The organism is Paenibacillus jamilae (assembly GCF_050482105.1).
GTDB lineage: Bacteria > Bacillota > Bacilli > Paenibacillales > Paenibacillaceae > Paenibacillus > Paenibacillus jamilae_B.
In genome coordinates, this window is record NZ_JBCNHI010000010.1 from 115,344 (window position 1) to 173,014 (window position 57,671).

A 57,671-nucleotide genomic window follows, 5' to 3' on the forward strand; every position below is an offset into this window, starting at 1 on the left:
GATCACAATTGGAACCACCTCATAGCGGCTTCGGTCCAAATGATTCACCATCTCTTGACCTGTCTGCAGAGAAACCTCACGCTCAGTCGAAGTACCACCCATAATAACGCCAATTTTCATCATGACACCCCATTTTCTTAAAAATCATTGTGCAGTTACAGATTGTTCTTATGACCACATGCCTTATAAAGGTTACGCACCTGTTGGCCTATAATCTGAATCCCTCGCTCGATCTGTTCATCCGTTACTCGCGAAAAGCCAAGCCGTAAAGTATTCTCCCCTTCACCTGGTTGTATAAAAAACTTGTCTCCAGGTGTATATATAACACCTTGTTCAGTGCATGCTTCAAGCAACTCGCGTGTATTTACACCTGACGGGAAGGTAAGAAACACATGCAAGCCCCCGTCGCCAGATAGTTGTGCCTCGGGGAGATGGGTTTCACAGCATACCTTCGTATGCTCGTATTTGCGCTTATATTCCATACGTGTTCTTTTTACATATTTCTCAAAATTTCCATTGAGCAAATATTGATATAATATCGATTGATCGATTGTTGAGGTATGGATGGTGCGCGCACGCTTAATACTCTCCAAAGTGTCAATTAGCGCTCGATCTCCAAGCACCCAACCGACTCGCAAGCCAGGAAACAGCACCTTGGAGAAGCTACCAATATAGATTACTCCATTCCCTCGCCCTACTGTGGCTATTAATGGCGCAATATGCGCTCCTGAATAGCGCAGCTCCTCATTAAAACCATCCTCAATCACCGGAATCTGGTAGCGCAGCATTAAATTCATTACAGCGCTGCGCTTTGCTGGCGACATGACAATGCCTGTAGGATTGTGATAGGAAGGAGTCAAATAGGCCAGATCGAAGCTATTCTGCTTCTGCAATATGGCTTCAAGCAGCTCCACATTAATACCGTCCCGCTCCATTGGAATACCAGTAATTTCAAAGCCTTGTAGCTTTAAATTTTTGATCGCTGTGTGATGGGTCGGATTTTCACAAATTACCGCTCCGCGGCGCGATGAAGGGCGGAGTGCTGACAGCACAATGTCAAAGCCTTCTGTAAACCCGCTTGTAATCAGTATATCCTTGCTGCTTATATCGACGCCCTTATTCTCCATATATCCCATCAGGTAATCAATCAGCGGTTTGTAACCCTTGGCATAGCCGTAGTTGAGCAACACCTGCCCTTCGATTGCCATCCGATCCATAAAGGCTCGCCTTACATCTCCCAAATCAAACAGCTGCTCATCTGGAGCGATACTTGTAAACGAGATGGTTCCTTTTGGGGCGCGAATGCCCTGCTTCATCATATCAAGCTCTACAGCTGATACAGCGTACTTGCTCATTCTTGTCTTCCAATCAATCTGCCAAGCGAAGGAGGCGTCAGTCTCTTCATTATCCGCTACCGAACGGCCGATCATAGCGGCCACATAGCTGCCTTTACTTGGAATTGTATACGTAAATCCGTCGTCCTCCAGGCCTTCATAGGCTGCGATAACTGTGTTGCGGCTTACCTTAAGCACACCGCTCATTTCTCGTGTGGAGGGAAGCTTCTGATCTCTATGAAATGTCCCTTTTATAATTAAACGTTTAATATATTCTTTTACTTGTATCATGACCGGACGGTCACCAACGAGCTTAAAATCTTGGAACATTGTTCATCGCCCTCCATCTCTAATGATGGCATAGGTAACAAAAGAAAAAAAGAACCACCGCTCTGGACTTTTCATCCTTCGATGGTTCCTCCGATTTTATCCCTGCACGTCCTCATCCTATCCGTATCTCAAGATTATACTAATGATCCTTAAAACCAGAACAATACACTTCTTCTATGTGACTACATTTCGCGAGTGACTTTCAGAGTCTTATATGTCATGATTGAATATCAAGGGAGGCAAGCAATCAGATGGATATTCATTATTGTTACCATGGCAAACAGGTCTGTGAACCCAGCTATTCTTGGGGGCCCGGCATCAAAGGGCAATATAAAATCATGTTTATCCATGCAGGTAGAGGCATTTACCAGATTGACGGAAAGACCTTTCATCTTCAGCAAGGTGAAGGCTTTATCGTATACGACAACCTTCTTTGTTACATGGAGGCAGACCAAACCGATCCTTGGATTTATTCATGGATTGCCTTTTCAGGCGACGGGGTTATACCTCTATTTGAGCGTGCGCACATTTCTACCCTTCATCCCATATTCAGATATTCCCCCTTGTTTTGGTCTGATGCTTACTTGGATGAATTTTCCGCCTGCGATATGAAGCACAGCACCAGTGAACTGCGTAGACAGAGCATTTTGTTCAGGTCCCTCGCCGATTGGATCGAAATGTTGGTCGCTACAAGTCAACTACTGCCCGAGGTACGGCCCAGAGACGCCTATATCCGTAAAGCGGTCGAGTTTATTCGAATGAACTATAACCAAAGAATATCCATTTCCGAGGTCGCACGCATGGTTGGGATTGACCGTGTCTATCTGTCCGTCCTTTTCAAGGAAATTCTTAATGTTTCCCCACAACAGTACTTGTTGAACCTCCGGATGGACAAAGCAGGCGATCTGTTGGACAATTCGCAACTATCCATCACGGAAGTCTCCTATTCTGTTGGCTATAGCGACCCATTGCTGTTCTCCAAAATGTTTAAAAAAGTGAAAGGGCTTTCTCCATCACACTTTCGCACCAGGCTTAAAAGAGACAGTTCAATGGGTCTTTGAAGACTCGACTAGTTTGCCCGTGTAATGATTCGTGTTATTGCTATGATATTACCAAGGGACATCCCCGATATGATGCATAATTTGGTCGATCTCTTGAAGATCCGCTGCCGAAAGCGGGTCTGCGTGTACAGCGAGCACGTTTTCCTCGATTTGACCTACGCGGCTTGCACCGATTAGCACCGAATCGACACCGCCTTCGCGTAGCGCCCATGTCAACGCCATTTGCGGCAATGTTTGACCGCGACGCTTTGCAATCGCCTCCAGGCCACGGAATTTGTTAATTCGCTCTTGAGATACGGCCTCCGGTTTCAGTGTGCGCAGGCCTGTTTTGAACTCATCTTCCAGCTTATCAATGTATTTTCCCGTCAACTGTCCGCGACCAAGCGGGCAGAAAGCCACTGTGCCGGCTCCCACTTCAGCCAGTACATCCTGTAATCCGTTCTCAATCCACCGGTTCAGCATTGAATACATAGGCTGGTGGACGAGCAGCGGTGTACCAAGGCTCTTAAGGATCGCAGCTGCTTGCTTCGTCTCCTCCGGTCCGTAATTGGACAAACCAACATACAATGCTTTACCTGTTTTCACAGCATGGGCAAGCGCTCCCATTGACTCCTCTAATGGGGTATTGCTATCTGGACGATGATGGTAGAAGACATCGACATAGTCGAGTCCCATCCGCTGAAGGCTACGGTCCAGGCTTGCAAGCAGGTTTTTTCTCGATCCCCACTCACCGTACGGGCCAGGCCACATATAGTAGCCAGCTTTAGTCGAAATAAAAAGCTCATCCCGATAAGATGCAAGATCCTTTTTTAGAACGCTCCCAAAGGTCTCCTCGGCCGATCCGGGAGGCGGTCCGTAATTGTTTGCCAAGTCAAAGTGCGAGACACCAAGATCAAAGGCACGTAATATCATTGCACGACTATCCTCAAACGGTTTGTCCCCGCCGAAATTCTGCCACAAGCCCAGCGAAACAGCCGGGAGCTTGACGCCGCTCCGTCCAATCCGCCGATATTTCATTTGTTCGTACCGATTCTCTTGTGCGATATAAGTCATCTGATTTCATCCTTTCTAAAATACTAACCTCCGGCGTGCCCATTTCTTATACTTCATTACACGCCTCCGTACAGACATGTCATAAGGTTGAGGACCTAACCATAGGCAGTTCAAGTATATCTAACAATTCTTATGTATTGAATGTCACGGTGATAAAAGTGCATGGCATAATGTTATGAGATAATAGGACAGCTACTCAAAAGAAGCCAAGAGCGAATGATGTGCTCTTGGCTTGCTTGATGAGGGTACGAACTGTTCTCCTATCAGTTGTCTTTCAAAATTTAGATTATATGTCTCCGCAGCTGTAACCTTGTATTTCCCAGCTACAAAACACGGGTACTTCTTAAAGACCTATCAGGTATGAGATCATGTATTGGCACAATCGATAATGTGTTAAAGCTCTTGTCATTTGGTTTGGACAAGAGCTTTGTCGTACGTCTCTACTCTTTAATTTAGTCACTGTTTTATTGAATCATTCAACTGTCACTTTCCTCATTCCCCTACCATTTGCAAATAACTTGGTTGAAAAGATAACCTCACAAGATGGAGGTAAAGTCCTTTAACTTGGGAAATTTAAAAATGCGTTATTGAAGGGTCACATTGTCCACGTAAACGGCTGACTTACCGCCGCTGTTCGCTGAGGCGAGAAATTGTACGCCAATTTCCCTAACATCATCAAGATTGGGTACAGATGTAAGATTTAACGACAGTGTCGTACCTCCAGAAGAATTAATCTTGACGACTTGACCTGCATTCCAAGCCCAATCTGAGCCCGACTTGACATAGATTTTAGCGTAGATTCCGTCACCTGCGGAGTCCCAAGATGCATGCTTGACGGTCGCATTTAATGCTGCCTTACCACTAAGGTTGCGTTTTTGCGAGAGAAGCAGGTAGTGCTGGGAATTCGCAGACGTGTTGATATCCGCTTTAAGAGAATTACTGCCCTTGGATGACCACTCGTTCACGCTCCATGGACCATCAGCTATATTCGAACCAGTCCAGCCCTGCGTATTACCCTCGAAGTCATATAATGTGTTCGTGCTACTGCCACCGCAAGCCGTATTCTGCCGCCATTCGGCATACGGAGCGTGCCCGGCTAGAATGCTTTTCAGATAGTTACCGCCTGCTGTGAGACTCCCGTTCGTATTGAAAATACTGGCGCCTTCTGCCTTGTCATTGATCGCCCAGTTGGCCCATGACAGGTTATTCTGGTTCATCCAATCGAGCCATTGATTCGTGGAATCGTAATTAATGCCACCATCGCCATCCGCGTTAACAAAGCCCATCTCGGTAACAAACAGCGGAATACCCTTGCTCATTGCATAGTTGGCTTTGTCCCGCAGTGACTGAAAATGTGACCCAGCGTAAAAGTGCAATGTATAGGCGATATTGCCGGAAGAAGTAATGGGATCGTTCGCTGCCTGGTCCACATTCTGAGACCAGAATGGCGTGCCAACGACAATCAGATTATCGGAATGTTGACGAATGGCCGGAATAACTTGCTCGGCGTAACTTTTGATCGTCCCCCACGAGACTTGCGTAGGTTCGTTATAAATCTCGAAAATAACGTTATCATAGCTTCCGTATTCCTGAGCCATCCGGCTGAAGAAACTTTTGGCGGCATTGACATTGTTGTGCGCATCATGTGAATGCCAATCGATAATGACATAGATCCCCTTTGCAATTGCAGCATTGACCACCTCACGAACTTCGGATTCGTCGGCCGTGTTATACGGATTTCCGCTGGGGTCCACACCATATGCCGCTCTTACGATCTCCACCTGAAATTCATCCACCATCCGATTCACTGTGGCCGTATTCCAAAATGGACCGGACCAGTTACTCCAAAAAAGGCTCGACCCTTTGACCATCATAGGTCGATTCGTTTTGGAGCCGTTAATCTTGTTACCGCTTGCTTTCATTTCACCGAAATAGCTTACAGGGTTTGCGCAGGCAGCTGCAGAGACAGGCTTTGCAGGTATGGCTGCTTGAAGAAGCAGCGTTAATAAACTGAACAGAAGGGTCATGATTAACGGCTTGGCGAATGAATTGCTCGAAATTTTCATATTCTCTTCTCCTTTAATATGGAATAGACACACGAAAATTTTTCGAAAACGTTTTAGTTTTTAGAAACAACTTACTAGTTATGCGCTTTTCATAAAAGAATAATTTGTTGATTCTAAAGAAAAAAAATGAAATTTGATAAGTGGAAATTAAGTTTTACATCCTTAAATTTCCGAAAACGTTTTCGATAAATTCGAAGATGTAATTAATCCCTCATGTTAAAAAGATTCAATTGATTCATACCTTCATGCTTGCTCATATTTTACAGATAAAGCCCTTTGTCTCCCTGGTCATCACCTTCTTTCCAGATCATATCTATTCCAGCTTCCTCCCTCTGATGCAATACAAAGACTCTCCTTTATGCTTTAAGCTCGGGAATGAAACAAGAACGAACAAAAAGAATGTTTATTCTAAAGCAGAAAATATAAAGCGCTTACATCATAATTAAAATACAATTTGTTTTTGAATTTGTCAATTCTTAAAAATAATGATTAACATAATCTCACAGAGAAGCCGATGCTAACTCCAACAGAAAAAAGGAAAATACTTGCCGTTATCCTTGCTAATCCTTATATCGCCCTGTCGAGTCTCGTATAACGAGATCTGCCGGGACAATCTCCGTTGGCGGTGAATAATCGGGATTTTCAATCATTCGGATGAGATGTTCTCCTGCTTTCATCCCCATTAGAGTGATGTTCTGATTGATCGTCGTAAGCTTAGGCATGGACAGCTCCGCATAGAATGTATTGTCAAACCCAACGACGGAAATGTGATCAGGAACTCGCATTCCGATTTCGCGGATTGCTTCGATCGCACCAGTCGCCATATAGTCGGAAGAGCAAATCACACCGGACGGTGCTTCTGAAAGCTGTAACAGGCGCTTCATCGCCCTATATCCACCTTCAATGCTGTAATCCTCCACCTCTACGTATTTGGCGTAGTAGGAAAGATCATTTGAGCGCAACCCTTCCTGATATCCGGAAAATCTCGTTTGACCGACCAGACATCCCATATCCCCGGAAATAAAGGCTATACGTTTATGTCCAAGTTCCACCAAATGCTGAACACCTAAGTAGGCACCTCTGCGATTGTCAGCTGTCACATATCCGGTTCTAGGTCCCAGCAGATCGGTATCGATCATCATCGTCGGCATCTCAGCCTGAAGCAGATCCAAAAAATTCTGATTGGTTCGGTCAACCCCAAACATGATAACCCCGTCTACATTGCGACTGATGCAATGCTTAGTAAAGGTATAATCAGGGTTGCTCAGATTTGGTGATAGAAAGAGCAGATCATAGCCGCTATCTTCAAGGGATTTTCTTAATCCATCAAGGAGTTCTGAAATAAAAGGATTCGTGAAAAAATCCAGCAGGAACATCCCGACCGTCCAGGAACGCTTCTTCACGAGGCTTCGAGCAACGACATTCGGCTGATAGTTCAGCAGCTCAATCGCCTTGTTCACTTTATTCCTCGTTTTACTGCTGACATCAGTATAATTGTTGATCACTTTGGATACCGTCGCAACCGATACCCCTGCTTGCTTAGCCACCTCATGAATAGATGCCAGTAGACTCACCCCAAACCAAAATAAACGAATTACAGACTCAGTACATAAACAATTCAATTTTATTATACGCGATGCTCAGCCTTATGGGAAACGTTCAGTAATATCGTTAAAACAAAAAAAGCCGCCAAATGGGCGACTTTCAAGTGTGTATGTTTTTGGCTGCTTTTTCTTCCGATTCTAGTTGATTTCCAAATAATCAATGTATGCATCCCATGTTCCGTTATCAGCTGTTATAACGAGCTCAATCTCTTGATTTCCGGTTCCATGATTGATATTGGCCAGGGTATAGACAGCAGGATTGCTCCCGCCGAAGTAAAAAGTCCCCCTCGTCTGTCCACCGATTTTCAAGTCGACTCTCGCCATATTAGAGTTATTCGAAGCACCACGGAGTGAAAAATTATGGGTGCCGCTTGCAAAAAACTGCGTGTATTTCACCAAGTCATTGTTGGAGTATAAAGCGATCCCGTTGAACGGCGTGCTGATATTTTCCGTGTACTGACCACCCTTGGTCATACTTTCGGCTTCCACTTTCGTGCCTGTGCTCGGAGGAGTTGTAGTGCTGTCAGGCGCCACTGCACGACCGGTGCTCGGCGAGATCTTGCCAGCACATAAGCTACGGTTCTTGAGATTTTGTGCAATCTGTGGAATCGCTTGGAGCGTTGTCTGGTACTGGTCATGCATCAGGATTACGTCGCCATTTTGCAACCTACCTGCGGCGGCTACGATTTGGGCGGTAGTAGCACCGTTCCAATCCTGGGAATCCACGTTCCACAGCACTTCAGTAAGATTGTTTTGGCTTTCGATGGACTTCAAAGTCGCGTTGGTGGCACCATACGGCGGACGGAACAGCTGTGGTGCAGTTCCGGTAATCGACTGTATCGCCTGCTGGGTCCGTGTGATTTCCGACGACATTTGCGAGTTATTCAACGTAGTCATATCTGAATGCGTATAGGAGTGGTTGCCGACCCACATGCCTGCGGCTGCTTGGTCGCGAACCAGAGATGGGTTATTCTGCGCGTTCTGCCCGATGTTGAACATCGTGGCACGCAAGCCGGCCTGTTTTAGCGCAGCAAGCAGTTTTGTTGTGTTACTGTTATTTGGCCCATCGTCGAACGTTAGACCTACGTAACCATTCGCGCAACTGGTATCGGCAGCACTGGCGACAGGCATCATCGGCACGGAAAACAACGTACCAATGAGCATTAGAGCCATTGTCCCTTTTACTAGCTTTGCTCTGAACATAAATACTACCTCCTCTTAAAAAATACTCCAAGATTTTGATTGAAAGGTGCTCCATTTGCATTTCCCTGCTCTGTCACGTATTAAACTGCTAAAAATAATTTCATATCTCCTTTAATGTAAACGTTTACGAATAATATTGTATCACCGAATTCTTCCTACTTAACCTATAAAGATTTAACCTTATGCTGTAAAAACTTTAGTTTGTGATGTCTGAAACTTGTGAGAAGTGCGTAGTCCTGAACAGCGGACTTTCTGGAACAAAAAAAGCTGACACTCATTAATGTCAGCTCTGTAGAAATTCTTATTTACTTATTGATGATTCAAGGAAGCTTGTTCTCCCTTGAATACAATCAGGAAAATGACACCACATGTAATTATCGCGGCTAAAAGCAGTAACGTCAAATTGCTGTACAGATACACTGCAGCGTCAGTAACGATTGGGAGCATAGGAAAGTTGAACCTAAGCTGTGTTAGCAGTCCGCCTACAACTGCGATCCCGATCCCTTCTGCCAAAAAACAGGAAAAATTTAAAAAACCCATACCTGAGCCTGATTCATCAGCACTTAACGAGTCTGCGACAATGGTTGAGATGACCGTTTTGACAAAGGATAGTCCACCAAAAATCAAAACCAATGCTCCTGAGATGATCCAGATGCTACGATCCGCGAAAAGTGAAACGATCAAAAGTCCTGTACTAAGAAGCAATAGCCCTGCAACCATAACAAAACGAGCTCCCTGCCCATCGACCAAAGAACCACCAACGATCCCGAAAAGAATCACGCTAATCGTTCCTGGAAACAGCACACCGCCCCCGATAAGGCTTGTTGACATCTGGTGTACTTCTCTCATCATGTAAGGGATCATAGACATAAATCCTGCAACGGTCCCTAGAAGTACTCCCCCTACAAATACGCCCACGATAAACCTTCTCTTTTTGAACAAAGCAGGATCCACAAAAGGTTCCTTAGCTCTTCGAATTCTCAGCACAAATCCTATAAAGAGAATGATACTGGTGATCAAATACCACCACTCATAATGTGTTGTAAATAAAGTGAACGCAACCATTCCAAGAACAAAGAACAGGCCTCCCAGAAAATCAAACCCACCTTTTTTCACAGGTTCGTCGGGCAGCGTTCGTAAGAAAAACGGTAGTGTGATTAGCGTCATCATCGGTAGGAAAAACAGATAGGACCAATGCACATAGTCCGCAATCCAGCCTCCAAGTATAGGACCAAAACCCTCCCCCAGTGCAACGGTCGATCCGATCATTCCAAAAGCCTTTCCTTGATGCTGTTTTTCAATGCTTTTGGCAACGATGACCATAATGAGTCCAGGGACAGCAGAAGCACCTGCTCCTTGGATAAATCGCGCGGCAAGCAAAATCGGGAACCAGGCATGAAAAAGCAAGCCGATTAGCGATCCCCCGCCGTATATCATCATACTGATGAGTACTAGTTTTTTTACGCCGTAAATGTCCGATATTTTTCCGTAAACGGCAGTCCCTACAGCAAAAGAAAGAATGAAGCTGGTATTGACGTAATTTGCGGCGGATGGCTCAATTCCAAATTGAGCGGCAATGTCGGGCAAAGATACGTTAAACACAGTTTCATTTAATACACTGAAAAATGCAAGCACGCACAGCCAAATCAAAGATTTAGGTATGCGTTCCTCCATTGATTTTTCCATCATGCAAACCCCTTAAGAGTACCAGGGATCACGCAGTTTATAGGGCCAGTAATGCGTTATCCCCTTTTATTTGTGCCCTTCTTTTCACTATGTACTTCATTCTAACGCCTCCACAAAATAAAAGTAAAAATCTGTTTAATTGCAATTTACCTAACCATATTATCACTAAAATAATAAAAATATCATCTGTTATTTTTGATGATAATCATTTCATGACGAGGTAAAACAAAAACGGTTAGTTCCTTCTCGTTGGATTACAATGTTTAGCCTCTGCGCTATCTTATTAACGCAATCTCCTACTTATTTATGTTCAATGGTAGATCATCAAAACATATATGGAATTAGTTTGTTTTATTAGAAATAATATCAAAATATTTCACAACTATCTCGCGGAATTCCTGAGCAGCCCGCGAAATATACCGATTCCTATTCCATAATAAAGCAATCTCCCGTATCAATTCGTGATTCTCTACCTGGAGGTATTTGAGATGTTCCTGCGAATTTCGTGCCGTGCTCGGTATGAAAGCTATGCCAATTTCGGCTTCCACAAGAGTACTTAACCTTGCAGGTTCATCCCCCTCATACACATATTTAGGCACAAATCCTTCCGACATGCATACAGAGTCCACCAAATCACGAGTACCATAGCCTCTCTTTACGCCGACAAACCATTCTTCCCTTAGCTCTGTCAAGGATACACTATTTCGATCCGCAAGCCGATGCCCCTTTGGAACAGCTACAAGAATGGGGTCGATACATACGATTTTACATTCGATGTCATTCCCTTCAACAGGAGGTGAAGACAAGCAAAAATCAACTTCTCCTCTATGAAGAAGTGTAACCATTTCCTGTGTGGTTAGCATTTGTACATGAAATTGAATATTGGGCCGTTTTCTCCGAAACTCTCGAAGAATACCTGGCAATGTGCTTGCGGTGGTCACTGCCAATTCGAGAGCTCCGTGTTCTGGGCTGGATAAGTCGCTAAGCTCCTGCTTCCCCTGTTCTAATTCAAATAAAGCTCTTTCTGCGCGGTAAAGGAATCTGCTTCCAAACTCATTTAATCGCAGTTTTCTCCCTGTTCGATCGAATAAAGGGACTCCCAGATCTTCCTCCAAGCGTTGAATCGTTTTGCTGAGCGACGATTGAGTAACGTGCAGACTTCGTGCAGCTTCGGTTACATGTTCCAAACGAGCTACCGTGAGAAAATATTGCAGTTGAAGAAGTTCCATTTTGCATCCCCCATTCATTCCCTTAAATCAATGAGATTATATCATCAAATGCATTGGAATAAATAATCGATTTCAAGTACGATGACATTAATTCGCTATGGGGGGGCCAGAAATGAGTGTTCGCAGCTGGTGGTTAATGATTTCAGTTGGTCTAGGGATATTATTGAACCCATTAAATTCTTCGATGGTTTCTGTTGCGATTCCAAGTCTGCAAAATGTGTTCCAACTTGACTTTACAGGTGTTTCCTGGATTATTTTTTCTTTCTACATTGCAAGTAGCATAGCTCAACCTATCATGGGAAAGGCCAGCGATTTATTCGGCCGTAGGAAGATGTTTCTTATTGGCCTTGTTGTTGCCTTCATTGCATCATTATTAGCTCCGTTGTCACCGACCTTTGGATGGCTCATCGTGTTCCGCATTGTACAATCCATCGGAACAAGCATGATGGTGGGGGTTGGAATGGCCATTGTTCGAATTCATATTACAGAGAAACAAGCGACTGCGCTGTCTGTTTTGTCCATTTTCCTATCAGGAGCGGCAGCAATTGGACCCTTTATTGGCGGGGTTTTGGTTCATTGGTTGAATTGGCCTGCCATCTTTTTCATCAATATTCCGTTTGTGGTAGCCAGCTTTCTGTTGGCTTGGAGGAATATTCCTAAGGACGAATCACCAACTTCCGTTGCACGCAACATGTCCTTTCGTGAATGGTTTGATTTAATTGATGTAAGAGGGATCCTGCTCTTCACATTAGGGCTGGTTGCCCTGCTCGTTGGATTACTCTCGGCAAAATCATCTGGGCATATCTCGTTAGACAACGTCATTGTCGGGTCAATAGGCCTCGTTGCGCTGGGGGCATTCGTACGATATGAGTTAAAAGCGACGTCACCCTTTATTCCTTTACGCACGTTCGCCAAATATCCTGCGTTGACTTGGGTTAATGTCGAATTCATGCTCGTTAACGTACTCTATTACTCGCTTTTTTTCGGGCTTCCGTCCTACTTGCAAGTGGTGAGGCATGTAAGCGAGTTCCAAACAGGGATTCTCATGCTAAGCTTAGGCTTGTGCTCGCTAGCTGCTTCTCCAATAGCAGGACGATGGATTGATAAATCAGGACCCAGACCGGCATTACTGGTATCCGCAATCCTGATGACATTGGGATCTGTGTGGCTTGTAACATTAAATCCAACTTCTCCGGTGATCAGCGTGTGTTTGGCTTTGGCTGCATTCGGTATTAGCAACGGACTGAACAATGTAGGTATGCAAGCAGCCTTGTTCCAAAGTTCTCCAAAAGAAATAATCGGTGTAGCATCGGGATTATTTAATACATCAAGATATCTGGGAACCATTTTCTCTTCATTGTTGATAGGTATCGTAATGGGAGGTAAGTTCAGCTTCGAGGGATTTCAAGTGCTTGGGATTGTCCTTACGGTAATTGCATTGACTTTGGTATTCATGAGTCGACGACGCCGGGAGTCAGGATCATTGCCAGAGTCATAGGTTCACCGTTTCTTCAAATAAACCCTTCTACTCTTTATTTAACGTTAATTTTTTAACGAAATAGAAAGGAGTTTAGTTAAAAAACAGCCGAGCGATCGGCTGTTTTTGGTAGCGATTGGTAGCTGACAATAATTCCAGTTCACAGCCCTAATCCAGCTCTCAAATCCCTTTATGCAAAGGTAAATTAGCTTGTCTCATCAGGACAGTCATTTGCGCTCGATGGTGTGCTTGATGCACTACGGTAAAACGCAGCGAAGCCGTGTTCGCAGTAAAAGTATTAAAAAATAGTTGGCACCATTCCCCCATCTATACGGATTGGAGAGCCCTTAAATGCGGCTGCATAAGGACTACATACAAATGTAGCTAGTCTACCTATTTCTATAGGTCTAATAAATCGCTGTATTTCAGATTGAGGCAGGTTTGCAGCCATAAATTGTTTCTCTTTTTCTAAAAAAGTCATATCTTCATTGGCGTAAATACCCTCAATAATTTGGTGTACATTTTCAGAGAGCGTTGGTCCTGGCATAATTGTATTGACTGTAACTTCTGCTCCTATTGTTAGCTTAGATAAGCTTTTTGACAGTGATAACAGCATTGATTTTGTCATACAATATTGTGGCATTTGCCCTGAAGGCATGATTGCTTCTTCACTCGCAATAAAAATAATACGGCCATAATTGTTTTTCAACATTTTAGGTAAATAAAATTTAGATAATCCGTTTGCAGCAAGAACATTAGTACGGAAATATTTTTCCCATACTTCATCGTCAACGTCTTCATACTGCATAATTTCATAAATCCCCATATTATTCACTAAAATATCGATATTGGAGTGTTTTTCAAACAAAACCTCCCTTTGCTTCTGATCCACAATATCGGCTGTAGCATTTTGAGGACAGGTCATTGGAAAATTTGCTTTTATTTCATTTACAGTTTGTTCTACCTCTTCATTATTCCGTCCATTAATAAGTACATTCACACCTTCTTTGGCAAGCTCAATGGCTATTGCTTTACCTATACCTTTCGTAGACCCTGTAACTAAAGCTGTTTTATTGTTTAATCCCATATCCATACTACTTTTCTTCCTTTCATTCGTTTATCATGCAAGCAAACTCGTAGTTTAAACAACCTTAAGCTCTGGTATCTGATTATATTACCTTGGGCAGCAATGCTCAGTAACTAGCATATTGCGCCAAAGATCTTGTTTAACACGCCAGATGGATATGGTCGGTAATTACAAGCTCTCTGTGAATGAATGAGTTGGGAAACTATAACAGATAGTCGATCTTCCTAGCAGTTATTTTGATATCGAGTTGGTATCTAAATGTGCAGTGCGCCAATTTGAAGGAGTATTCCCTTCCCAAAGACGAAAAGCGCGGTAAAATGAGTTCTGGTCTTCATATCCAATCAAAAAGGCCACTTCTTTTATATCAAGCAAGGGATCTGCCAAGTATTCTAGTGCCTGCTCATGTCTAGCTTGTGTTAACAGTTGCTTAAAGCTTGTATTGTCGTCAGTAAGCCGGCGCTGCAAGGTACGATCGCTCATTCTAAGCTCCTTCGCCACAGCCTGAATATCGGGGCGCCCTCCGGTGAGGCTACGTTTTATAATCCATTTGACCGTCTCAGTGATTGAGCGGCTGCACTGTTCATCCAGCGATCGGTCCAGAGCGGGTGTGAGAATCTCTAACAACTCTTGGTTATATGAGACAAAAGTCCGGTCCAGATCTCTTCGATACAACGTCAATCGATTACATTTTGCACCAACTCGAACACTACACCCAAAATAAGCTTCAAGAGCCTGTACATCGCCCATGGATTGCGAAAATTCTACGAGCTGCGCTGTCAGAGGTTGACCCGTGCCTCGGCGCCCAAGCTCCAGAAGACATGCAAGTGTAATCCCCGTCAGCATCGCTGGACCGGACTGTTCGGTATATTGCCATTCCAGTTCGATTGTGCAGTGCTCCCCCTCCTCGATGACACGTAAGGTTTCGGGAGGACATAGTTGTTTGTACCGAGCCATTCGGTTTAGAGCGTCGCGGTAGTCACGAGCGTGGTAAGTCGCCAAGACGGTCGGTGGGTACTTCGCTGTTTCAAAGACAGTTGCAAGCTTGACGATTCCTTTCGCAGTGTCACCAATGAGATCGGAATATGCCTGCCAGATCGCGAAATATTGTACGCTTGTGACTACGGGCTCATGAATAATGGTGAGCGGCAGTCTTGCTTTACAAGCTACGTCGTGAGCGGAAATTCCTAATTGATATAAACTTGTCCAAAATCCTGGTGGAATTTTAATATGGTCAAAAGTATAAGACTCCTTCATACATACAGACCTCCTTTATTTACTTCCATTTTACTTGCTAATTGCCCGAATCATATTACACATAAGAATACTCATAAGTCCATTAAGGAGTTTGAATTAACGAATGAAAGAAAGAATTAATTTGGGGAATCCGGTAAGGAATTATTGGAAACCATCTTTCTTCTTCAATCTCTGATCATTCCAGTATAATGAATTTTGTTAATATATGCTTACTGAAGGTTAGACCACCATAAATAAAAAAGCAACCGGCATGCCGGTTGCTTTGGAGTCACTTCTACTTCCAAGTTTATTTTCAAGAACACATGGGTGTATCATCGTGTATGTTAAATTACTGTGTTAATATCAAAAACCTGTAGTATACTGTTTCGGGATTGATGTTTCTTTTTTCAAGTTTGTTGCGGCCTCAAGAGCCCAATAAGGGTTTCTTAGCATTCCTCTCCCAACAGCTACAAGATCTGCATCCTCATTTCCTACTACAGCATTAGCCAGGATTGGATCATCGAGTCTTCCGACTGCAATGACAGGAACTTCGAGTGCTTGTCTGATTTCTCGAGCAAGTGACACCTGATATGCTGCGTGACTGCCTGGTCTACCCCACGCAGCGATAGGTCCTTCTCCGCCTGAAGAAATATCAAAAATATCTGCCCCTGCTTGCTGATATTCTTTGGCAAAAGAAATGCTTTCTTGAATACCATATCCACCTTCTACGTATTCTTTTGCGGAAATACGCATGATAAGCGGCATGTCTTTTGGCATTTCCGCCTTGGCTGCCTGAATAATTTCCCGACCAAATCTTGTGAGATCCTTCCCGTATTCATCATCTCTTTGGTTGGTAAGTGGAGAGTGAAATTGATGGATTAAGTACCCGTGAGCTCCATGTATTTCAATGGCATCAAATCCGGCCTTCACAGCACGTGCTACAGCACCGCGGAACTTCTCCACCATTTCTTTAACTTCTGGTGTTGAAAGAGCTCTAGGTAATTTAGATTTCTCATCAAATGGAATTGCAGATGGAGCAACAGGCACTTCAGCATCCTCTGCTTTACGACCAGCATGAGCAATTTGAATACCTACTTTTGCTCCATAACTATGGCAAGCATCTACAATTCTTTTCAACGCAGGAATCTGCTCATCAGACCACAACCCTAGGTCAAAGTCAGAAATGCGTCCATCCGGTTCTACATCAGTCATTTCAACTATAATGAATCCAGTTCCACCTATTGCACGACTTACGTAGTGCATGAAATGCCAATCGGTAGCTATACCATCTTTCTTGTCAACAGAATATTGACACATTGGAGGCATGAGGACCCGGTTCTTTAATTCCAAGCCTTTAAATTTATAAGGACTAAATAAATCTTTCATTAAGAAAGACCCCTTTCTAGGTTTTATAGCAGGCATTATTGAATGTATGCACATGCATATAATATAGCATGCATTTTTATGTTGTCAACTATCTGTTTAAACGATGCGTTTACACAAATAAAGGCCTAGAGATTGTATTCTCTAGACCCGGAGTTAAATTTGCTCTAGTCAAGCACTAACTTTCGTATCAAGCTTTAATATTGTATGAAAGAATTAAATTTTTTCAATGAATGATTGTAATTTTGGTTTCAACTCATCTTTTAAGAGAGCTGACTTCAAAACTTGGTTGAAGGTTTCGAGCGCTCTGTCAAATTTCTTTTCGCCAAAATCAGTCATGCTTGTATAGATTCCCCTACGATCATCTTCACATATATGTCTTTGCAAAGCTCCGCAGCTTTTAGCTTCCATTCTGACTACAAGCCTAGATAGTGCACTTTGACTTAATCCAACCATCTCTTGTAACTGCTGCAATCTCAATTTCTTTTCTTCCGTTTGAGATAAGAAATACAGAACCAAAAATTCATTTAAGGATAGACTATAATTTTCTTGAAGTGCACGTTCCACTTCGTCGTTTATATTCGATTGGAGTTTAGTAAGGGACAGCCAAACATTTAAAAGTTCAGTATCAGTGTTGTTTTGCATTTCGACTCACCCGTTCTATTCTAAAGTATAAATAACACATATTATTAGAGTCATTATAGGGAATAATTCATTCTATCAGGGTTACCTGAAATGGTCAAAACCTCAGAACGGATAGAGGTTATAAACAGAAATCATGTCACACGGGTAAACTCATGATAACAAGTATTAATTTAATCGCATTTTGACAAAATATAGACGACAAAAGCCGTAAGTCCCCAGTGTTATTGGAGACTTACGGCTCTTTTAGGTTGCCCCAAGGCCATTTGACAGCTTTGGGGCAGTTGAACTTGGGGCTTATTGCTAATACAGAAGGTAAAAAATTATTATTAGGTCAACATTATTCCGTTATTAGCTGTCACTGAAAAATTTTTGATTTCTGTTTCCAATATACCTTTGATAGACTCGGGATTTTCTTCAAAAGGGAGTTCAAGTGATATTTGCAGTATGTTCTCAAAATGCTGAACAGTAAAGAAAATGATTGAATCCCGATCAATGTCCCTCTCTTCCGGCTCGATATTCTTAAACAACTGATATTTATCCGATGCTTCACCAAGGTAGTTGAACACAATAGGCAGTTTATTAAGGCTTTGCTTCAGATACTGGTTGGATTGCGGGTACAACGATGTTGTTTCATCATTGTATATGAGATTTAGAAAATTAAGGTTATGGGACACGGCTAACTGCATCGTTTTCCTGATCTCATCTCCCTGTTCATCTGCAGCTGTAAGCAGTATCGGGATTTGGTCTATAAATTCACCAATAATATCAAAATACTGCTTGTCCTCATAGGTGCGACCATAATTGGTGAGAAAAATAGGAACCTCGTCCACTTGCAAATATCTGCGGAAGAAGCGATTAGCTAGTTGTATAGCTAAGTCCCACATGTGTCCGACCTCGCCAGAATCATTCCAATTTTCAAGTTCAATTGTCACATCTGTGCCCGTTGTGTAGCTGCGTTCATTGACTGCAAAGACTACAGCATCCGAAGCAGCAGCAAAATCGGACAATCCGAAGTTGTCGACGATTTGTTGATCGTTCAAGCTCTGAGGTCCTTTACGAACCTGACTCACATAATCTACATAGCTCTCCGTCAGCTGTTCCTCTACAGTGCTCATATCATCATATGCGCGGTACAACTCGCTTTTGACGACTTCTCCGCTCATCCCGTCATAAATGAGATGTGAGCAAGGAAGCAGTAGCAAATGATCCCGTAAATTGAGACGAACAAGCGCAACTCGATATAACAAGTTCCCTGAAGTCTCATATGGTTTCATATAGAATGCAGGCAACAGATGTGAGAGTATACGATTTTGCATCTCTGCATCGTAACTGGATAGATCCACCATTGGAATGTCCATGTGCTCCTTCATAGACAACATCTCCCACTCCCATCCAGCATCCGTTTGGATCAATACACTCCTAAAGAGCTCATGACGCTCTATCAGGCGCCGCATAATTGCAGATAACCGATCGACATCCAACAGGTAACTGTCAAAAGGAATGACACCCCCTGAGGATTGCGGATGCTCTAAATGATAATGCTGAGCTGGGGCAAGCGCATATCGCTGTAAAGGTTCACCTGCCAGTATCGTCCTGTTCCATTGTTCATTCATCCGCAACAGATATTCCAGCCATTCGTCAGCCTGCCGCTTCACTGCTGCATCGTTAACCATCATCGTATCCGCGAGTAGCTTCTCGCACCCTGGTATCTGAGCAGCTTCTTCAACAGGAAGCAAGTGATGTGGATGAAGATCAGGATGAAGACGTGACAAAATGAATTTCTTTAACTCCTCTGAATGTGCAGAATCAAAAGGTTCTATGTGCAAAATGAATTGATCTTTCCCTTCAACAGTTATTGATTGGAAATAGGCCTGTACGTTGTAAGTCTCTTCGATGATGCCGATTGCTTCGGCAATATCACGCGTCAGCATATTGGGTGTCGAAGTATCTGATCGCGTATAATCTGACATTTGGCGAATGGTTTGATATTGGAATACCTGATTAATCCCTATTTCAAAACCAATAGCCCGAGCCTGTGAAACCATTTGAATGGCTTTTAGGGAGTGTCCGCCTAAATCAAAATAGTTGTCATCAATGCCGATTATACTGACACCCAGATTTTGTTTCCAAATTTCCACCATCTGTTGTTCCATATCGTTTCGCGGGGCTGCATAATCAACACCTGACTGAATTTCTCCGTCCGGCGATGGGAGCGATTTACGATCGATTTTTCCATTAGTGGTCAACGGCATCCGTTCCAATTGGACAAAATAACTTGGCATCATATACATCGGGAGATTGGGAATCAATGCTGCTTTGAGCTCCTGAATGGTCAGATTTATATCAGCCACAAAATAAGCACATAAATCTTTTGATCCTGCCTCATTCTCTCGAGCAATGACCACTGCTTTACGGACCGCAGGCACATTCATTATTTGCGCTTCCACTTCTCCAAGCTCAATCCGGTAACCCCGGATTTTCACCTGATGATCCATCCTGCCAAGGTATTCAATATTGCCGTCTTCCATCCACCGCGCCAAATCTCCTGTGCGATACATACGTTTTCCGGGTTTGAAAGGGTCTGATATAAATTTTTCATCTGTCAGTTCACGATTTCCCATATAACCGCGTCCTACCCCGTCACCACCGATGTAGAGTTCGCCTGCAATTCCTATCGGAACCAACTTCCGATTCATGTCCATAATATATACATGCTGATTAGCCATTGGCTTGCCAATTGGTATTGTATGTGGCCAAGCTGTCATCGTTTTTTCGTCTATGTCGTACGCAGTTGCGTCTACGCAGCACTCGGTAGGACCATAAACATTAGTTATTTGCGGGCGATATCCGGGACGGTTGCTTAAAAATGTTTTAACGAGATGACCGGGCAACGCCTCTGCTCCAAAAATAAAATGCTGTACATTTAAATCTGCAACAGAGTCTTTCATTTCCGTCAACATATGCATGTGTGCTGGAGTGCCATCTGTGAAATCAATCCGTTGGGATCTGAAATAATCAGCCAAACGATGTCCGCTAGTGCTAATTTCTCTCGGCACCACATAAAGCGTATGTCCGAGAAGCAGACAAGGGAAAATTTGTTTTACTGATGCATCAAATACATAGGGCGATAGCCATGCCATCCGCATGGTCGATTTGTATTTATTATATACTTGTTGTGCAAAAGCAGCTGTCATATTAACGACATTAGAGTGTTGAATCATCACTCCTTTGGGCTTACCCGTCGTACCGGAGGTATACATCACATAAGCCAAATGATCAGGGCCGCATACTCCAGCCAGGTTGGAACGCTTCACTGCGAATAATTTGTGGTTGTCAGGAGAAATGACCTGCACATCCGACGGTACTCGCACAGCCATTTCCGGCTTGGCAATCACATACTTTATATGGCTGTCCTGTAACATGTAAAGTATGCGTTCCTCTGGGAACTCAGGGTCGATAGGTACATATCCCCCACCGGCTTTTAAAATACCGAAAATGCCTACAATCATCTCGATAGAACGTTCCATGATCATCCCGACCAAATGATCCGCCTGAATTCCTTCCGCTCTTAGCACGCGTGCCAGTTGGTTGGCACGTGCATTTAATTCGCAATATGTGATCTGGCTGTCTCCAAAAACCACAGCCACCTGATCTGGGGTCTTCTCTACCTGTTCCTCAAATAATTGCTGAATGTTTTTTTCACACGGATATTCTACTGTCGTATTTCCCCAGACATTCAATATCCTTTCGATTTCCTGTGTTGTAATGATCTCGATTTCAGAAAGCCTAGTCCGTGGGTCTTTTACAATAGCTTTGACTAACTGAATGAAATGATCGGACATTCTTTCTATCGTGCTTCTCTTGTACAGGCTATCGGCATATGTGAAGCTGAAAGCCAGTCCCTCAGAGCTCTCTACGGCTGTAAGCGTCAAATCGAATTTAGCCATATTCTGTTCGCCTGGGCATGGGGTAACCTGCAAGCCTTGGAATTCTGTCATACCAGAGTCCATATTATCAAGCTCAAATAGAGTATCGAACAACGGATTTCGGCTCAGGTCCCTCTGCACATTCAACTTCTCCACCAGCAATTCAAACGGATAATCCTGATGCTCAAAAGCATCAAGCACCTGTCCCTTTACTTCCTGAACATATTCGTAGAATGACCTGTTCCCTTCGGGAAAGCTCCGCAATGCAAGTGTATTGACAAACATCCCAATGATCGGCTGCAAATCATGATGCTGTCTACCTGAAATAGGTGTTCCAACAACAATATCCTCCTGACCACTGTACTTGAACAATAGGGTTTTGTATGCCGCGAGCAATACCATGAATAAGGTAGCTCCCGACTGTAAACTGATTTGCTTCAACCCCCTTACGTCCTGCGGTGAGATTGCAAAGGAAACGGTGCTGCCCGAAGCACTGCGTGTTGCAGGTCTGTCAAAGTCGGCTGGGATATTTAAAATCGGAATATCGCCGCTCATTTGCTTCATCCAGTACGATTCTTGTTGATCCATCCTAGAGCTACCCGTATCCTCCTGCTGCCATACCGCATAATCCTTGTATTGAATTCGCAATGCTGGCAGTGCCTTTTCTTCATACAGTGCAGACAGCTCGTTCAATAAAATCCCCATGGATACACCATCCGAAATCACATGGTGCATGTCAAACATAAGCCAATGACGCTGAGGAGATTCTTGCAACAGAGCAGCCCGAAGTAGTGGCGCCTTTCCAAGATCAAAAGGTCTGATGAATTGTTCCATTACTGCTCTCGCTTCATTCTCACCCTGTCCCTGCGTAACCTCCAAAGCGAAATCCACATGGTCATGAATCCGTTGTACCAGTTTATCATCAACGAATTCAAAAGAGGTCCGTAATGTATCATGACGCTGTATTAATTGTTTAAAAGCTCTTTCTAACCGTAAAAGGTTCAGTTCTCCTTCCATTAAAAGCATGGCTGACATATTGTAGTGGTTCATGCTGTTCAAAACGTATAGTCTATTTTGCGCTATAGATGCCGGGTAGCTGTCTTTCGGTTCGGCAACAGGGATCGCTGCAAATGGATTTGGAGACAATTCATTTATAGCCTGCGCCATTTTCTCAATCGTTGGAAAGTCAAATACGTACCGCAGCGGTAACTCAATATTCAGTTCCTTGTGAATTTTTGCAGCCAACGCAGTGGCACGCAGTGAATGTCCGCCAATGGCAAAAAAATTATGATAAATCCCAACGGACGGTATGTCGAGTACCTCTCTCCATATTTGTGCCAATTTAACTTCCATAGCAGTGCGCGGCTCCGCATATTCTGCTGTCGAGTCAGCATGTTTGTCGAATGCTGGCAGGGCCTTGCGGTCAATCTTTCCATTCGGTGTAAGCGGCATGCTCGGCAGTTGTATAAAGTACGACGGTACCATATAGTTCGGTAATTTTTCATTCAGCAAATTCAACAACATACTTCCGCTGATTTCTTTTTCAGCTACGTAGTAAGCGGTCAGTTGATAGTCTCCCTGCTGATCTGCACGAGCCATGACAATGGACTCTTTTATACTTTCCACCTTGACAATTTGCGTTTCAATCTCACCGAGCTCAATCCGATAACCGCGGATTTTAACTTGGTGGTCAAGCCTACCCAGAAATTCTATGTTCCCATCTGGCAACCATCGTGCCAAGTCACCTGTACGGTACATACGTTCATAGCCCACTTCGCCAGCTGCAAACGGATTGACTACAAATTTTTCTTGTGTCAGCTCCGGACGGTGCAGATAGCCGCGTGCCAACCCCGGACCGGATACACACAGCTCGCCAGGTACTCCTGCAGGTGAAAGATTTCCGTGAGCGTCCATTATATACACACGGTGATTAGATACAGGCCGTCCGATGGAGATGATTCCGCCTGACTCCGAATTTTCTTCCGATACTCGCCACAAGGATGTTGCAACGGAGTTCTCGGTAGGACCATACGCATTGTAATATGACACCCGGTCCTTCCATTTAGACACCAATTCCGCAGTGGATGCAGAGCCTGCTGTAAGCAGAACACGTAAATCCGGCATGCGATCCGGGTTCAGATATACAGCATAGTTTGGCGGCAGCGTTGCAATTGTAATTCGGCAGGTAGCCATGTAATCCTCGAAACGTTGATAATCCAAAATAGTCTCCGAGGAAGGTATATACAATGTCGCTCCGCAAAGTAATGACTGGATTATTTCCGAGCATGATGTATCAAATGAGTAGCTGGCAAACATGACAATCCGATCGGATGGAGTAATGCTCAACTTTTGTTCAAAGTAGGTTTTAAGATTACTAAGACCGTGATGCTCAAGCATTACTCCCTTAGGCTGGCCTGTGGTTCCGGACGTATAGATGACATATGCCAGATCGTTTGGACCCGATGCATCCTCCAGATCCAAATAGTTTTGATGATATACGGACACCGTTTCTCCGTACACATTCGTTTTACTTGAATCAACAGCGGCTCCGTCCCATTCACTCTCAAGTACTATTAGCTTGCCTTCAAACAGCACCTTCTCCGCAAGATGCCGCTGCGTTAGCAATATTTCCGTACCCGAATCGTCTAGCATGTAGCGAATACGTTCCTCCGGATAGGTTGGGTCAATCGGGATATATGCTCCTCCCGCCTTCAACACTCCCAGGATACCCACAATCATCTCTACAGATCGCTCTGTCATCAGACTGACCAGACTATCAGCTTTCACACCATAACTGCGCAAAGTACTGGCTAGTCGGTTTGCCCGTTCATTCAGTTCCTGGTAGGTCAACTGTTGACCTTCAAAATATACAGCAACCTGATTCGGTGTCTGTAAAACCTGTTCCTCGAACAATCCGTGAATTGTTTGCTCACGCGAATACTCTGCCGCAGTATTACCCCACACCTGGATAATGCGCTTACGCTCCTGCTCAGTAAGCAGATCAATTTCCTTAATGAGACTATCCGGCCTAGCTATGATTTGCTCTAGCAGCTGCAGTAGATGTCCTTGTATCTGTGACACACTCTGACGATTATACACTTGAGCATTGTAGCTAAAATCAATTTGTATCATATCTCCCTGCAATACGATAATGTTAAAATCGTAGCTTTCTTGCTCAGTATAGGCACCCTCTGAAACAGTCTCAAACACCATTCTGTGACCATTTAGTGCCTGTTGTTGAGCTGTCGTGGTCACTATTTCAGACATTGGCAAATGTTTAAATGCTGCAGATTCATCTGTTTGCCGCTGCACTTTTCTCATCAGTTCTACAAAGTTGGCCCCTGCTTCGGTTTGAATACGAACAGGGAAGTTGTGATTTTTTAGTCCAATAGAACGGCTCGATTCCGATGTTGCCTTCAAAAGATTAGTGGAGCAGGCGAATACCACATCATCCGTACCATTATACTTTTGTAATAAAATACCCCAGGCTGTCTGCAACAGCGTATTTATTGTCACCTGCTCATTCAGCGCAATTCGCTGCAATGCCCCGGTTCGTTCCCCATTCAAATTAAGCTCCAGATGCTCCGCATGATATGGACTGCGCCCCATCAGATTGGCATACGGCAGTTGAGACGATTCTTCATAGCCTTCAAGCAAAGCTTTCCAGTAGAGGAATGCCTTCTGGGTGTCCCTATGTTCTTTTAGAACCCCTTCATCTTCTCCCGAAATCAGCGTCAATTCACCCAGCTTCTTGTTCGGTTCGGCTACAAATGTTTTGACTAACTGTACAAAATGCCTTGCCATGGTTGCTATCGTGTCCCGTTTAAACAAAGAAGTAGCGTACAAAAATTGGAGCTGAATAGATTCTTCTTCCTCACTAGCTTCAAGCGTAAGGTCGAATTTTGCAGGAACCTGTTTTATGCCGAAAGGACGGATGAGCAGCTTGTCCAATGCCACATCCTTTTTATCCATATTTTGAAATACAAACATCGTATCGAACAAAGGGTTACGGCTCATATCCCGTTTTAGATCCAGCATTTCCACTAGTTCCTCAAACGGATAATCCTGATGCGCATATGCTTGTAGCGCACACTTCTTGACGTCCTGGATGTAGTTATAAAACGTCTGTTCATCATGAGGATGGTTACGTAATGCAAGCGTGCCGACAAACATGCCTAGCATTGGCTCCAGGTCAGCATGCGGTCTGCCCGCAATCGGAGTGCCGACAATGATGTCCTCCTGCCCTGTGTAATAATGCAGCAATGCTGTATATGCAGCCATAAGTACCATGTATAGTGTGGATTCCGTACGGACCACCAATTCCTTCAAGCATCGAGTCAATTCCTGTCCCATTTCAAATTCAACAGTGTCGCCTCTTGTACAAAATGTTGCCGGACGCTTAAAGTCAGTTGGCAATTCCAGTTGAGGCAAATCCCCCCTAAATCTGTTCAGCCAGTACTCTCCTTGGCTCTTTATTAGCTCCTGCTGAGTTGTGCTTTGTTGCCACACTGCATAGTCCGGGTATTGAATGCGTAGCGGAGATAAAACTTCACCGCTATATAAGCGGACAAAATCATCAGCTAAGATTTCAATGGATAACCCGTCAGAAACGATGTGGTGCATATCAAGCATCATTAAGTGCTGCGGTTCTTGCCCTTCCTCATCCATCCCCAATTTGACCAGCTTTACACGTAGCAACGGAGCAATCTTTAAGTCAAAAGGGCGCACAAAAGAACGAACATGCTCTTCTGCTAAATTCTCAAGCATAAGATCATTGGATTCTGTCCGCAGTTCCGATATTGTGACATATTCCAGGTCAAAGTGAATTTTATCGTGAACGCGCTGCATTGGCAGATCATTTACCAATTCAAAGCTTGTCCGCAGAGCCGCATGGCGTGAAATTAATTGTTCGAACGCCTCTTTCACCCGCTTCACATCTAGTGGACCGCTGACTCTCAGTGCTGATGTGGTGTTATAGCTTACTGCATCTGGATCCAACTGGTGAAGCACATACATCCGTGTCTGTGCAGAGGATAGCGGGTAAATATCACGTTTTTCCGTTACCGGAATGGCTGCATATGTGATATGGTCCTGTTCTTCAAGTAAAGCCGCCAATAGTTCAATCGTCGGTGCCTCAAATATGTTTTGCAAATCCATAGGTTTGCTTAATTGCTTACGAACTTTGGAAGTCAATGTGGTAGCCCGCAATGAATGACCACCAATTTCAAAGAAATCTTCATTGATACCTACTTGCGATATGCCCAGCACATCCTGCCAGATTTCTGCTAGCTTCTCTTCCATCCACGTTCGTGGCGCCACATAGTCTGCTCCGCTATGCACGTGACCTTCCGGTGACGGCAGTGCTTGGCGGTCAATTTTACCATTTGGTGTCAGAGGTATGTGCTGCAATTGAATGAAACGTGAAGGGATCATATAATTCGGGAGTTTTTCACTCAGTAGCTTGCGAAGCTCGCCCCCCGTCATTTCCCGTTCCGCTACATAATACGCAACCAGTTCGTGTTGATTTTGGCTGTTCTCATGTGCCAGCACAACGACCTCTTGCATGCGATCTGCACTCAGTATAGCCGCCTCTACTTCGCCCATTTCAATTCGGTAACCGCGAATTTTGATCTGATGATCGATCCGACCCAAATACTCAATGTTGCCGTCGGGCATCCATCTCGCCAGATCACCTGTCCGATACATGCGCTCATAGTCCTTTTCGCCGGTTGCAAACGGATTGGATATAAATTGTTCAGCCGTTAGTTGCGGACGATGTAGATAACCGCGCGCCAAACCTGGACCGGATACGCATAGTTCACCCGGAATTCCTACTGGTGAAAGCTGATCATGTGCATTGACTACATACACGCGGTGATTCGGTACAGGGCGTCCAATAGAGATGGATATTCCAGACTCTGGGCCTGCCGGTACAGGCCAGACAGACGTAGCTATGGAATTCTCTGTTGGGCCGTAGGCGTTCATGTATGTCACCTTGTCTCTCCATCTGGTGACCAGTTCAGTGCTCGTCGCCGATCCGGCGGTGAACAGGATGCGTAGCTCTGGCATCCGTTCAGGGCTCAAATATATGGCGTAGGTTGGGGGCAGCGTTGCAATCGTAATTCGATGCTCGCCCATATACTGCTCAAACTGTTCATAGTTGAGAATGGTCTCTGATGTCGGTATGCACAAGGTTGCTCCGTTGAAGAGTGCCTGAAGCATTTCCCAGCATGCCGCGTCAAAGGAAAAGCTGGCAAACGACACAACACGATCAGAGCTGTTGATCCCTAACGTCTCCCTAAAGTACGTTTGCAGATTGCAGAGCCCACGATGTTCAAGCATGACTCCCTTAGGTTGGCCTGTCGTTCCGGACGTGTAAATCACGTACGCTAGATTATGGGGACCCGATATGGTCTCCAAATTCGAACAGTCTCTGTGATACACAGACACAGGTTCACGTTTTGTTCCAGCTGTACTTGTATCTGCAGTGGCTTGGTCCGGGTCTGTATCTAGCAGCAGTACTTTACCGTTAAAGGCCACCTTTTCCATCAAATGCTGCTGTGTTAACAACAATTCTGTGCCAGCGTCCTCCAACATATAACAGATGCGATTTTCCGGATAAGTCGGATCTACCGGAATATAGGCGCCTCCAGCCTTCAAAATACCCAAGATACCTACAATCATGTCAATCGAACGTTCTGTCATTAGGCCGACCAGACAGTCTGCTACCACACCGTGACTGCGTAAAGTACGCGCCAGACGGTTCGCCCGCTCGTTTAATTCACGGTAGGTCACTTGCGCACCTTCAAAATATACCGCCACCTGCTCCGGTGTCTGCAGTACCTGATCCTCAAATAAACCGTGAATTGTCTGCTCAGACGAATATGCTACCGCTGTATCACACCAGACACCCAGCATTTGCTCGCGTTCCGGAGCGGTTAATATATCCAGTTCGCAAATCGGGCTAGCTGGATTTATCTTGATTTGCTTCAGCAGCTGCAGTAAATGCCCCTGAATCTGTTCTACTCTTTCATAGTCATATACCTGGGCATTGTAGCCAAAGTGAACTCGTAGCGTCTCTCCCGGTAACACCACGATGTTAAAATCATAATTCGTCTGCTCAACTGCTCCTGCTCCGGTTATTTTAAATCCAGCTTCCTCTCTTTCACCTAATTGCTCAATCTGTTCATCCACCGGATAGTTCTCAAATACCATAATATGATTAATCAGTTCCACTTTTTGCTCTGCCTGTGCCTGAATCTCATAGAGTGGGAATGTTTCGTATGTGCCCGAAGCGAGCGCCTGTCGCTGAGTTTGCTTCATTAGCTCTGTAAATGCAGTTGCTTGTCCGCCTTGAATACGGACAGGAACCGTGTTAATGAATAGTCCAATCATCTGCTCTACTCCAGCAATGTCCGCTGGACGTCCAGACACCACACTCCCGAAAACGACATCCTGTGTGCGATTATACTTTTGCAACAAAACACCCCAGGCCGTTTGCATCAGCGTGTTGATCGTTACCTGTTCTTGCTTTGCCAGTTGTAGTAAGGACGTTGTCAGATCTATACCCAGATCAAATTCCAGATATTCGGCCTCATAACCTTGGGTCTTCCCTGTTTGGGCCTGCGGCAAGATGGCCGTCTCCTCATAGCCCCGCAGGTAACCGCTCCAATACTCCGCTGCTTCCTGACGGTTCTGTCCCTCCAGCCATTCGATGTATCGGCTGTATGGTGTTACCACAGGCAATTGCGGGTGCTTCCCTTCTCTAAGCGCCGTATATCCCCCAAAGACTTCATTGGTAACCAGCGACAAACACCAGCCGTCCATGATGATGTGGTGGAAACTCCATACAAAGTGATATGAATCATCTGCTGTATGCAATATCGATACCCGCATCAGCGCATCCGTTGCCAGATCAAAGCCTCTCTGTTGATCTCGACGCGTGAACTCCTCGATATACCGCTCTTGCTCTGCCTGGTCCTTCTCACGTATATCTTCTACGTACAAATCTCCGCGTTTATTCCGGTACACCACCTGCAACGGCTCGTCCTGCAAATCGCTACGGAAGTTGGTCCGCAGTGCCGAATGACGCTGGACCAACAAATCCAGACTGGCGGCAAATGCAGCGAGATCCAGCGATCCCTTCAGCTCAAAGGTGGACTGCTCCACATAGGCACTTGATTGGGAATCCAGCATGTTATGAAATAGCATGCCTTTTTGCATTGGTGTCATAGGGTATAGATTCTCCAGCTCTCCGTCAGGCTGGATCTGTTCCATCATCCAGTCCAGTTCTTCCAGACTTAGGCCTGGGAGCAGCACATCACTCGGCGTCAATTCCGAGCGCTCACGCGATACGCAGTGTCGGGTCACTTTCAGCACGTTCTGCTGGAGCTCCCGCGCTAGTTGCTTAACAGTATTTTGTTCGATCGCCTTATGGTTATATTGGATGCTTAATTCCAGCATGCCATCTGTGACGATGCCTCCCACATCCATAACACAGGACATTTGGGTGAGTTCATGAGTATTAGCCCCACTGGAATATGGAGAAAAATGCATGCCACTATGCTGGAGCGTCTGATCAAATTCGCCCAAATAATTAAAGCTGATCTGTGGCTCAGCGTATACTCCTCTGGCTGTTCCATTCTGGCTGAGATATCTCCAGATGCCATACCCAATCCCTTTATGGGGGATGCCTCGTAGCAGTTCCTTCATCCGTTTGATATGTCCAGATATCTGATCTTCCTGATTAATCTGCAGCAGCACCGGGTATTGGCTCGTAAACCAGCCGACCGTCCGCGAAATATCCGTACTCTTAATGATATCTTCCCGGCCATGACCTTCCAGAAGAATTGCAACCTGCTCACTGCCAGTCCAAGCACTTAACGTCATGCCGAGCGCCGTCAGCAGCAGATCGTTCACTTCCGTGTTATAAGCCCGGTGAGCCTGCTTGAGTAGTTGATCAGTCTCTTCCTTCGTAAGTCTCACATTTACGATACTCATGTCTTGCTGCAAAAGCCTATCGCTATTCTCTTGGGTCACTGGAAGCTGAGGTGACTCAGATACCGCCAATTCATTCACTTGTTCCCAATATGCGTGCTCATTTTCCATCGCAGGGCTGTCAGCATAGGCTGTTAACCGCTCTGACCAGATCCGGAAGGAGTCTGTTTTGGCAGGGAGCTGTATAGCTTCTCCACGTATAGCCTGTTCATAGGCATTCGACAAATCTTCCAGCAGAATCCGCCACGAAACTCCGTCTACCACCATATGATGAATAGCCAATAGCAGATGGTCCCCATCAGCGCAGCGAAACAGCCCCGCTTTTAGCAGTGGTCCTTCATCCAGTCGAATGCTGCTCTGGATAGCGCTGGCCTGGGCTTCTATGGCTTGACCCAATGCGGAACCGTGCGGTCCTTCTTTGAAATCGGCCACTTCCAGATCATACAGCTTCCCTTCCTTCACTCCACGGTTCCACGCTTCCCAGCCTTGCTCAGCCTTGCGGAACACCATCCGCAGCGCATCATGATGCACCGCCAACTGCGTCAGTGCCTGACGTAGTGCTTCTTCCTCGAATCCCTGCTCCCGGTGAACCATAGCTGCCTGATTAAAGTGGCCTGGTACAGGCTGCCTTTGTTCCACAAACCACTGCTGAATCGGGGTCAGCAGCACGGCTCCGCTGACCTCTTCCTGATCAGCTAATTGCGTATCCGACACACGCAGATGTGTCGCTAGCTCAGCAACCTCAGGGTACTTAAACAGGTCTTTAATATCGAGCTTGTATCCTGCCTGTAACAGGCGTGAGGACACCTGAATCGCCTTAATTGAATCTCCGCCCCGATCAAAAAATTGATCCGTCAATCCGACCGGGCCGCCGCCCAGCACAGCCTCCCATACACGGGCCAGAGCCTGCTCCTCTGCTGTCCGTGGTACCACATATTCCTGCGTGGAACGGGAAATCTGTTCTGGCGCTGGCAATGCCTTACGATCGATTTTACCGTTGGGTGTGAGCGGCATTTGCTGCATCTGAACAAAGTGTGAAGGAACCATATAATTCGGAAGTTCTTCACTTAACAGCTTGCGAAGCTCGCTTCCGCTTACTTCGCGTTCCGCTACATAATAAGCAACCAGTTCGTGTTGGTTTTGACTGTTCGCATGTGCTAGTACGCTGACTTCTTGCATATGATTTATTTTCAGCATAACCGACTCAACCTCGCCGAGTTCAATCCGGTAACCACGAATTTTAACTTGTTGATCAATTCGTCCGGCATATTCCAATATGCCATCCTCACGCCAGCGAGCAAGATCACCCGTGCAATACAGTCGGTCTCCCTCAACCCAACGATTGGACAGGAATCTCTCAGCCGTTAGCTCAGGACGATTCAGATAGCCACGTGCGACCCCGTCGCCGCCGACTACCAGCTCGCCCCAAGCTCCTATCGGCTGTAGATTGAACGCTGAATCGACAACATATGCAGTCGAATTGCGGATGGGACGTCCGATCGGCACAGAATCCTGTTGCTCTTCTGTAATGAGATAGGTCGTTGAAAAGGTTGTATTTTCCGTCGGACCATAACCGTTAATGATGTTCATGCTCGGATTATCGCGCAGTACCCGGTTAATATGCGGTGCCGACAGTACATCGCCTCCGACCAGCAAATACTTCACTTCTCCGAACAACTTGCTGTCCTGCTGCGAAAGCTGATTGAATAACGGCGTAGTTAGCCACATCGTCGTGATGCGATGATCCTCTATCCTCTCCTTAAGCTTGGCTACGTCGAGCAGATCACCCTTGTGAACAAGCACCAACTGGCCGCCGTTCAGTAGCGCCCCCCAAATTTCAAACGTCGATACATCAAATACAAACGCGCAAGTCTGAAGCATTCGCGTTGATTCATCGAACGGCACATAGTCCGTATTGCATACGAGACGCACAACACTTTGATGCTCAACAACTACTCCCTTCGGCTTGCCTGTAGAGCCTGAGGTATAAATAACATAAGCAGCGTGATGGCCCGCATTAGCAATGATTAAATCCGAGCAATCTGCGCTGTAAGACGCTTTATCATTCAGATTAACTATCTGTCCGTCAAAATAGCAGCGGTCCAGCAAATCCTGTTGTGCCACCAGTAACTTGGCGCCCGAGTCCTCCAGCATATAACGGATGCGATCTTCCGGATATTGTGGGTCGATCGGTACATATGAGCCTCCAGCCTTAAGAATAGCCAGCGTGCCAACTATCATATCCAGTGAGCGCTCTGTCAAAATGCCGACAGGCTCATCAACCCTGACCCCCGCCTCCCGAAGTGTGTGTGCCAATCGGTTGGCCACTTCATTAAGCTCCCGATAGGTCAATGATTGATGACCCAAAGCTACAGCCAAATGATCCGGCGTGCGCTCAGCTTGCTCTTCAAACAGCTTGTGGATCGTCTGATTGCGCGGGTATACAGAAGCAGTATCATTAAATGACGATATAATCTGTTGTTTTTCTGCCGTGGTGAGTAGCTCCAGCTCTTCAACACGAACACGCGAGTTGAGCGAAATTTGTTCCAGCAGACGCACAAAATGTCCATGTAACCGCGTAATGCCTGCTTGATCAAAGCTAAGCGCATTATACATAAAGCGAATACTGATGCCTTCTCCCGGCATAACGACAACGTTCAGATCGTAGTTGGTTTGCTCTGTGGTCACTACATTCAAAATCGTGAATGGTTCCTGTCCTTCACTTCCCAACTGCTCTACTTGCTGCTCCACCGGATAATTTTCAAAAATCATAATATGGTTAATCAATTCCATTTTTTGCTCTGTTTGTGCCTGAATCTCATAGAGCGGGAATGTTTCGTACTCTCCCGAAGCAAGTGCCTGCTGCTGGATTTGCTTCATCAGCTCTATAAACTCCATTTCTTGTCTGCCTTGAATACGGACGGGGACGGTGTTGATGAAAAGTCCGATCATTTGCTCTACTCCCGCAATGTCTGCGGGACGTCCCGACACCACGCTGCCGAATATGACATCCTCAGTGCGATTGTACTTTTGCAACAAAATACCCCAGGTCGTTTGCATCAGCGTATTGATCGTCACCTGTTCCTGCTTTGCCAATTGCAAAAGTTCCGCCGTCAGATCCACTCCTAAATCAAATTCCAGATATTTGGCCTCATATCCCTTGGCCTTCCCTGTCTGGGCCTGCGGCAGGTTCGTTGTTTCCTCGTAACCTTGCAGGTAACCGTTCCAATACTCCGCTGCTTCCTGACGGTTCTGTCCCTCCAGCCATTCGATGTATCGGCTGTATGGTGTTACCACAGGCAGTTGCGGGTACTTCCCTTCTCTAAGCGCAGCATATCCCCCAAAGACTTCATTGGTAACCAGCGACAAACACCAGCCGTCCATGATGATGTGATGGAAGCTCCATACAAAGTGATATGAATCATCTGCCGTACGTAAAATCGATACCCGCATCAGCGCATCCGTTGCCAGATCAAAGCCCCTCTGTTGATCTCTGCGTGCGAACTCTGCGATATATCGCTCTTGCTCTGTCTGGTCCTTCTCACGTAGATCCTCTACGTACAACTCTCCGCGTCTGTTCCGGTGCACCACCTGCAACGGCTCATCCTGCAAATCGCTACGGAAGTTGGTCCGCAGTGCCGAATGACGCTGCACCAGCAAATCCAAACTGGCGGCAAATGCAGTGAGATCCAGCGATCCCTTCAGCTCAAAGGTGGACTGCTCCACATAGGCGCTCGACTGGGAATCCAGCATGTTATGAAACAGCATGCCTTTTTGCATCGGTGTCATAGGGTATAGATTCTCCAGCTCTCCGTCAGGCTGGATCTGTTCCACCATCCGGTCCAGTTCTTCCAGACTTAGACCTGGGAGCAGCACATCACTCGGCGTCAACTCCGAGCGCTCTCGCGATACGCAGTGTCGGATTACTTCCAGCACGTTCTGCTGGAGCTCTCGTGCCAGCTTTATTACAACCTCTTCCTGTAAAACACTTGTGTTATAACGAATATCCAGTTCTAGCATCTCATTCGTTATAATCCCTCCTACATCCAGAGAGCATGGTATTCTTGTCTGTTCGTTAACATCCATTCCACTGGAATACGGAGATAAGTGTGTTTCGCTGTGCCGCAGCGTCTGATCAAATTCGCCCAAATAATTAAAGCTGATCTGTGGCTCAGCGTATGCTCCTCTGGCTGCTCCATTCTGACTGAGATATCTCCAGATGCCGTACCCAATCCCTTTATGTGGGATGCCTCGTAGTAGCTCCTTCATCCGTTTGATATGTCCAGATATCTGATCTTCCTGGTTAATCCGCAGCAGCACTGGGTACTGGCTCGTAAACCAGCCGACCGTCCGCGAAATATCCGTATCCTTCATGATATCTTCCCGGCCATGACCTTCCAGAAGAATTGCAACCTGTTCACTGCCAGTCCAAGCACTTAGCGTCATGCCGAGCGCCGTCAGCAGCAGATCGTTCACTTCCGTGTTATACGCCCGATGAGCCTGCTTTAGCAGTTGATCAGTCTCTTCCTTCGTGAATTTCAAGCTCAAAGTAGCCGTGTTATTTATGGTCAACGGGTCTTTAGAAGCCAGTAATTCTGTAACCCCTAAAGACTCGGATGCCGCCAATTCATTCACTTGTTCCCAATATGCGTGCTCATTTTCCATCGCAGGGCTGTCAGCATAGGCTGTTAACCGCTCCGACCAGATCCGGAAGGAGTCTGTTTTGGCAGGGAGCTGTATAGCTTCTCCACGTATAGCCTGTTCATAGGCATTCGACAAATCTTCCAGCAGAATCCGCCACGAAACTCCGTCTACCACCATATGATGAATAGCCAATAGCAGATGGTCCCCGTCGGCGCAGCGGAACAGCCCCGCTTTTAGCAGTGGTCCTTCATCCAGTCGAATGCTGCTCTGGATAGCGCTGGCCTGGGCTTCTATGGCTTGACCCAATGCGGAACCGTGCGGTCCTTCCTTGAAATCGGCCACTTCCAGATCATACAGCTTCCCTTCCTTCACTCCACGGTTCCACGCTTCCCAGCCTTGCTCAGCCTTGTGGAACACCATCCGCAGCGCATCATGATGCACCGCCAACTGCGTCAGTGCCTGACGTAGTGCTTCTTCCTCGAATCCCTGCTCCCGGTGAACCATAACTGCCTGATTAAAGTGGCCTGGTACAGGCTGCCTTTGTTCCACAAACCACTGCTGAATCGGGGTCAGCAGCACAGCTCCGCTGACCTCTTCCTGATCAGCTAATTGCGTCTCCGACACACGCAGGTGTGTCGCTAGCTCAGCAACCTCAGGGTACTTAAACAAGTCTTTAATATCGAGCTTGTACCCTGCCTGTAACAGGCGTGAGGACACCTGAATCGCCTTAATTGAATCTCCGCCCCGATCAAAAAATTGGTCCGTCAATCCGACCGGCCCGCCGCCCAGCACAGCCTCCCATACACGAGCCAGAGCCTGCTCCTCTGCTGTCCGTGGTGCCACATATTCCTGCGTGGAACGGGAAATCTGTTCTGGCGCTGGTAATGCCTTACGGTCGATTTTACCGTTGGGTGTGAGCGGCATGTGCTGCATCTGAACAAAGTGTGAAGGAACCATATAATTCGGAAGTTCTTCACTTAACAGCTTGCGAAGCTCGCTTCCGCTTACTTCGCGCTCCGCTACATAATAAGCAACCAGTTCGTGTTGGTTTTGACTGTTCGCATGTGCCAGTACAATGGCCTCTTGCATGTAATCGGCTCTCAGTATAGCTGCCTCTATCTCACCCATTTCAATTCGGTAACCGCGAATTTTGACCTGATGGTCAACTCGGCCCAGATACTCAATGTTACCGTCGGGCATCCATCTCGCTAGGTCACCTGTCTGATACATGCGCTCATAGCCCGCTTCACCACCTGTAAACGGATTGGTTGCAAATTTTTCAGCCGTTAATTCTGGACGGTGTAGGTAGCCGCGTGCCAAGCCTGGACCGGATACACACAACTCACCCGCTAGTCCTGGAGGCAAAAGATGACCGAGAGCATCGACCATATACACCCGATGGTTAGGGACGGGACGTCCTATGGAAATGGTCGAGATTACACCCGGATGTTCCGACACAGGCCAGATAGACGTTGCTACAGAGTTTTCCGTCGGTCCATAGCCATTAAAATAGGCTACTTGATCCTTCCACTTGGATACAAGTTCCATTGAAGAGGCAGAACCAGCGGTGAACAGAATACGCAGGTCAGGCATTCGCTCAGGATTAAGGTACACGGCATAGGTAGGAGGTAATGCTGCCACCGTAATTTTATGATCCGCCATGTACTGCTCAAACTGATCGTAGTTCAGTATGATATCCGAAGTAGGCACGTAAAGTGTCGCCCCGCAAAATAACGCCTGAAATATTTCCCAGCAAGCAGCATCAAATGCATAGCTTGCAAACAGCAGGGCATGGTCTGACGGACTGATCTGCAAAGTTTCATCAAAATACGTTTTCAGGTTAACTAATCCATGGTGCTCCAGCATTACACCTTTTGGCTGTCCGGTAGTTCCTGAAGTATATATGACATAGGCTAGGTCGTCTGCTCCTGATACAGCCTCCAAATTTGATCCTTCCATGTGATACACAGTTGGATCTTCATCCAATACCAGGACTTTACCTCCAAAAGCGGCCTCTTTGGCCTTTTCCACAAGATGACTTTGCGTCAAAAGCAGGTCCGCATCGGAATCATCAAATATATAACGGATACGTTCCTCTGGATATGACGGATCGATCGGTACATATGCCCCTCCTGCTTTAAGAATAGCGAGGATGCCGACCACCATATCTATAGAACGATCAGTCATGAGTCCAACCAGTCGATCGGTTGTCGTGCCATAACTACGCAGGGTACGAGCCAATCGGTTAGCACGTTCATTCAGCTCAGCATAAGTCAGACTGGAGTTTTCACAGACAATTGCTGTAGTCGTCGGTGTCTTTTCTACTTGTTTTTCAATACAAAGATGGATGGTATCACTTGAAGAATATGAAATCTGTCCTCTGCTAAATTGGGATAAAACTAGACTTTTCTCTTCTGTCGTCAGAAATTCCAATTCGGAAATCAGCAGATCCGGCTGTTGAACAATCTGTTCCAGCCCCCGTTGAAGGTGAGCTGCAATTAGCTTAATCCAATTTTCATCGTAAACCAGCCGATTATAACTAAAAGCAACTTCATACTGTGATCCAGGAACGACAATCACATTAAAATCGTAGTTGGTCTGTACAATATCCTCCACGTCGATGACTTGAAGTGTATCAGGCCCTTTTTCCGCATGAATAAGCTCCTCTGAATAAGGATAGTTCTCAAAAACAACAATATGACGGACTAAATTTTGCTTCAAATCCGTGTGATTCTGAATATCTGCCAGGGAAGAATAGGAGTACTGTGCAGACTCGATGTTGGAGTTCTGCACTGATATAAGCAGGTCCGAAAACTTCTGGTCTGCATAACTGACAATGCGTGTTGGAATTGTGTTAATGAACAATCCAACCATATTTTCTATTCCCGGAACTTCATCTGGTCTGCCGGATACTACGGACCCGAACACTACATCCCGGCTATGGTTGTACATTTGAAGCAATAATCCCCATATCGTTTGAAATACAGTGCTGACTGTCGTGTGGTATTGTTTAGATATTTTCTCCATACCCTCAGTCAGTTCTTTCCCCAGCTTGCACGTGTAACGTTCAGCTTCGAACATTGAATTCAAGGAACGAGTATAGCCCGGTAAGATCGTTTCGTTTTCAACCCCATCTAAATACCTCCGCCAATAGGCTGTCGCTTCTTCCTTATCCTGTTGCTCCAGCCACTGAATAAAACTACTGTACGGATATACCCTATCCAATTGTGCAGGCACTCCGGACCGGAGGGAGGTATAGATAGTAAAAAATTCCTGGGCTACCGTTCCCATGCACCAACCATCCATTATAATGTGATGAACACTCCAGACAAGTCTGGAAGACTCATCATTCCATTTAAACAGGGCAAGCCGTATTGGAACATCTTTTTCCAAGTCAAAGCCTGCTTGACGCTCTGCCTTTAAAAAGTCAGTAAAATGCTTCCCTTTCTCAACTTCAGGAAAAGAACCGATATCTTCGAAATGAACAGGCATCGCTTCACGTTCTTCCAGGACAATTTGAAGCGGACGTTCTGTTTCCTTATACATAAAAATGGTACGGAATATATCATATCGATTTATGAGCTGCTGCAAGCTTTGCTGAACCAGATGAACGTCCAGCACTTCGTTAAAGGTAATAACGGTCTGCTCAAAGTAAGCTTCTGATTTTGCGTCGAGGATGGAATGAAACAACATTCCCTCCTGCATCGGGGACAGCGGATAGATATCTTTAATATTTACCTGTGCCAAATCATTCACCATTCCTTTATCCATGCAGAATTTGAGGTTTAGCTTGCAGAAATTCTTTATTTCAATAGATTTCCAAGCTTATCCGATAATCGACTCGATATGTGTTCGAATTGCCCCATAGACAGATGACTATATGTAAAGTCCGTAGGGCTGCGCTCCGCCTGATCCTTTGTGCAACAATGATGGATAAGATTCAATAAATGTTTTTTAAAGCTGGCCGTTAACCGCTCTACCGTCGGTATTTCGTATTCCAGCCCGTTATATTCAAATCCAAACCGAAGAATTCCGTTCGTGATCATGCCGTTAATGTCAAAAGTATTCACCTTCTCTGCACGCAGACTTCTCTCACCATTGGCTAGATCTGCAAATTGAGAAATACGCCAAGGCATGTCTGCGCTGTTTTCTTCATCGAATTGTCCCAGATAATTAAAGCTGATTTCTGGTGGAACTGGTGCTGCGACTAGAGAAGCAGATTTAGTCTGCTCCTTGGTCAAGTAACGCAAAATTCCGTAACCAATACCCTTATTGGGCACCCGCCGCAGCTTATCTTTGACCATTTTGATCTGATAGGCTAAATTCTCTGGTCTGTGGACTTCGATTACAACAGGATACAGGGAGGTAAACCAGCCAACTGTGCGAGAGATGTCTAAATCTTTAATGATTCCCTCCCTGCCATGCCCCTCCAGTAAAATAGGGATTTCGGTATAACCACTCCATTCATGAAAGGCTAGGCCCAAAGCGGTCAGCAACAAATCGTTCATTTCCGTGTGATAGGCATGATGTACTTGCTTCAGAAGCTTCTCCGTTTCATCCCTGTTAAGTGCAACCTCCGACAAGCGTTGATCTTGTATCAGACTAATCTGAATTTCATGATCCCTTGGTAGCTGACGTATTTTGCGTGACTCTACATTGTTCCAGTAGCCGATTTCTTGGCGTGCTTGTGCACTTTCCGCATAAGCGGTCAGTCTCGAAGACCACTCTTTGTAAGCATCAGTCTTGGCGGGCAAGCTCGGCATTTCACCGCGAGCTACCTGATTATAGGCGGTACCCAAATCTTCCAGCAAAATTCTCCAAGACACACCATCTACAATAAGATGGTGCATAACGATCATCAGATGGTCTTCGCCGATTAAATGGAATAAAGCCATGCGTATGAGAGGGCCATGTTGCAGATCCAGGCTACTCTGCAGTTCATCACCAATATTTCGGATATCTTCTTCAGGCTGACTTGATTGTGTCAAATCATAGCTCGTTAATGTGAAAAACTCACCTTCGTTCACTCCCCTGTTATAGGCTGAGACTCCGTGTTCCTCTTCCACAAAAATGAGCCGTAATGCATCGTGGTGGGCTACCAGCTTGTCCATGGCGTTTTTCAGCCATAATTCATTCCACCCCCGATCGTTTTGTAGCATGACCGCCTGATTAAAATGGTGGCGATCTCCCCGATGATGCTGAAAAAAGTCAAATTGAACGGGCGTCAATTCTACCTCACCCTCTACAATTCCCTGGGGAATGATGCGGGTGATTTTTTTTATAAACGGTGCTATCAGTTGAATTTCAGGGTTACGGAATAAGTCCTTTACTTCCATTTTCAAGCCTTTGGCATTTAAGCGGATTGCAATTTGCAATGCTTTAATCGAGTCCCCGCCAAGCTCGAAGAAGTTGTTGTGCAATCCAATTGGTTTAACACCGATCACTTCTTCCCAGATCGTAGCAATTGTTTTTTCCAATTCATCCTGTGGTGCCTCATATGCGCTATGCAACAGTGCTATTTCATCCGGTTCGGGCAGATTGGAGCGGTCTATTTTCCCGTTATGGGTCAATGGCAACTGTTCCAATACAATGATCTGAGCTGGAACCATGTAGACTGGTAACTGCTGAGCCAGTTTATCTCGCAACATGTCCTTATCAGCTACACCTGCAACATAGGCACATAAGTACTTTTGTCCCGCTTTGTCTAGTCGATCAACAACAACAGCCTGACGTACCCCTTCTGTTTCAAGCAAAATTGACTCTATTTCTCCAGGCTCAATCCGGTATCCGCGAATTTTATATTGATAGTCAGCACGCCCTATAAAATCAATGTTCCCATCAGGCAACCAGCGCGCCAAATCACCAGTACGATACATCCGTCCACCGGGCACGAACGGATTAGACACGAATTTTTCAGCCGTAAGCTCCGGCCTGTTCAGATATCCTCGCGCTACAGAAGCTCCCCCGATACACAGCTCGCCCGTCACACCTATAGGAACCGGACGCATCATATCGTCCACAATATATAACTTGTGGTTCGGAAGGGCTCTGCCGATCGGAACAATACCGGACAAAGGTAATTTTTCCAGTTCGCCCTCATAAAAGCTGGATTCGATTGCAGCTTCGGTAACTCCATACGTATTAATAATCCGCAGCTTGCTGCCAAAGCGGGTCAACATCGTTCGGTAATCTGTAACAGCCAGACTATCCGCTCCAGTAGTTAACAGCTTAAAGGAACTCATATTTGTACCGTGTTCATAAATGTAATGTAAAAGCAAAGCTAAAAGCACCGGTGGTACCTCAAATGTTGTAATCTCCTGCTGCTCCAATAGTGTAGCCAGGGCAGCAGGATCATTTCTCACGTTTTCAGGACAAATGACCAAGGTACCTCCATTGACAAATGCTTTGGCCAAATCACATGCAAACACATCAAACGACATGCTGGCAATTTGCAGCAGCTTAACCGAAAAATCTTTGAATCCCTGACTGTGTCTATATCCGAGTGCAGTGTTTACATATTGTTGATGCTCAACCATTACCCCTTTAGGCTTACCTGTGGTCCCTGATGTATAAATGACATATGCCAAGGAGTTGGGCTCATATATGGAAATATGCTTGTCCGAATTCAATCCGGACTGAAGTGGCAAGGTAGCAAGATCAACCACCTCGCCTTTAAAATCCATTGTCTTTATCCAATCCGTCAGGTGAGATTGCGTAAGCACAATCGACGTTCCGCAGTCACGCAGCATGTATGCAATACGTTCTTCCGGGTAAGCGGGGTCTACAGGTACATAGGCGGCTCCTGCTTTCATAATCCCCAGCACCGCAATTATCATCTCTACAGATCTGTCGACCATCACAGCGACGAGACTTTCCCGTGTAATTCCACGTTTCTGCAGAAAATGAGCAAGACAGTCTGCACTATCATTAAGCTGCTTGTAGGTGAGCATCGTATCTTCGTATATGACAGCTGCTTGTTCCGGCGTTTGCTCTGCCTGTGCTTCAAATATCCCGTGAAAAGTAAGTGCAGGAAACTGGACAACAGGTCCGCTCCATGTTTCCACCAATTTAGTCTCTTCTTCGGTTGTTAACAGTCGCAAGTCGTGGAGGAAAACATCCGGATTACCAGCAATCTGGAGAAGAACATGCTCCAAATGATTGGCCAAGAGCTTCATTGCTTCACAGTTGTAAACTTTAGCATTATAGGACAAAATAAAGCTCATCTCTGCCTTGTCTTCCACTTCAATATTAAAGTCATACGGTATTTCTTCGAATAATTTGGCATCCTCAATAATGAAGCCAAGTTTGTCTTGCCAGTCTCTTCTTCCGACCATGTTCTCCAGCGGGTAGTTCTCAAATACAACTATGTGATCAAGCAACTGTTGCTTGAGTGCAGATTGCGATTGGATTTCAGCAAGGGAACAGTATCCGTTAGCCCTTCCTTGGATAGAAGCTCTCTGGACATCACGCAGCAATTCGGCAAAAGTCTTTTCTTCATGTAATCTGATTCGCAGTGGAATGGTGTTAATAAATAACCCCACAATTCGCTCTACTTCATCCAACTCCGACGGGCGACCAGATACAACCGTACCAAAGACTACGTCCTTGCTTCTGTTGTAACCACCTAGTACAATTCCCCAGGCGGCAAGAAAAAGACTGCTGAGCGTAGCTCCATTGCGTTCAGCGAATGTACGCAAACTGTGAGTCTCTTTTTCCGACAGCGTCGTTTTGTATTCCTGTAGCAGATAGCCTTCTTTTTCAATTGTTGTAGCCGGAGTTTTTAGCATCGTAAGACCGGCCGTTTGTTCATAATCTTGTAATACAGAATTCCAGTAATCCTTGGTCGCCTGCTGATCTTGTTCTTCGAGCCAATCGGCATATACGGTATAAGGCCGTGGTTCAGGCAATTGAACAGAACAGCCTGTATGATACGCCTCATAGGCTGTCAAGATCTCGTCCATGATGACACCAAGACACCAGCCGTCCATAATAATATGGTGAAAACTTAAAAGCAACGTATACGCATCTTTATCCGTTTGAAGCACTGCCAGCCGGATGAGCATATCTCTGCTCAAATCGTAATGGTTGTTACGGTCCCTATCCATAAATTGGCTAATGGCTTCGGCTTGCTCCCTTTCGTTCATCCCTGTCATATTTTCGTAAGTAATGGCTGTCGTTCGCTTCTCAAACACAATCAACCGCGAACGTGAAGCGGATTTATGATAAATGTTCGAGCGCAGTATTTCATGACGCTGAACCAGCAGCTGAAAGCTTTTTTGTAGAGCATTCCAATTCAACTCACCCCGAATGGAAATACGTAATTGTTCGTAATAAGCATGTGATTCCGGCTCCATCAACGCATGAATGAGCATTCCTTCCTGTAAAGGTGTCAAGTTGGCCACTTTTTCAATCTCAAGTCCTTTATTCATGGATATCCCCCTCATACGAACCGTCACAGGTTCTCATAGAACTGCTTCATGTCTTCAAATTCATCTAAATCCAAATCACGTGCTCCTACATCCGATGGTGTTAGTTGCTGTCCAGATTGTTCCAGACAATGCTGGATAATACTCTGCAAATGATTTTCATAACGCAATAAAAGCAATCGGATAGCATCTTCTTCATACACGTGGCGATTATACAGCACACAGATGTAAAGCTTATCGTCTATAACCCGTCCATCCAGATAGAGTGAATAAGCTAACTCGGAAGCAGTACAATTTTGAGCCAAAAATAATTCAGCAGCCAAAGGCGATGTATGAAAGTGAGAAGATCTGACTGGTTCAGAATGAATCAATCGGAAGCCAATTTTCGGATAAGACGTAGCCTTAAATTCTGAACTGCCGGAAGATGCATATTTTAGTAGTCCATATCCTAAACCCTGATTAGGTACTTGGCGGACCGTTTCTTTCACGTTTTTGAGCAACATAGAACAGTCTTTCGCAGGCTCCATATCCAGAACAAGCGGATAAATGGAACCGAACTGACCTATGGTTCTTGAAAGGTCTGGTTTGTCCGAAGTTATAGTTTTTTGCTCACGATCATACTGTTCATACCCAATGGAAATCTTAGAGTTTTCAAACGTTTCCGCTATCGTCAGTCCCAGTGCAGCAAGCATTAATTCAGCAGTCACCGTATTATAGGCTTGGTTGGCTTGGGTCAGTAGCTGGCGTGATACCTCCTCCGATAGCTGGACGATATAATGTCCCACTGAATGCAGTGTCTCGGAATGTGGAGGTATCATATGTTCTTTCGTTATAACTTCTTCGTCGAAATCGACTTTTTCCAGCCAGTAGGGTAGCTCTTTGACCAGCTTTTTACTGTCTGCATAACTTTCCAGCCATCGCACCCAGGAATGGTAAGCATCCGTTTTGTCAGGCAGAACCATCGGTTTCCCATTGAGAGCTTGTTCATAAGCAGTTGCGAAATCCTCAAGCAGGATACGCCAAGATGCCGGATCAATCACTAGTGGGTTCACAGAAAGAAAAAATTGATCAGAACCGGACAACCGGAACAGGCCTGCGCGTATTTTGGGTCCTTCAAATGTTCCATAACTGTTTTGAATCCGTAAGCATTCGGTTTGCAATTGCAAGTTAGCTTCATGGTCCTCATCAGCCAGAGAAAATACATCTAATGTGAACAGTTCTTCATTTTCGTCTCTGTACATAAGCGTATGCGGTTGGTCGTTCGACGCCAGATTAAGCCGCAGTGCCTCGTGATGAGTAGTTAATGTTTGCAGTACAGTCCTCAAAACATCCTCATCAAAGTTCGGTGTACCCGTAAATAGCATGGATGTCGCTGTCCGCAAGGTATAAAATGTACCCAGTTCATTCAATTGGCGCTGAATCGATGTTATTGGAATCTCTCCATATATCGAATTTGGTTCTGTATAGCGGAACAAAGTAGTCACAAGCTTGCTGAGGTCCTCAATGACCGGATGCTCCATCAAAAGAGAAATGTCAAGTGAATAACCATGCTGACGCAGCCGCGAGGCAACCTGAACGGCCTTAATCGAATCGCCGCCGAGCAGAAAAAAATGATCTCGAATGCCTACAGGATCACATCCCAAAACGTCTTGCCATACCTCGACGAGTGCCCTTTCCACATCAGTTCTCGGAGCAACATAATCCGTTTGTAAAGAGTCATGTCGGTCCGGCTCAGGTAAAGCTTTTCGGTCAGTTTTTCCATTGGCCGTAAGTGGAAGCTCCTGCATAGGCACCATATATGCTGGTATCATATAAAACGGCAGCTTCTGCTTGAGCGCATTTTGTATATCCAACGGACTTAATGGCTCGGAAGCTACAAAATATGCACACAAATCTTTATAGCCGTCTTTATTCTCCCGCGCAATAACTACTGCTGCTTGGATTTCGTCTATAGACAGCAGCTGCGCTTCAATCTCACCTAGTTCAATACGATATCCTCTCACTTTTACCTGCTGGTCGATCCGACCCAGATACTCAATGTTGCCGTCAGTCATCCAGCGTGCCAAATCTCCTGTGCGGTACATCCGTTTATAATCCTCTGCTCCGTTGTTAAACGGATTAGTAGCGAACTTCTCTCTCGTCAATTCTGGACGATTAAGATAGCCACGGGCTACTCCTATACCGCTTATACAAAGTTCTCCAACCACTCCAATCGGCTGCAGCCGCTCCGTACCTTCCTGTACAACATACAAATGAATATTATCAATTGGTTTACCAATCGGAATCACGGAGTGCTCTTCCATAGGCTCGCAATCAAAGAATGAAACGTCCACAGTAGCTTCTGTTGGACCATACAAGTTAATTAGCTTTACGCTTCCAATGCCCGACATAATTTGATAGAAACGCGCCACCTGCTGTGGAGGCAATGCTTCGCCGCTGGCAAATACATGTTTTAATGTTTTCAGTTTCACTTGGACCATTTCCCTTGGCTGCTGTTCCAGATATTCCAGAAAAACATGCAGCATCGCGGGGACAAAATGTAGGGTCGTTACCCTGTCTTGATCAATCGTGTTCAATATTTGCTCAGGAGATTTCTCTCCGCCGACTGGCAGCAAACTTACTTTTGAGCCCACCATCGACCACCAGAACAATTCCCATACGGATACGTCGAAAGTAAAAGCAGTTTTTTGTAAAATTGTATCTTCTGTGCCTAGGCCGTATCTATTGTGCATCCAGCAGAGTCGATTCACGACTGAGCAATGCTCAACTATGACCCCTTTCGGGTTTCCCGTGGAACCGGAAGTATAGATGATATAGGCCGCATGATTCGGCCCTGCTAAAGGTTCAAGATTTGAAGTTTCTTTATGCCAGCTACTCATACTGTTTGCCATAAACTCTGTCGCATCGGAAGCTTGCGGAGTCGTAAGCGCGGAAGCATAATCCAGCATCAGTACCTTATAGTTCGTATATTCGCCCAGCTGTTCTGCCAATTGAGGTTGCGTCAACACCAGTTGTGTTCCCGAATCCTCAAGCATATATTGAATTCTTTCCTGTGGGTATCCCGGATCAATGGGCACATAAGCCCCGCCCGCTTTTAGAATTGCATAGATCCCAATTATCATCTCGGGCGAACGCTGCATGAAAATACCTACAGGTTGATCCGGTCCAACTCCTTCGGCTCGCAACGTTCGAGCCAGTCGATTTGCCAGCTCATTCAACTCCCGGTAAGTCAGGCACTTATCCCCAAAAATGACTGCCTTGTGATCTGGAGTTCTGCTGACCTGCTGTTCAAACCTACCGTGAAGCGTTGCATCTCGTGGAAAATAGGCAGTAGTATTGTTGAACTCATGCAGTAATAATTGATTGTCTTCCTCTGTCAGCATATCAATATCAGCCAAACGCACCCCAACATCTTGCGTTACGATTTCTAATACTTTTATATAATGGCGAGCAAAACGCTCAATCGTCTCCAACTTAAACAATTTGGTTGCATACTCCCAAGTGAGAGATAACTGGTCTTTAGTTTCCGTTACATGTAATGAAAGATCGAACTTCGACACACCTGAGTTAATTTCATCCGGTTGCAAACGAAGTCCTTCGACTTCAATGACATCCGTTCCCTTATTTTGCAAACTAAACATCGTATCAAAAATAGGATTGTGGCTTACATCGCGTAACCGGTCCAATTTATCGACAAGTTGGTCAAATGGATAATTCTGGTGCTCCAATGCAAGCAGAGTGCTACGTTTGACATCTTCCAGAAAAGTGTTGAATGATTGGAAAGCCAGCGGGCGATTACGGAGAACCAGTGTATTCACAAACAAACCGATCATTGACTCCGTATCCACATGTTCTCTACCCGCCACTGGGGTACCTACAAGAATATCCTCTTGCCTTGTATATTTGCTTAACAGCACATTATAAGCAGCCAAAAGCACCATAAAGAGAGTTGCTCCTGTGTCTCTTCCCAACTGATTAAGTCTATCCACTAATTTTGGTTCCAAAATGACGCTAAAGCTGTTCCCTATGAAGCTCTGACTTGGCGGACGGGCAAAGTCAGTTGGCAAGTCTAACACAGGTAGCTCTCCGTCCAACGTGTCTAACCAAAACGCTTCATCTTTTGTTAGACTGCCTCCGTCATACTGTTGTCTTTGCCAAATGACATAATCTTTGTAATACACATCAATGGGGGCAAGTGGCATCCCCTGATACCGCTTACTGATTTCATCCAGTAATACTGCCATAGAGAAGCCATCCGAAATGATGTGGTGCATATCGATCAGCAGCATAAACCGATTGTGACGGAATGCAAACAATTCAGCACGAATTAAAGGGGCTGTATTCAGGTCAAAGGGCTGAATAAACAGCTCACGGGCACGGATTGCTTCCTCTTCAGAAATCGGAGTAACGGAAATGTCCAGAGAAAGCGTCTCCTGCACCTTTTGCACGGTTTCCCCATCAACTATCTCAAAATACGTCCGGAAGGATTCATGCCGTGAAAGAACCTCCTTCACTGCATCAATGAACCTAGAAATGTGGAGGTCTCCCTCTATATGCAGTTGGCCTGATACATGGTACGCTGCACCTCCACCCAACTGATCGAGCACATACATTCTCTTTTGAGCAGAGGATACCGGATAAAAGGACTGTAATTCTGCCGGAGCAATCGGTTTAAAACTCCGCGTTATCCCCCTTTTTATATGCATTGCTAGTTGTGCAATCGTTTGCAAGTTGAAAATTTGTGCCAGCGGAATATATACTTCAAATTCCTTGTTGATTCTACTCAGAATAACCGTCGCTTTTAGGGAATCTCCGCCCATTTGAAAAAAATTATCGTCGCGTCCTATATCAGAAATATTCAAAACTTCCTTACATATGGATATCAGCTTGGTTTCAGTAGTATTACCATCGGAAACCTGAATCTGCGACTCCTTCTTCTTGATTTCTTCTGGTTTGGGCAATAGCTGAAAATTCGGTTCCCCATCTGTCAAAAGAGGGATGCTATCCATCAAAACCCAAAAACGAGGTTGTCCATAATCAGGAAGCAATGAGCTAACAGTCTCTTTCAGCTCCGCTATAGTCCACGCTTTAGAGGAACCTTCCACGACGTAAGCGACTAGATATGAAGAGTTACTGCTCTCACCATCTCTCTGAGCCGTCAGAACACAGGCATCCAGATCCAATGTTTGCAAAAGATATTTCTCCATCTGCTCAAGATTCATTCGATGTCTGCGAATATGAGCATCCCGGTTAGCTGCACCGATATGTCGAATTCTGCCCCCAATCTCGACATAAGCCCATTCCATCGTCGCTCCCACCACACCAGCGGGTGAAGCCAAATACACTTGTCCGATGGTACCAGCAGGAGACGGATGTTTGTATACATCCAGAACACAAGGATAGTTACCCCTGGAATCCGCGTACGTCGCCCACACTTCCTGAAGTCGCTCCATTTCCGTACTTTGAAGTAAAGTAAGCTCTGATACATGCATTCTGTCTTCTTGTACAACCGAGCACAGCAGGTGCAAAAAGTATTGCGCCCATACTTTTATGGTGTCATGTTGAAAAAGACTCGTAGCATAATCGAAATCAAGCCGCAATTGCTGACCAGTTTCTGTGACATTCAAAAACAGCTCATATTGACAGAACAATAACTCATGCTCCAACAATTCTGTTTCCAATTCGTGAAAGTGAAACTTCGGAATGGGTCGATCCATATTGAACAACACGTTAAGGACAGGCAAATGGCTTAAACCTAGCTGGGCAAGACCAGCAAAGCTGTATTTCTGATAAGCATCCAACGTAAGCATTACGCGTTTGACTGTCTGAGAGAAATCTGCAAACGTGGCTTCAGAGTCCACCTCACAAATCACTGGAAGTAGGTTAACACAGTTGCCAATTAGCGGGGACACGCCCATATGAGATTGTCCTGCGGTTGGAATACCGACCATAATTTGATTGCGGCCTGTCAGTCTATGCAGAAAAAGCTGAAAAACAGACAATAAAGTTACAAACAAGCTGTTGCCAAGTTGAATGCTGGCTGACTTCAGTTGCTTCACTAGCGGCGCCTCTAACACAATGGTGTGTCGTGCTCCGCGCGAAGAAGGGGAGCTTATGCTGCGTTGGAGAGATGGCAAATCAAGAGCTGGCAACGGCTGCGAAAGTACATCAGCCCAAAAAGCAACGGCAGCCGCGCCTCCTGTTTCTAACTGATTTTGCTGCCACGCTGCAAAATCACGGAATGGAACAGGATCGGGAAGCATACAGTGTTCCCTCCGCGCACAAGCTGAATAAAGCTGTTCCAATTCCTGAAAAAACACACCAATGGACCAGCCGTCGGCAATCAGATGATGAAATGTAAATGCAGCGATGTGTTCCTCAGCTGACGTTTTTAAGAGCTGGATACGGAATAATGGTTCTCCTGTATTCATTGGGAACACAGTCTCCCTGTCCTTATCCACCCAAATGCGAATATCTTTTTTCTGTTCCTCAATAGAAAGACTACTGATATCATGGAGCAGAATGTTAATGTTCATCGCCGGAGCAATGGTCTGTGTTTCCCCATCTTCTCCCATAAAGATGCGTAAAGCCTCATGACGTTCAACAATGCGATGAACTGCCTGATTAAATTCCTTAACATGCAACGGTCCCCGGAACCGCATTAAGACAGTTTCATGTAATGACTGCGATTCCTTTGAATTCGAGATCGAGGCGAACCATAATTGCTTCTGATCCGGGGTCAGACTAATCGTTGATTCCTTAACGTCTACAGATGGGGTTTCGGGAAGAAGATTAGCCTTGTTCAGTTGGTTTTCGTTGGGGTGCAGATCTGGTAGAAATCCTCCTGCACGCAGCTCGTTAACACTTTCCTTAATCGCCTGCACAATCCGCTCTATATCTTCTGAATTATGAGCCGTCGACAAAAAACAGTTGCGACCTTCCCAAATATAAATTCCTTTATCCAGCATGTGATAGAAAAATAGTTCCAAGTCACCTTTAAGTACAAAGCGGAATAATGAACCGAAGTATACGACCTTTATAGGTACCTGTTGCTCAAAAAAATAGTGATTCAGTTCTTCTGCGAATGCCTTTGTGCGGCTATTCAGTGTGTTATACAATTGCCCGTTATCCTTCTCTAACTGCTCTAGTACGGCCAAAGACGCTGCCATAGCAAGGGGGTGATGGCAAAAGGTCCCTGCTACAAACGTCCGCTGTTGTTCATGAGGTGGGTAGGAATCATCACCGTAGCTCCACACCCCTCCATCGATTCCATCCATAAACGATGCTTTCCCTGCCACGATACCGATGGGAAGACCACCGCCAATGATTTTACCGTAGGTTACAAGATCAGCTTCAATGCCGTACCACGCCTGCGCACCCCCAGGCTGAATACGGAAACCCGTAATTACCTCATCAAAAATGAACGCGGTCCCAGATTGCTCCGTAATACGGCGTACTTCCTTCAGGAAAGTTGTGGGCTGAAAATCAGGGCGACGGCTCTGCACTGGCTCTATGAGAACAGCGGCAAGCTTGTGGGCATGGGAACGAATATAATCGAGGGATTCGTCTGTACCATAGTTAAGTACAACAACATCGTCCACCATGCGCTGTAGTACACCTGGTGCAAGGGGAGCAGAATGTTCCCTGTTATTCGTTGTTCCTCCCAAAGCTAAAACCCCGTCAAAGGTACCATGATAGGAACCAGAAAAAATAACTACTTTATCTCGACCGGTGGCAGCCCGTGCTAATCGAAGGGCAACCATGATCGCCTCTGTCCCCGAGTTATACAGTGCAATTCGTTCCACGCCTGTCATTTTACAAATTTTTTCAGCCATCTGCCCGGCCATATTGGACATCGGTCCAAGGCACATTCCGTTATGTAATTCCTTCTCAATTGATTCACGAATAAAGGATGGATTGTGGCCAAACAGATTAACTCCAAACCCCATGGTCAAATCAATATATTCATTGCCATCTAAATCCCAAATTTTGGAGCCATCTGCACGCTGAGATACAATTTGATACACCATTTCCTTGAGAGCAAGCCTAAATCCGGCTACATTCCGGTTATTGGCGTAAACAGTTCTATATCGTTGGGTATACTGCTTGGTCTTGCGTGTACGTGTTGTGTAATGTTCAATTAGTTTTTGCAGATGCTTTTCTTGCCTGAGTGAAAGCGAATCATGACCTTGTACATTTATTTTTTGATACGGAACAAATACTTTGGGCTCTTTTCCGACTGGAAAAGTAGTCGGCGTGGAAGCCTGTGTTGGGGAAGCAGTTGTAGCTGTGGCCGCTACCACTCCCATTGCAGATGTCTGAGGCTCAGCAGCAGCTAGCAAAGGATGCGGCTCGGACATTGTCGCTGGCGCGATCCGAGACTGAAGCAGTATCTCCATTTGCTGTGACATGAGCTGAAGTTGCATTTCTAAAATCCGTTCTCTCCCCGTATACACATCCTCGTTTGACAGCTTGTTTTCTGACTCTTCTGCAGAGACAGCAGATTTATGACTCCAGCCCGGCAAGACGGAAGGCAAAGGAGAAGTGATAGTGGAGCAAGGATCCAATTGAGGCTCCTCTGCATTCCAAACCGAATCTTCGGAGGTCCGGGCTACCTGCTCAGCAACAAAGTTTGTCAGCAGCTCCAATGTTGTCAACGATTCAAAAAACTCGTTCATCGGGATATCCAAACCAAATGTAGTTTTTATGCTGTGTCTAACCTGAGACAGAAGGATAGAATCTAAACCCAATTCCAAAAAATGCTTTTGCGGCTCTAACTCGTCCAGACTAAGCTGAGATACGCTTTCGATTATTTGTGACACTTTATTAACAACAGTAGTTTTAAGCAAATTGGAAGCAGATGCCGTTGAGGAATACTCATTCACCATCTTTATAGACTCCTTTACTATTGGGTATTCAAGGATTTTTTCTTTTAGTTTCCAATTAATAACACTAAAATAAATTTGTTACAATATATCTAAATATACAATATAAAGAAATACTAGAAAGGTAAACAAAGATAAATTTAAACACCCACTGTTTTATAAATCCATTTTCATACTCATAAATATGAATTATCCATCTAGTGAAGTAGAGTGCTTATTTGTTTCATTAAACCATTAATGGCTAAATTCAGTAACTTAACTTATTATGCAGGATATAGTTTTTTAAACATTAATCCTAAAAAACTCGAACCCTCCATTTACTAGACAAGATGCGCTCTCATGAAGTTTAAAGGCAGCTAAATTCAATAATTCAATACTCAAAATTTTAAATTCGATGAAATAAGCAGTTATTTTTTACCTAGTATTGGCATTTTAATTTTGATACTTATATTTAAATTAGTGGCTTTTCTTGTTCATATACTTTATTAGAAAAATTTGGGCTTAACTTTGAAAGAGTAGGCTTCCTTATAGGGATAATGTCCATGATGTGTATTACTATAAATGCCAAGTCCCTAAAACGGGACTTGACATCTTTCCAATTTAGAGAGTAAAGATATCGAGGTACGTCATACCGTTTTTTATTATAAAAATAATGAAAATCAAATTTCACACAAACGTCTCATACTAGCATGTCCAACAAGACGATTTCGTGTATCAGGACCCAAAATCACGTCATTCCATGACAGGATCGAACCAGAACCGCTTTTGATCCGGAGTTAACGAGATAACCGTTTCCAGTGCGTCTACTGTTGTTGCTTTTATGGAGGCGGGAGCGGATATAGAGAATTCTTGGTTAGCTGGACCTTGGCCTTTCCCATTCGGAGGCAGGTCTGGCATGAAGCCTCCTTTGCGCAGCTGCTCTACACTATCCTTTACCGCTTGCACGATCCGCGCGATATCTTCCTCTGTATGGGCGGTTGACAAGAAACAGTTTCGTCCTTCCCAGATGTAAATTCCCTTTTCCAGCATGTGATAGAAGAAAAGTTCCAGATCCCCCCTTAGGACGAAGCGAAATAGGGAACCAAAGTGAACAATTTTCATAGGTATTTCCTCATCAGTAAAGTAGCTATTCAACTCTGCTGCCAACGCTGAGGTACGGCTGTTCAACCGATTTTGCAGCTGATCGCCGTCATTTTCCACATAATCCAGCACCGCCAAGGATGCCGCCATCGCCAGTGGATGATGACAAAATGTACCGGCTACAAAGGTTCGTCGATGCTCATTCTGAGGATAGGAATCGTCTCCGAAGCACCAGGACCCTCCGTCAATCCCATCCATAAATGCGGCTTTCCCGGCTACGATGCCGATCGGCATCCCGCCGCCAATAACTTTACCGTAGGTCACAAGGTCTGCCTGCACCCCAAACCACGCCTGAGCACCTCCCGTTTGAATCCGAAATCCTGTAATCACCTCATCGAGAATTAAGGCTGTACCGGATTGCTGCGTGATTTGACGAAGCTTCTGTAAAAAGGTTTTCGGCTGAAAATCAGGACGACGGCTTTGTACTGGCTCCACCAGTACAGCAGCCAGCTCTTGTCCATGTGTACGTATATAATCCAGCGATTCATCCGTTCCATAATTTAGGACAACAATATCATCCACCATGTGCTGCAAAATGCCCGGCGCTAACGGTATGGAATGCTCCTTGTTGTCACCCGTGCTACCCAATGCCAGCACACCATCGAACGTACCATGATAGGAGCCAGCAAAAATGACCACTTTGGCTCGTCCGGTAGCAGCACGCGCCAATCGGAGAGCAACCATAACGGCCTCGGTACCGGAGTTGTACAAAGCAACCCGTTCCACACCAGTCAGCTTACATATCTTCTCGGCGACCTGTCCTGCCATATTGGACATGGGTCCGATGCACATGCCGTTTTTTAGTTCTGCTTCAATTCTTTCACGGATAAAAGCTGGATTATGCCCAAACAGGTTAACACCAAAACCCATGGTCAAATCCACATATTCATTTCCATCCAAATCCCAAACTTTGGACCCATCTGCGCGTTGAGATACGATTTGGTAGACCATTTCCTTCAAAATAGGCCGAAAGCCCGCTACATTACGGTTATTCGCATAGACAGACCGATACTGCTGAGTATACTGTTTGGTGCTTCTCGTTCGGGCTGTGTACCGCTCAATCATCTCTTGCAGATGTTGTTCTTGCTGGTGCGAAAGTAATTCACGCCCTTTAACATCCAGCCTTTTATATGGTGTAAACGGTTTTGTCTCATGACCTGTCTTCTTCGGAACAGGAAGTTCAGTTGGAACAGATTCTAATGCAGCTGCGACTTCCTGTTTGGTTTCGATAATCTCAGTGCTCTCTCTGCGTGCTGGCGTGAAAACACTTGTTTCCGGTTGAAATGCTTGAGAAATTGATGCCGCAGGAGCCGATTGACCCCGGAGCAAATCGAGCTGCTGTGACATCACATGCAGCTGTTGCTGCAAGATTCGCTCGACACCAGACGAAGCCGCGATAACTGTTGTGCTTTGAACTGGCTCTTGCCCTATTCCATTAACTGATACAACTGGAGTGCTGGCTTCCTGCGGCGGCCAGTTAGACGCTGTGGCAGTATTTACCTGATTAGAAGTCGCTCTCGCTGGACTTTCCATTGCATGAAAGGACGTCTGATCTGACATGCTTACCCGTTCTGCCACGTAGTTAGTCAATAGCTCAAGCGTGGTTAGCGATTCAAAGATTTCACTCATGGGGATGTCCAGTTTGAAAGTATCCTTGATACTATGAAGAACCTGAGACAAATGAATGGAATCGAGCCCTAATTCCAGAAAATGCGTTTGTGGTTCCAGTTCCTCAAGACTGAGTTGGGACACGTTACCAATTATTTTCGTTAGCTTTTGGCGAATTGAAGATTGATGCTGCTCAGTAAACGACCCCGGCGCCGAATTCTCATTCACCATAAATTCCGACTCCCCTACCCTCAAGTTTGTATGAACAGGTACAGCCTGCTCCATTTGAACCTGTTCTGGAACATGAATCCAGCACCTTTTCCTTTCAAACGGATACGTAGGCAGGGATACTTTTTTGTACGTCTGACCTGCATAAAGCGATGCCCAGTCGATCTCAGCCCCTTGTACGTACTTTACTCCTACTTGCTCCAATGTTTGCAAAGTGTTAGAGTTTCCTACGACTGTTTCTGTATCCCGTCTGCTAGCTTCTTTTCCAGTGTATAGACCTTCAGATGCCTTACCTTGCTCGTGAAACTGACGTAATTTTGCTTTCAATGCCTCCGCTCCTGCGGCAACAATAGCCACTCGGTATGTTAGGTGGCTTCTGCCCGTGTTAGCCGTATAACATACATCATCGATAGGCAATTTTTCCTCACGTTCAAAGTAATCCACGTACCGTCCAACCAACTCGCGTAAAGCTCCTTCACTTCGTGCCGACAGTGTCAGCAGCAATGGCGATGTTCCATTTCTCCGATCAGTAGTGGCTTGTTCCGCATCCGTTTTCGCGATATATTCCTCTAGCACCACATGACAGTTGGTCCCGCTAAAACCAAAGGAACTCACTCCGCTTCTTCTCGGGATTCCGTCTGTCTTCCATTCTCTCAGCTTCGTGTTGGCATACACCGGAGATTCTTCAAAATGAATATTCCGATTGGGCGTACGAAAATGCACGAGCGGCGCAATTTGTTGATGCTTCATCGACAGCACAGATTTAATTAAGCCCGCAATTCCGGCAGCTTCGTATAAATGCCCGATATTCGTTTTGACCGTGCTTATCGCCACAAATTGCTTGCGCTGTGTAAACTTGCGGAAAGCCTGGGTAATGCCCTTAATCTCAACAGGATCTCCCAGCTTGGTTCCCGTACCATGAGCTTCAATATAGCTTACCGTTTCTGGGTCAATTTGTGCATCTTGCCACGCCTGTTCAATGACCTCTGCCTGCGCCAACGCATTGGGCGCGGAAATTCCAATCGTACTGCCGTCCTGATTAATCGCACTGCCTTTGATCACGGCCAGAATATGATCTCCGTCTTTTTCTGCTTGGCGAAGCGGCTTTAAAAGAACGGCTCCAACCCCTTCACCCCAGCCTGTACCGTCCGACTCATCGTCAAAGGCTCGTGCCCGGTCATCGGACGATTCCATGCCAATGCCCGCCTTCAGCGGAAGCAAAATGGTCTTCACTCCACCGGCCAAAGCCATATCGCAGTCTCCGCTCAAAATTGACTTACAGGCCAAATGCACCGCCACGAGTGAAGAGGAGCAGGCCGTATCAATGGTCAGCGCCGGTCCTTTTAAATCGAGTAAATACGAAATCCGACTGGAAATTACGGATGGAAGATTACCTATGCCAAAGTTAGGAAGCGCTCCCGGCTCCACCTCAGACAACAAGCGTTCATATTCAAAGCTGGTTTTGGAGAATCCGACGTACACCCCTACCTTTTTCCCAGACAGCTGTTTGTTTCCATAGCCCGCATCCTCAATTGTGCTCCAAGCAGTTTGTAAAAATAAACGTTGATTCGGGTCCATCAGAGAAGCTTCCCGTGGGGTCAGCTTGAAGAAGGCATAGTCAAACTTGTCCACTTCATCTAGATATCCGCCTTCAGCAATTTGAATATTTCTTCCTTTCGTATTTAAATGAGAAATAAAAGCTTTGGCATCTTTTCTTCTTTCGTCGTTATATGGACCAATAAGGTCTGCACCAGAAGCTACATTTGCCCAAAATTGCTCCAATGTATCTGCATGAGGGAACTTGCCTGACATGCCGATGATGGCAATATCCCGATCTCTTGCGTCCTCTTTGGATTTGAATGGGGCTATAGTGTTTACCTTTTGGCTTAAACCCTGACTGGATATAAATGCAGCTAGCTTGGCGATCGTCGGATAAGAAAAGAAGTCCGTTACCTCAATATGAATTCCGAGCTGTTCCTCCAATTGGTCCACAATTTGAACGAGCTGTAAAGAAGTTACGCCGAGATCAAAGTAGCTGTCTTCCGTTCCGATAGATTGTACTTTTAAAATAACTTGGCAAATTTCAATCAGTTTTTGCTCGATCTCACCTTGGCTGGCAGGGGAATGTTCTGCATCTTGCGCTATTTGAGCGGCTTCAACCAGGGATGCCAATACTTCATCAAATTCTCCCTGCTCGTAGCTCTGAGCCAGCTTATAGCGTTGAACCTTTCCACTGGTTGTTTTTGGGATGCGACGGATAGGAATTACATCCTGAACTTGCCATCCTCCCCGATAATTCAAATGGCTTTTCAGCTGTTGGACTAGTGGTAAAAATAACTCTACTTTTTTCGTGTGCATCACAAAAACAACAATGCGATCCTGCCTAGTTTGTGTATCATGTACACCACACACAGCTACTTTCCCAA

Annotated in this window: 19 protein-coding genes (2 of these 19 cut by a window edge); 2 read left to right on the forward strand and 17 right to left on the reverse strand. The window is 45.4% G+C overall.

Going from position 1 to position 57,671, the window contains the following annotated elements; all coding sequences use genetic code 11:
• Both ABEW32_RS06745 and ABEW32_RS06750 read right to left on the reverse strand, forming a co-directional pair.
• Nucleotides 1-120 carry the 5' portion of a D-alanine--D-alanine ligase gene (locus tag ABEW32_RS06745; RefSeq protein ID WP_430186174.1) on the reverse strand. Its footprint begins 786 nt before the window's first position, so only the first 120 of its 906 coding nucleotides appear in the window; its start codon is at nucleotides 118-120; its stop codon lies off the left edge, out of view.
• A 35-nt stretch (nucleotides 121-155) separates the two neighbouring features.
• A complete protein-coding gene (locus ABEW32_RS06750; RefSeq protein WP_430185908.1) occupies nucleotides 156-1,664 on the reverse strand; it encodes an aminotransferase-like domain-containing protein in 1,509 nt (502 codons plus the stop codon).
• 251 nt (nucleotides 1,665-1,915) lie between these two features.
• Here ABEW32_RS06750 and ABEW32_RS06755 point away from each other — a divergent pair, with 251 nt between their 5' ends.
• A complete protein-coding gene (locus tag ABEW32_RS06755) occupies nucleotides 1,916-2,725 on the forward strand; it encodes a helix-turn-helix domain-containing protein (protein ID WP_430185910.1) in 810 nt (269 codons plus the stop codon).
• A 48-nt stretch (nucleotides 2,726-2,773) separates the two neighbouring features.
• On the opposite strand, the gene ABEW32_RS06760 is transcribed toward ABEW32_RS06755, so the two are convergent.
• The 6 genes from ABEW32_RS06760 to ABEW32_RS06785 all read right to left on the reverse strand — a co-directional run bounded on the left by ABEW32_RS06760 (nucleotide 2,774) and on the right by ABEW32_RS06785 (nucleotide 11,566).
• Complete coding sequence (locus ABEW32_RS06760; RefSeq protein WP_430185912.1) at nucleotides 2,774-3,778, reverse strand: aldo/keto reductase; 1,005 nt, start codon at nucleotides 3,776-3,778, stop codon at nucleotides 2,774-2,776.
• Between the two features lie 584 nt (nucleotides 3,779-4,362).
• Entirely contained in the window at nucleotides 4,363-5,844 is a 1,482-nt protein-coding gene (locus ABEW32_RS06765) for a glycoside hydrolase family 5 protein (RefSeq protein WP_430185914.1), read from the reverse strand.
• Between the two features lie 560 nt (nucleotides 5,845-6,404).
• Nucleotides 6,405-7,409, reverse strand: coding sequence for a LacI family DNA-binding transcriptional regulator (locus tag ABEW32_RS06770; RefSeq protein ID WP_430186176.1), 1,005 nt, complete (start codon nucleotides 7,407-7,409; stop codon nucleotides 6,405-6,407).
• Nucleotides 7,410-7,586: 177 nt separating this feature from the next.
• Nucleotides 7,587-8,651, reverse strand: coding sequence for a polysaccharide deacetylase family protein (locus tag ABEW32_RS06775; protein ID WP_430185916.1), 1,065 nt, complete (start codon nucleotides 8,649-8,651; stop codon nucleotides 7,587-7,589).
• Nucleotides 8,652-8,960: 309 nt separating this feature from the next.
• Nucleotides 8,961-10,337 carry an MFS transporter gene (locus ABEW32_RS06780; RefSeq protein ID WP_430186178.1) on the reverse strand — a complete coding sequence of 459 codons (1,377 nt, stop codon included), beginning with the start codon at nucleotides 10,335-10,337 and terminating at the stop codon, nucleotides 8,961-8,963.
• 341 nt (nucleotides 10,338-10,678) lie between these two features.
• Entirely contained in the window at nucleotides 10,679-11,566 is an 888-nt protein-coding gene (locus ABEW32_RS06785; protein ID WP_430185918.1) for a LysR family transcriptional regulator, read from the reverse strand.
• 112 nt (nucleotides 11,567-11,678) lie between these two features.
• Here ABEW32_RS06785 and ABEW32_RS06790 point away from each other — a divergent pair, with 112 nt between their 5' ends.
• Entirely contained in the window at nucleotides 11,679-13,064 is a 1,386-nt protein-coding gene (locus tag ABEW32_RS06790; RefSeq protein ID WP_430185920.1) for an MFS transporter, read from the forward strand.
• 159 nt (nucleotides 13,065-13,223) lie between these two features.
• Here ABEW32_RS06790 and ABEW32_RS06795 read toward each other — a convergent pair whose 3' ends face one another.
• From ABEW32_RS06795 to ABEW32_RS06835, 9 genes are all read right to left on the reverse strand, one after another.
• On the reverse strand, nucleotides 13,224-13,370 hold the full coding sequence (locus ABEW32_RS06795; RefSeq protein WP_430185922.1) for a DinB family protein: 147 nt from the start codon (nucleotides 13,368-13,370) through the stop codon (nucleotides 13,224-13,226).
• Complete coding sequence (locus ABEW32_RS06800; RefSeq protein ID WP_430185924.1) at nucleotides 13,342-14,136, reverse strand: SDR family NAD(P)-dependent oxidoreductase; 795 nt, start codon at nucleotides 14,134-14,136, stop codon at nucleotides 13,342-13,344. The genes ABEW32_RS06795 and ABEW32_RS06800 overlap by 29 nt, the downstream gene beginning before the upstream one ends.
• 225 nt (nucleotides 14,137-14,361) lie before the next feature.
• Nucleotides 14,362-15,384 (reverse strand): AraC family transcriptional regulator, encoded by a 1,023-nt coding sequence (locus tag ABEW32_RS06805; RefSeq protein ID WP_430185926.1) that lies wholly within the window; start codon nucleotides 15,382-15,384, stop codon nucleotides 14,362-14,364.
• 342 nt (nucleotides 15,385-15,726) lie between these two features.
• Nucleotides 15,727-16,749, reverse strand: coding sequence for an NADH:flavin oxidoreductase/NADH oxidase (locus ABEW32_RS06810; protein ID WP_430185928.1), 1,023 nt, complete (start codon nucleotides 16,747-16,749; stop codon nucleotides 15,727-15,729).
• A 213-nt stretch (nucleotides 16,750-16,962) separates the two neighbouring features.
• Nucleotides 16,963-17,391, reverse strand: a complete 429-nt coding sequence (locus ABEW32_RS06815; RefSeq protein ID WP_430185929.1) for a MarR family winged helix-turn-helix transcriptional regulator — start codon at nucleotides 17,389-17,391, stop codon at nucleotides 16,963-16,965.
• Nucleotides 17,392-17,717: 326 nt separating this feature from the next.
• Nucleotides 17,718-38,729: a non-ribosomal peptide synthase/polyketide synthase gene (locus tag ABEW32_RS06820; RefSeq protein ID WP_430185931.1), complete on the reverse strand. Its 21,012-nt coding sequence runs from the start codon at nucleotides 38,727-38,729 to the stop codon at nucleotides 17,718-17,720.
• Nucleotides 38,730-38,761: 32 nt separating this feature from the next.
• Nucleotides 38,762-43,387 carry an amino acid adenylation domain-containing protein gene (locus ABEW32_RS06825; protein WP_430185933.1) on the reverse strand — a complete coding sequence of 1,542 codons (4,626 nt, stop codon included), beginning with the start codon at nucleotides 43,385-43,387 and terminating at the stop codon, nucleotides 38,762-38,764.
• A 23-nt stretch (nucleotides 43,388-43,410) separates the two neighbouring features.
• Nucleotides 43,411-52,272, reverse strand: coding sequence for an amino acid adenylation domain-containing protein (locus ABEW32_RS06830; RefSeq protein WP_430185935.1), 8,862 nt, complete (start codon nucleotides 52,270-52,272; stop codon nucleotides 43,411-43,413).
• Nucleotides 52,273-53,001: 729 nt separating this feature from the next.
• Nucleotides 53,002-57,671: the 3' portion of an aminotransferase class III-fold pyridoxal phosphate-dependent enzyme gene (locus tag ABEW32_RS06835; RefSeq protein ID WP_430185937.1), read on the reverse strand. It continues 1,429 nt past the right edge of the window; 4,670 of the gene's 6,099 nt are visible here — the last part of the coding sequence; the start codon falls outside the window, past its right edge — the gene reads right to left on this strand; the stop codon is at nucleotides 53,002-53,004.

Coding starts and splice junctions, on each gene's coding strand:
- ABEW32_RS06750 (WP_430185908.1), bottom strand. CDS start 1,664: ATGTTCCAAGATTTTAAGCTCGTTGGTGACCGTCCGGTCATGATACAA.
- ABEW32_RS06760 (WP_430185912.1), bottom strand. CDS start 3,778: ATGACTTATATCGCACAAGAGAATCGGTACGAACAAATGAAATATCGG.
- ABEW32_RS06780 (WP_430186178.1), bottom strand. CDS start 10,337: ATGGAAAAATCAATGGAGGAACGCATACCTAAATCTTTGATTTGGCTG.
- ABEW32_RS06790 (WP_430185920.1), top strand. CDS start 11,679: ATGAGTGTTCGCAGCTGGTGGTTAATGATTTCAGTTGGTCTAGGGATA.
- ABEW32_RS06785 (WP_430185918.1), bottom strand. CDS start 11,566: ATGGAACTTCTTCAACTGCAATATTTTCTCACGGTAGCTCGTTTGGAA.
- ABEW32_RS06755 (WP_430185910.1), top strand. CDS start 1,916: ATGGATATTCATTATTGTTACCATGGCAAACAGGTCTGTGAACCCAGC.
- ABEW32_RS06825 (WP_430185933.1), bottom strand. CDS start 43,387: ATGAATAAAGGACTTGAGATTGAAAAAGTGGCCAACTTGACACCTTTA.
- ABEW32_RS06815 (WP_430185929.1), bottom strand. CDS start 17,391: ATGCAAAACAACACTGATACTGAACTTTTAAATGTTTGGCTGTCCCTT.
- ABEW32_RS06805 (WP_430185926.1), bottom strand. CDS start 15,384: ATGAAGGAGTCTTATACTTTTGACCATATTAAAATTCCACCAGGATTT.
- ABEW32_RS06800 (WP_430185924.1), bottom strand. CDS start 14,136: ATGGATATGGGATTAAACAATAAAACAGCTTTAGTTACAGGGTCTACG.
- ABEW32_RS06810 (WP_430185928.1), bottom strand. CDS start 16,749: ATGAAAGATTTATTTAGTCCTTATAAATTTAAAGGCTTGGAATTAAAG.
- ABEW32_RS06820 (WP_430185931.1), bottom strand. CDS start 38,729: ATGGATAAAGGAATGGTGAATGATTTGGCACAGGTAAATATTAAAGAT.
- ABEW32_RS06775 (WP_430185916.1), bottom strand. CDS start 8,651: ATGTTCAGAGCAAAGCTAGTAAAAGGGACAATGGCTCTAATGCTCATT.
- ABEW32_RS06830 (WP_430185935.1), bottom strand. CDS start 52,272: ATGGTGAATGAGTATTCCTCAACGGCATCTGCTTCCAATTTGCTTAAA.
- ABEW32_RS06795 (WP_430185922.1), bottom strand. CDS start 13,370: ATGGGGGAATGGTGCCAACTATTTTTTAATACTTTTACTGCGAACACG.
- ABEW32_RS06765 (WP_430185914.1), bottom strand. CDS start 5,844: ATGAAAATTTCGAGCAATTCATTCGCCAAGCCGTTAATCATGACCCTT.